The sequence below is a fragment of the Psychrobacter communis genome, from assembly GCF_014836505.1.
Taxonomy (GTDB): Bacteria; Pseudomonadota; Gammaproteobacteria; order Pseudomonadales; family Moraxellaceae; genus Psychrobacter; species Psychrobacter faecalis.
Genome location: NZ_JACSQR010000011.1, coordinates 1 through 57,671, shown reverse-complemented (window position 1 = coordinate 57,671; position 57,671 = coordinate 1). Strand labels below are relative to the sequence as shown.

Genomic DNA, 57,671 nt, shown 5'->3' with positions numbered 1-57,671 from the left:
AGTTTATGAAGGCATGATTGTTGGTCTAAACTCTCGTAACGATGATATGGTTGTCAATCCAACGACTGCTAAACAGTTAACCAACGTCCGTGCCAGTGGTACTGATGAAGCGTTGACGCTGACGCCAGCGGTTAAGTTTACCCTTGAGCAAGCGCTTGAATTCATTCAAGATGATGAGTTAGTAGAAGTAACGCCAAAAGCCATACGTCTGCGTAAGCGTTATTTGACTGAAAATGAGCGTAAGCGTCATGGTCGCAAGAAAAACGCTTAATATCGATACGTAAATTACTTGGTAATTTATATTTTCAATATTAAAAACGTACTCAAAGCTAATGGTTCATGATTAGCTTTGACAACGAAAATTAGCAGTATAAGGTGAGCAAAATAAAGTTCACTTTATATTGCTTTTTTTTGTGCTTGGTTTTCATATATAATAAAAATGATCTAATCAATAAGTGCTATCTATAGTCAGAGCACTTTTAAGCCGCTACAGTGTTACCCGCCCTGGATGTACTCAATGTACTATCTGCGGTCGTCTGCGGTCGGTCGCCTTGTAGCGATTCTAGAATTCCTTGACTATATTTAGACGGGTTTAAAAAATCAATATCGGAAAATTTGGTTCATTATCTATATAATAATCAATTAAACTTTCAAGGAGTGACATTATGAGTATGGTATCTGAGTTTAAGGAATTTGCTTTAAAAGGTAACGTGATGGACCTAGCGGTCGGTGTCATCATTGGTGGCGCTTTTGCGACCATTACGACTTCTTTAGTTGAAGATATTATTATGCCTATAGTTGCTTTTATTGCGGGCGGCGAAATCAACTTTAAAAATATGTTTTTTATATTAGGTGATGCGCCTGAAGGTGTGGCCATGACTTATGATGCACTTAAGGCAGCAGGTGTACCAGTGTTGGCTTATGGTAGCTTTATCACAGTGTTGATTAACTTCCTAATTTTGGCGTTTATCATTTTTATGATGGTAAAAATGGTTAATAGATTACGCCGTGCAGATGAAGTAGAAGAAGCGGTTACAGAGCCGTCAGAAGAGGTGCAATTACTGCGTGAGATTAGCGCTAAGCTGAGTAATACTCACATCACAAAATAAAATCATATAATTCACTCACCAAAATCAAAAAAGGCTAACGATAAGTTAGCCTTTTTTATTAGCGATTGATAAGCTCGAAGATTTTTAATTATGGTGTTACTACTTAATTATGGTGTCACTACCACATAGTCATTGGTATTAATCAGAATTTCTGAGGGTTGATCGACGACAATACGGACCACGTTATTATCAACGACTTGCGACTTATAATAGTTGTCTTCGGCAACTGTACAGCCTAGGCAGCGTCCCATGGCATCCCAAGGTTCAACGAATAATTTCTGCTGTGCTTGGTCGGCATTACCGCCAATAAGAGAGAATGGCAGGCTAATAATGTAAGCGGCTGTACCGGCGACAGCGTTGACCAACTGTAATGGTTTGCCAACAATAGTATCAACGACCATCGTTTCATAAGAGGGGCCAAAATCCGTTTCATCAATTTCTATCGCTGCTAGAGCGGGCTGCATGCTAGCAAAAATCAAGCTTACGCTAGCTATCATGGTAAGTAGTTTATATTTAGCTGTGCGTTTCATTTTAGCTGGAGCGCTCATAATGATATCCTAAAACTCATAAAAAGTATGATTAATAGCGGCTGCTATTTCCATATGGAAATAATGCGACAACGATAGATATTAATAAGTATTCTTAATATCTTGCTTATATAAATACCTTGCACTATAAAAGACTGAACCGCCCCGGGATTGTCGGAGACCTAATATTCTGAGAGAATACGACAATGAAAACACGACATTATACTCCTGAGATTAAAGAACGCGCCGTTGCATGCTCATTGAAGCGGCAGGCGACTACCCCTCTACCTGGTCAGCGATTCAAGCCATCGCCCCTAAGATTGGCTGCACACCTGAGACCCTGCGATCCTGGCATAAAAAGCACATCGATCAAACTATTCCTGCCTCAGTACAAGCGCAAAGTGATAAAGAACGCATCAAAGAGCTTGAACGCGAGAATAAAGAACTTAAGCAAGCTAATGAAATCATCAGGAAGGCTGCGGCTTTTTTCGCCCAGGCGGAGACGGGCCGCCCACCGAAATAATGGTCGATTTCATTGATGTTAACAAGCAAGAATATGGGATCGAGCCAATCTGTAGAGTACTACCGATTGCCCCGTCAACTTATTATCGTGCTAAAGACTTAGAGGACTGCCCTGAGAAGCGCTCATTACGCAGTCAGCATGATGACTATTATCTCAGAGAGATTAAACGTATTTGGCAGGACAGTAAATGCCGTTACGGTGCGCGTAAAGTATGGCAGCAGATGAAAGCTGACGGATTAAAGGTTGCTCGGTGTACCATAGAGCGATTAATGAAGCAGTATGGTATGCAAGGCGTTTGGCGTGGTAAGGGCAAGATCACCACCAACAGCCGTGATGACCAAAAACGCGCTCATGACTTGGTCAATCGTAACTTTAATGCCCGTCAACCCAATCAGCTTTGGGTAGCTGACTTCACCTATATAAAAACAACTAGCGGCTGGGTATATACCGCTTTTATTATTGATGTATTTGCTCGCGCTATTGTGGGCTGGAAAGTATCGAATCGCATGAATACCGATATGGTTATGGCTGCGCTAAATCAGGCGATAGCAGACAGGAACAACCCTAAGGATGTCATTCATCACAGTGATCGAGGGGTTCAGTACTTATCCATTCGCTATACTGACAAAATGTGTGACTCTGGTATCATCGCTTCTGTCGGCACGACTGGTGATTCATACGATAATGCACTGGCTGAAACGGTCAATGGACTCTATAAATCTGAGGTAATTGACTATTTAAAGGAGAACTGGACTGGTATCAATGATGTTGAACTGGCAACCCTTGAATGGGTGGATTGGTTTAATAAAATACGACTGCATAGCACGATTGGTTATGTGTCACCCTTTGAGTTTGAAAAGCGGTATTATGATAATTTAATCCTGTCAGGCATGGCTGCCTGACTCAAGTAAATCACTCTCCGATATAGTCGGGGCGGTTCAGACAGTATTAGCCCTATTAAAGCAAGATGTAAGTTAATAAGCAACAAAAATGCGCAGGATATCTTTATCTGCAAAATATTTTTTAGACAAGTAGGTTTGAATAGAATTATCAAAAGCATTAAAAGATGTTTTGGTAAAATATTTCGAGTATATATCTTTAAAAATGTACAGACTTTTTAAATCTTTATTTTGGAGCTATTTAGAAAATGCATTATTTGGTAGGCTGACAGTTAGGGCAGAACACACTGGCACGCCCATTTAACTTAATATTTTCTAATAGCGTATCACAATGCGGACAGGTTTCGCCCTGTCTACCATAAACATTTAATGTTTGCTGGAAGTAGCCGGTTTGACCGCTGGCAACGGTAAAATCGCGTAATGTGGAACCACCTAGCGTGATGGCCTTTTTTAAAATGGCTTTGATATGCTCAACCAAGATAACTATTTGCTCATGAGATACTTCATTAGCTGGTGTTGCCGGATGAATACCTGATAAATAAAGGCTTTCAGTTGCATAAATATTACCAACGCCAACAACCACTTGCTGCTCCATAATTACTGATTTAATCGCGCGCTTGATAGGCTGCTTGCTATTGGTTCTGTGAGCTATGTTGTTATCCGAGGTTTGGTTTGGATTGTCCAAGCGCTGAATTAAATGATATAAGTAATCAGCGGTAAAGTCTGCTGATAATGGCTCGGGACCCAAATGATCTAAAAGCTTAGAACCGTAATCTTTAAACCATAGCACTGAGCCAAATCGCCTCGGATCATAATAATGTAGCTGTGTTTGGCTATTATCATCGCCGCTAAATGTTACCACTAAATGGTCATGTTTACGTTTATCGGTGCCATGGCTGTGTTGCTGTAAGCTACCCGACATACCAAGGTGGATCAAAAGTTGGCGCGGTGTTAAGCTATTTGGCTGAATAGAAGCGTTGGTATTAACAGAAGTGAGTGGTATAAAATTTAGGATTAAATACTTCGCTCGGCGCTCGACACTGTCCAAAGTATAATCAACCAGTTGGTTTAAATCATCGGGCATCGACCAGCGTAGCTTTGGTTGAAAAACTTTGACATCGACCACTTGTTGACCTAATAAAGGTGTCAGGCTGGTTTTGGTGGTTTCTACTTCCGGCAACTCAGGCATAGTATTTTTTATCAGACTCTATTATATATAAAGGTTATTTACAAAAATTTTCAAGTTTAAGCTATCAAACAACAGCACGGCGAGCATGCAAGATACCATGTTGCTGCTCGAGCTTGGCAAGTAACTTAGACAAATGTGCCAGCCCTGAAACTTCAACATGAAACTTTAAAAAGGCGATATTGTCATCGTTGCTTAGCGTTTCAACCTGACGAATATTAACGTTTTCTTTATCAATAATTTGGGTCAAATCACGCAGTAATCCGCGTCTGTCATAGGCTTCAACATGGATGTCTACCGGCTGATAACGACCAGCTTTAACTGTCCAAGCGGCTTCAATTTCGCGCTCAGGATCCCGTTCAATTAAGCGTAGGTATTCAGGGCAACCGCGGTTATGCACGCTGACGCCGCGCGATAAAGTAATGTAGCCTGCGATAGGTTCACCGTGGACAGGATGGCAGCAGCCCGCTAAATTAATCTCGATATTATCCAAACCATCGATACGAATTTTATAAGCGTCAAGTTTTCCCCCATTTCTTGTATCGATACTTGGGGTGAAATCTTCTTCAGGTTTTTCAGGCTCTAAATCTAACTGGCGAGAAATGTGACTGGTCAACTGATTAAGACTGATATCACCCGTGACCAAACCAACCACGATATCATCGGTATTATTGACGTTAAAATGCTGGATATAATCGTTTAAATCAATACTGTTTGGGTGCACCGACAAGCGCTCAAGCTCTTTACTGAGCATTTGGCGACCTATCTCGATATTTTTATCGCGGTCTTGCTTATTAAACCATTGACGCAGTTTTGAGCGCGCGCGGTTGGTATGAATATAACCGAGCGAGGCGACTAGCCAATCGCGGTTCGGTTCACGCGAGGCTTTGGTAATAATCTCAACTTGTTCGCCCGTTTTTAACTGGTAAGTCAGCGGCACATAGCGCTGATTGACGCGCGCCGCTTGCGCCCGATTACCGACTTGCGTGTGCACATAATAAGCGAAGTCCAGTACAGTGGCGCCTTTGGGCAGCTCAGTAATATCGCCATCACGACTAAAGATATAAATACGCTCGAGCTCATCAAAATCAACCAACTGCTCATCATCGTCGAACTCGATTTCTTCTAATTCTTCGCCAGTCAGTAATGCTGAGCGCGGCTGATTACGCGTTTCGTTATTAATCGATAAGAGCTGACGTAATGAGCTGATTCTTTGGTTAAGGTAATTGTCCTTTTTGTTTTTTAGCCCTTCTTTATAATTAACATGCGCACACATGCCAAGCTCGGCTTCAAAGTGCATTTCTTGAGTACGAATTTGCACTTCTAGCGATTTATTTTCGGCAATGACGGCGGTATGAAGCGAGCGATAACCATTTGATTTTGGATTGGTAATATAGTCGTCGAATTGCTCAGGGATATAGCGCCATAAACCGTGTACCAAGCCCAAAACGTGATAGCAGTCTGAAGGATTATTGACCAAGACCCGTAGCGCGCGAATGTCATAAAGCTGATCAAAAGATAAACCTTTGAGCTTCATTTTTCGATAAATAGAGTAGATGTGCTTAACGCGGCCTGAAACCTCGCCTTCGATACCCGCTTCCGCCAACGCTTCATTGAGCTTATCTTGGACGCGCTGAATATAAGACTCACGTTCGCTGCGTTTTTCTGATAACAGTTTGGCAATTTCTTTATAACGCTCAGGCGCCAGATAGCGAAAGGCTAAGTCTTCAAGCTCCCATTTTAATTGGGCAATGCCTAGCCTGTGTGCCAGTGGCGCATAAATGGTCATGACCTCACGCGCGACCCGATATTGTCGCTCTTCACCAGAAAAAGTCAGTTCGCGCATGGCAAAGGTACGCTCAGCCAATTTAATCAGCACCACGCGTACATCGTTGGTGACTGAGATGAGCATACTATAAATGTTGGAGAGCTGATCACGCTGATTATTGACGAAATGGTCTTCTAAGCGTTTATTGCTTTCGATGATTTCCGATAGTTTTCCCATTGCCAAGGTATCTTTAACCAAGGTTGAGATATCGGCGCCGAATTTTTTTTCAATTTCCGCGAGGCTAATAATCGATTTGCGGGCGCTACGATACAGCATCGCTGCAACCAGCGCATTTTCATCTTGATACAGGTAGGTTAGGATATCGGTCATAGCAATACCGGTGACGTAAGCGCCTGAACGCTCAGATTCGCTGGTATTCATGTGACTGCGGATAAATTCGCAAGCGCTAGCAAGATTGGGCACAGACTCTTGCCCGATACGCTTGGCAACATTATCCAGCCAAGTAGGGACGTCGATATTTATCTGATCTAAATCAATGGCTTCTAGTTCTTGTGCCGAAAGCGCATTGGCATCATCCAGCAGTTGATTATCTAAATACTCATCTTCGAGGTTGGGGTCATGGCTGTGATAAGCATACTGCGCGGAGCGATCAAAGGTGGTATGCAGTTTATGAGTGGACAGCTGATATTTGATATCGTGTGGAATTTGGGCATAGCTATTGGCAGACTGATGAGAGCGTTGGCTCGCGACCAGTTGTGCGGCCAATGTTGCGCTATCGGCTTGCGTGGTTTGTCCATCTACCAGCGGTAGCCCTTCACGAATTTTTACCATAGCCCACTCCTCTTAGCTATTCTAAATTGATTAAAAGCCCATTTACCAACCACACTTTTAGGTTTCCATAGGTAAAGTGTCAGCTATAAATCAATTCAGCCGCTAAAAAATCCATTTTTAGCAGCTATAAATGACAGACATAAATAATATATAAAGCGCTGAGTAAGGATAAAGGATACTCACGATATCTTGCTGAAGAAAGCCTAAATACATTGGCTGTTATTATCTCATTTCACAATGACAAATCAAGCAAGGCTCTGTAATGATAATGTCGCTTTCGATAACATAACGCCTGTTTAACCCTGGCATTTAAGCCACTTTATCTAAAGTAATAGGGTCAAAAAGGTTGTGCTTATTTATACCTGTCATACGTTGTTTTCATACTATAGCGTAGCGTGCGTTAAAATACGCTGCGCTAAAATATATTTTTTTAAACCTCTTGTTTTAAAATATCAGCACTACTAAAGCTGACGCTAAACTGCAACTTTCTCAAAGCGTGCGATTGATTCGACGTGACCGGTATGACAGAACATATCCATCACGCCTGCATGCGTCAAACGATAGCCTTGCTCTAACAAAGCTTTGGTGTCGCGGGCGAGGGTAGCAGGGTTACAAGAGACATAGACAATACGCTCGGCATTGAACTTTGGCAGATACTGCATAATCTCCCAAGCGCCCGAACGCGGTGGGTCAATGAGTAGCGCGTCAAAGCCTTGATTGGCCCAAGGTTTATCGGTGCAATCCTGAGTTAAATCTTGGCTATAAAATTCCGTATTAGTAATACCGTTACGGCGTGCGTTATCGGCCGCGCGGGCAGTCATGGCTTCACTGCCTTCGACACCGACCACCGCCCCAGTTTCGCCGACCAAACGCGCAAGTGGTAAGCTAAAGTTACCTAAACCACTGAATAAATCTAGCACCCGCTCGCCCGCTTTTAAGTCTAACAAATCACAAGCAAGCTTGGTCATTTGACGATTGACCGATAAATTAACTTGAGTAAAGTCGGTTGGGATAAATTCAAAGGTCAAATCATACTCAGGCAATTGATAATATAAGCGCCCAAACTGCTCAGTCATATTGTCATTGTCACTCAAGGCAATACGCTGAATGCTATCGGCGCCTTTTGATTGTAAATAGAGCTGCCAATTGCGCGCTGCGAAGAAGGTTTTTAATTTTTCAATATCCGCATCTGATAATGGTGCCAAATTACGTACAATCAGTGCAACCGGTTGATTACCATCAGGCAACTCTGGCAGCGCTTCACCCATGGCTAATTCAAGCTGAGCAATCTTGTCACGACTCTCAAGTGTGCTGATAAGCGCTTTTAGATTTTCAATCTCAAAACCAATACGTGGGTCTAAGATATGACACTCATTTAATTCCGCTAAGAAGTTACTTGAGCGCTCACGGAAACCCACCAAAGCAGTTTCTTTTTTGGCGACATAACGCACGCCGAGCCGCGCTTTGGTACGGTAACCTAAGCGATCACCAACGACGGGTGCGAGCCAATGCTCTGGTTCAACATTGGCTTGATGCATAAGCAATTCAGCGAGTACCGATTGCTTAAAGTTGATCTGACCATCAGGCTGCCAATGTTGCAAGTTACAGCCACCGCAAACACCGAAATGCGGGCAGGGCGCTACAGCGCGCTCAGGGTTTGGATTGGCAGTAATGCTCACCGCATCGCCTTCTTCAAAACTGCTACGGCTATTGGTGATTTTGACTAAGGCGCTTTCACCCGGTAATGCAAAGCTGACAAAAATCTTTTTGCCGTGTTTGTCTTCGATATGACCGTCGGCTTCACCGAAACCATTGCCATAAATAGCAACACCGCGACCATCATGTGACAAGCCATCGATGTTAAACGGTAATGGCTCAGCATCCTTTAAACGGCGACGGGTTTTTGATGAGGGCTTAGATTTTTTCTTACTTGGCGGCATAGTAATGGTCTGAGCCTCGTTAGGCTGTTGGTTGGCGTTTAGAGTGGTAGAATCTTTTGGGTCGGTGGGCTGCATAAACCTGCCTTAATAATAAAGAGTAAGCAATAAAGGATAAATAACTAAATATAAGAGTGAGACGTTAGCTGTTAAAACGTCATTTCTATGAAAGCGTTTTTATAAAAAATCTTTTATAAAGAAGTTCTTATAAAGACGCTCGTTAGATAAAAATGTCTGCTATGGCGCAGGCGCCGAGGACCAATCAGCAATAAACTCATGATGGCGAGGACTGCCATCTGCTTGGGTATAACTTGCTAAATAATCACGACTTTGCTGCTGCCATGCCTCAAAATCTGCTGAGGACAATTGCCCTGTCAATCGTAGCCAGCGCAAATAAATCAGCCAAGTATTCATCACATCAGATTCGCAATATATTGACAACGTTTGCCAATCATCATTGCTCACCAGCTCGCCAACCATACTGCCATCGACATCGGTTTTACCGGGCAAGCCATAAAGACTGGCGACGATATCCATGGCTTCGCGGCGGCTGGCACCGTATTGGCTAAATCTGTCCATCAAATCAAGATGACGGCTGTGGAAGCGATTGACGTAATTATCAAAGCGCATGTTTTTGATACGCTCGCCTTCTTCAAATAACCACGGCGCTGATAAGTCATACTGCATGGCGCGATAAATAAGCACCGGAATATCAAAGCCTGAGCCGTTCCAGCTAATCAATTGTGGCAGCTTTTCAAGGTCACTGAACGCGCGAAAAAACTTGCTCAGTATGTCTTTTTCGCTAAACTTATCGGCGGTCAAAGAAAACAGGGAAAATTTGCCGTCTTTAATATAGAGCGCAGAGATACAGACAATACGCTGCAAGGGTAAACGCATAAAATCGTGACCTGCTTCTTGGAGTCGCAGCGCCGTCAATGCGCTCAAAGCATCGGCATCGTTTAGCTCAGCCAATTGCGGATAAATACGGCGGGCAGCCTCGGTATCGGCAACCGTTTCAATATCAAAGACCAAGATAGGTTTGGACGAAAGGGCGTTTGACATAAATAATCCTGCCTATTTATAAGCTTATGGGGTGGCGTTATCCGTGCTGTCGTCAGCGTCATTCACATTATATAGGCCCGTCGATAAATAACGATCACCGCGATCGCAAACGATAAAAGCAATCACGGCATCAGGATTTGCTTTTGCGACTTCGGTAGCGGCCCATGCCGCTGCTCCTGATGACACACCAGCAAAAATACCTTCAGTTTTCGCCAATTTACGCATATAAACTTCGGCGACCCGCTGATCAACATCCATGATGTCATCAACCAAATCTGCTTCAAAAATACCAGGCATATAAGCGGCAGGCCAGCGGCGGATGCCAGCGATAGATGCTTCTTCGTCAGGTTGTAGACCGATGACTTTAATGTCAGGGTTTTGCTCTTTAAGATATTGCGCAACGCCAGTGATAGTACCTGTGGTGCCCATCGAGCTGATAAAATGGGTGATTTTACCGTCCGTTTGCGCCCACAGCTCAGGGCCGGTGGTCAAATAGTGCGCTTGTTTATTATCAGGATTGTTAAACTGATCGAGTACAATACCTTTACCATCGGCTTGCATTTGCAGCGCCATATCACGCGAAGCTTCTATGCCTTCGTCCACCTCGATAAGCGTCGCACCATAAGCGGCCATCGCATCTTTACGCTCTTGGGTCGAGTTGGTTGGCATAAATAGGGTGATTGGATAGCCACGCATCGCCGCCACCATCGCCAAAGCAATGCCCGTATTGCCGCTGGTCGCTTCAATGAGCATATCGCCAGGTTTAATATCACCGCGCTGCTCCGCTTGATAAATCATATTAAAGGCCGGACGGTCTTTTACCGAGCCAGCAGGATTATTGCCTTCGAGTTTGGCGAGCAATACCGCGCCATTGGCAATCTGCTCTTGCTCAGGCAGGCGATTCAATTTGACCAAAGGCGTCTTACCCACGCAATCGGCAAGGTCAGTGATTTGCGTAATAAAATTGGCGTTTGACTGGGCCGTAGCGGACATAAGGTATCCTTATCGATTATTAGTTTTTTAATAGGCGCTGTTTAAATAGCAGGTCAGTACTTGATGACCGTTAGAGATTGATTGTGGTCAATAAAAAGTTGCGTCATTATATCATTTTGTTTTCGCCTGCGCTTAATGCATAAATTTTTATTGAGGATAAGCAGTGTACTTATCTGCATAAACAAATAGGCATGAACAAAATACGAAAAGCTGACCCTTTAGTAATCGCCTTTGAGCAATGAAAGCGAAAGAGCAAGTGAGGCAATAAAAGTTTGCCAAGGAATGGTTAACCGCCTTCGTTAGAATCCTGCTAAGATAATCGCAAGTCATTTTTGATGGCTTATCTTTAATGTTAATGCTTAATCAATAATGAATACCTAAGCGCACCGTACAGTGTTTATCAATAATAGTATTCATCAGTAATAATATTTAGCGCCAAAATCAGTGGAGAGTAAACCCAGCATGGCTTACAAAAAACGTTTTGATACCAGTAGTGCTTATGGTCAGCTGATTATATTGGTGTTTTTACCGATTTGTTTATTGGCAGCGGTCGGTGGCATTTTGGTATTTTACGAAACCATGCGCGCCAGTAATTCAGAACAAGAGGCGTTAGCAGAGGCGGTGCTGATTCGTTATACGCCAACGATTGCGGAGTTGGTTCCTGAGTTATTAGAGCAACAGGAAGACAATAGCGATGATAAAAATAAGGCAGCGGACAACCCGCAAGCGGCGCTAGCGGCCTTAGAAGATATTCAAGATAGGCTCGGACGTATGCAGTCCGAGCAGCATGTCCAGCGTATTGCAATTATCAATCAAAATAATGAAGTGCTGGCAAGCGTCGGTTATGGCACTGAGGAAGCTTGGCCGCTGATAGAATCTGCAGAGCGTTTTTTATCGCAACAACCAACGCCCATTGGCACCGCTTACGGCAATAGCTTGGGAGAGTTTGACGGGCAGCAATTGTGGCTTATGATTGATATGGATAATGAGCCACTTTATATTGCCCGTTATCGTATCGCTATGGCGCTCGCGATTACGGGTTTATTTACGATTTTAATTTTGTTATTGAGCTTAAATATTTACTCAAAACGTTGGATTGCGCCAATTTACGAGCTGCGTTTGCAATTACAACGTACCCATGTCGACAATCTTTATCAGCCTATTCCGGTCGAATCAAATGGCGAGCTGAATTTATTGCAGCAAGATCTGGTCAGGACGTTACGCCGCCTACATGCCAGCTTCCAAGATTTAAAAGATCATGCCGAGCAGACCGAAGATGATTTGCGCTTGGCATTTGATGAGATGGAAATGCAGAATATCTCTATCCGTAATGCGCGCGATGCGGCGATTTCAACCAGCCAAGCAAAATCGGCATTTTTGGCCAATATCAGCCATGAATTACGTACACCGTTAAACAGTATTGATGGTTTTATTAATTTGCTGGCGCGGCACGGTGAGCTCAACCCTGAACAAGATTTGTACGTGCAAACCATCCGTAAATCGTCAGCGCATCTGTTGGCGCTCGTGAACGATGTCTTGGATTTCTCTAAAATTGAAGCGGGTAAATTGGTCCTTGATCGTCATGAGTTTGACCTTTATGACACCATCTATGACGTGGTCGATATGCTATCGCCGGTCGCTGCTGAAAAAGGTCTGCGCATGGCGGTATTGTTTTATAACGACGTGCCGATGCGCATCAACGGCGATGCGTTGCGCCTTAAACAAGTACTGACCAATATCGTCGGTAATGCGATTAAATTTACCGATAGTGGCGATGTGGTTGTACGCGTGAGCTTGGATGATCATCGCGACAATTATTTGATGATTAGCGTGCAAGATAGCGGTAAAGGGATTTCATTATCTGACCAAAAAATGCTCTTTCAAAGCTTTAGCCAAGGCGATCCGTCGATTACGCGGCAATACGGCGGTACCGGTTTGGGTTTGGTCATCTCCAAGCAGTTAACGCGACTGATGGGCGGCGATATTGGCTTTTATGACAATGTGCAAGAAAACATCTCTAATCAAGGAGCGACGTTTTGGTTTCGAATGCCAGCCCATGTCGATGTCTTAGAGGCAGCAACTGGGCAAACGATTGAATTGCCCGTGCTTGCGCCACTTGCCAGCGATACGGACGAGTTTAATGTGCTGGTTTGGATCAATCATATGGCATCGATACAGGTGCTCAAAGCCAGCTTACAACATTTACCGATTACCCTGACTCAAGCAAACTCTTTACCGGGCGTACTTGAATCGCTTAAAGAGCGCGGCAATTATTGGGATTGGGTCATCGTAGATGACGATACCCAAGACGATATGATGGCGCTACTCAAACAGATTCGCCTGCATTATCAAGGCAAGCTGGCGGTATTTGGCTATCAAGTTGCCGCCGACCAAGCGCTGCTCAATCGTTATCATGCCAATATTTTGTATGAGCCATTGGATAAAAGACAGCTCTATGCCATGCTTGATACGCAAAAACGCAGCGCTCCGAGTGGCGTTCAAGAGCCACGCTGGAAAGGTGTGACTGTGCTAGCTGTCGATGACCATTTGCCGAACTTACTGGTGCTTGATGCGCTGTTAAGTGAACTTGGTATCCATGTCATTACCGCTAGCAGCGGTTTTGATGCCATAGAAATCATCAGTAAACAGCAAACTAAGCATACCAAAACTGCTAAAACTGACAGTCAAAGCTTGTCGAAAAAGACCCAAATATCTAAAGCCGAAGCGCGTGATGATGCTAGTAAATCGACGGTTAACTCGTTATATCTTGACGATAGTACGACGGATGATAAAGGCAATGCGGCACATAAAAACAGTATCGATTTGATATTTATGGATATTCAAATGCCGCGTATGTCAGGCCATGAAGCGGCGCGGCAAATCCGTAATATCGAAACCCCTGATCATCACATTCCGATTATCGCCTTAACGGCTCATGGCTTAGCCGATGAGCGCGATAAGCTGATTGCGAGCGGCATCAATGATTATGTCGGTAAACCTATTAGCCAGCCACAGTTGCTACAAGTGCTGCAAAAATGGCTTGGTCGTACCGATTCAGTGCCGCCATTAACCACCATTCATAGCGATAACTTGTACAGCGCTGACTTGCACGCTGACTTACAAAGTGGGGCAAATCAAAACGCCTTGACGTCTTACGCAGATTTGACAATGCCAACCTATCCTTTAGTTAAAGATAATGACGATAATCGTATCGCTAATACAAGTGCTGATACTAAAGTGAAGAATCAGGCAAAAATCACCCGTCCTTTATCACTGAAGAAAATCCGCGATAACTATTTGCGCGACAGTCAGCCGCGTGAAGATTATAGACGCGAGACACCGCGCGAAACCCAACCACGTTACGAGAAGCCACGCTCTGAAAAGCCACGCTATGAGAATTTGCATTATCAAGGGCAGGGGCAAGCACCCTTATCTTATCTGCCTTATCAAATGCCAGAGAGTGCTAAAGATGAGCAAGCAGTAAATACTGCACACGGGCAAAGTAGTACGGACTTGGGCACAAATGCCCTTGATACCTCGGAGATTTTAAATTGGCAAGATGCGTTGACCCGCTCAGCCAATAAACCTGATTTAGCTGCCAAGCTCATCATTATGATGCTTGATACCATCAATGATGAAAAGCAAGCATTGATGCAGGCATGGGACACTCGTAACCGTAGCGCGCTGGCGCAAATTGCCCATCGTATCTTGGGCGGCAGTCGTTATACCGGCGTGCCACAGTTACGTCAAGCCAGCCAAGACTTAGAAGATAAATGCTTATTAAATATTCAACATACCACGCCCGCCCAATTTGCGATGTTAGAGCCTTATTATGAAGCGTTATTGACGGCGTTAAACAATCTACAAACCCTCGATTTATCGGCGTATCCGCAGCTTAATTATCATCGTCTAAGTGAAAATGATATGACGTGGAAAATGATTTAAAGCTGATAATCATAAAACCGCTGAGGATAAACGATACCCTAGTAGTCAGTTATTGATAATGAAGGGCGAGTGCAAGGCTGTTAATATTAAACGGATTAACAAACTCTCTAAGTGTTTTATTTATTATTAAGGATGATTATGCACGCTATTGCCACGTATCAGTATGAGACATTACAAGTCAGCGCCACTGACAATATAGTCACGGTGACCATTAATCGACCGGAAAAAAAGAACGCCATGAGCTTTAAAGTGGTGCAAGAGTTGATTGCGGTCGCAGGGCGTATCAGTAAAGATAAAGCGGTACGCGCAGTGATTCTTAATGGCGCAGAAGGCACGTTTTGTGCTGGTATCGATTTGGGCGATTTAAACCATCCTAAGAATCAAGCGTTTGCGCTATGGGAGCTGGTTAAACCTTGGCAAAGTCTCTTTCAACGCGTCTGCTTGGTTTGGCGTGATGTGCCTGTGCCAGTGATTGCGGTTTTAGAAGGCTATTGTATTGGCGCAGGCTTACAGTTGGCGCTAGCCTGCGATGTGCGTATTAGCCATCCTGAGTGTAAATTGTCTATTATGGAAGCCAAGTGGGGACTGGTACCTGACATGGGCTTAACGCAATCAGGGTTTGGCGTCGTACGCGCTGATGTCTTAAAAGAGCTGGCAATGACCGCGCGTACCTTCAATGCCGAGGAAGGCCAAGCACTTGGCTTGGTCAGCCATTGTAGTGAAACACCACTTGAGCAGGCGCAAAAGCTTGCCGCCGAGTTTGCTGAGCGCTCACCCGATGCGGTGCTGGCAAGCAAGCGCGTTATTAATGCCATGTTTGACCAACCAGCTACGACGCTATATAAAGAAAAATTTTGGCAGTTAAAAATGATGTTTGGACGCAACCGTAAACTGGCGCTTAGAAAAGCCAAGCAAGCCAGTACCGCTTTTGGCAAACGTCAATTTCGTTAAAAAATCAGCCATATTTGGCCACTGTATTTGAGTGAGATAGGTTTATTTTATTCACATCAAGCATCTATTGAATTACAAGCAGGTAGTGCAATATAGCACTATCTGTTTTTTTTATCTGTTTACGTTGCTGCTTGTTTATAGACGGTATTTTTAAAAGGCTTGGTTTACAATAAAAGTCGATTAAAATTACCCAACAAACCACGTATCAATAATAAAATAATCCTTTCTCTATCATATGGTCTCATTATGTCTGCTCCAAAACCCTCCCTGCCCAATAAACCCAATGCTGCTGACCGAGTGCGCTCTGCTGATTTGCCCGTTGCATGGATTATGATGCTTGGGCTTATCGTGGCAGTAGGGCCATTATCGATTGATATGTATCTGCCAGCATTGCCGTCGATGGCAGAGGATTTTGGCGTATCGACCGCCTTTATGGCCAACTCTGTGCCAGCCTATTTTCTTGGTTTAGTATTTGGTCAGCTATTTTATGGCCCCTTTAGTGATCGCGTCGGTCGCGTCAAACCGTTATATATGGGCATGATTTTATATGTGATTGCCTCGATTGTCTGTGCGACGACCGATAATGAATACGTATTGTTTGTCGGTCGAACCTTTCAGGCGCTCGGCGCGTGCGTGGGAGCGGTTGTGACGCGGGCGGCAATACGTGATCGCCTGACAGCCAAACAAACCGCCAAAGCTTTTTCTATTATGATATTGGTCATGGGCTTAGCGCCGATATTAGCGCCATCGCTTGGTGCTTTATTTTTAAAGTTCTTTAGTTGGCATTCTATTTTTTGGTTTTTGGCGGCTTTTGGGGCGTTAAATTTATTACTCACCAAGTTTTTCTTCTTTGAAACCTTGACTGAAGAAAACCGTAATGTGCGTCCTGCCAAAGAAGTGCTCAGTCAATATTGGGATTTATTAAAAGACCCGACCTTTAACTATCCCGCGATAGGCGGTGGATTATTAATGGGCGCGATGTTTGTCTATATCAGCTCAGCTTCTGAATTAATCATGGATACCTATGGCGTCTCGGCCACTCATTTTGGTTGGTTATTTGGAATGAATGCGGCAGGGTTCGTAGGTTTGACCCAGCTGAATCAGTGGCTGACTAATCGTTTTCGTATTTTAAGTATCCTACGTTTCGGCGCGATGATGCAAGTCATCTCAGCGGCGGCACTGTTTGTAACCGGTGTAATTTTTGGTACGGATGCATGGTTGCCGCTGGTTTTAGCCTGTATTTTCTTTTGTATTGCCGGTTTAGGTCTAACGCAGCCAAACGCCTCGGCGATTGCGCTTGCCTTTCAAAAACGCCGTGCGGGTATGGCCAGTGCTTTGCAAGGCTCATTGATGTTTTCGGTCGGTATTTTTGGTGGTTTATTATTAAACTTATTCCCTCTTAATCCTGTGTTAAAAATCGGTATTGCACTCTTTGTACTGATGAGTTTGGGGGCGTATTTAATTTGGCAGATAGACCGTGATTTGGATTTAGATACTGCGGAGTGATTGAAGGGTAGCGATGCACAATAGCGCTAGCAGTCGCTAAGCGTTATATGGTAAAATACAGCCCAGCTATTTTTATCATTCAGTATTATTCTGAACTTTCAAATCATAGCTCAATTTTTAAATCAACCCATCAAACAATGACACACACATCATGGCAAAAAATTGCTGGGTGTTTGGCGACTTGATTAATTTGCAAAAAGTTAGTGCCGTTTCAATAAACGTTAGCAAATGCGTGTCGCTAGATAGGCAGTTTTTGTGATGTGGAGGCATAACCCAACCAATAGGAATTTCACATGGCTTCAAACAATCCAACCAAAATCCAAATGCGCGACTTATTACAAGCCGGCGCTCACTTTGGTCACCAAACACGTTTTTGGAATCCAAAAATGGGTCCATACATCTTTGGCGCCCGTAACAAGATTCATATCATCAACTTAGAGCACACCGTAAAAGCGTTTAACGAAGCATTGACTTACGTAAACGGCCTAGCTGCTAAGAAAAACAAAGTATTATTCGTCGGTACTAAGCGCGCAGCAAGCGGCGTTATTCGTGAGCAAGCACAACGCGCTGGCATGCCATACGTTGACCATCGCTGGTTAGGTGGTATGTTGACTAACTGGAAGACCCTACGCCAGTCAATCAATCGCCTAAAAGAGCTTGAAAAACAATCTGAAGACGGTACTTTTGCTAAGCTGACTAAGCGTGAAGCATTAGAGCGTACTCGTGATATGGAAAAACTTGAGCGTTCATTGGGCGGTATCAAAGACATGGGCGGCCTACCTGACGCTATCTTCGTCGTAGACGTAGACCATGAAGCAATCGCTATCAAAGAAGCTAAAAATCTAGGTATCCCAGTTATCGGTATCGTTGATACCAACTCAAACCCAGATAACGTTGATTACATCATTCCAGCTAACGATGACGCTATCCGTGCTGTGACTTTGTATGTAACTTCTATTGCTGATGCGATTATCGCTGGTAAAGAATACGCACAAACTCAAGCAGGCGGTAAAGCTGACCAAGCACAAGACGCTGAGCAAGCTCCTGCCACTGAAGCGGCAGCTGACGCGAAAACTGAAGAAGCAGCGACTCCAGCAGAGTAATGGCTAAGCGATAAGGTTTAACTTTGTAAGGATGCCTTGATAGTTTAGCTATTAGCAGCCATATAAGGTTATTAATCGCATAAAGTTTATGGAAATCTATAATAGGCATGATGTAGTTTTACTCGTCATGCCTTATTATTAACGCGCCGAGCATTACTGACTTATTGCACAGAATGTCAGCGCGTTTAGATATCGTGCACTCCCTTACATAACAATACTCACCTACATCATAAAAGGTAACTCTTATGTCAGAAGTAAAAATATCTGCCAAAATGGTAAAAGAATTGCGTGACCGTACTGGTCTTGGCATGATGGAATGTAAAAAAGCGTTAGAAGAAGCAAACGGCGATGTCGAAGTTGCCATTGATAACCTACGTAAATCTGGTCAAGCGAAAGCGGCTAAAAAAGCAGGTAACATCGCAGCTGACGGCGCTATCATCATCGCTCAAGGTGACAACAAAGCATTTTTGCTAGAAGTAAACTGCCAAACTGACTTCGTTGCAAAAGATGAAAACTTCACTGCATTTGCAGAAAAAGTGGCCAATCTTGCCCTAGAAAACAATGTCACTGACGTTGCTGCTATCTCTGAATTGTCTTATAGCGATGAGCAAACCGTTGAAGAAGCACGTGTATCTTTGGTACAAAAAATCGGTGAAAACATTCAGATTCGCCGCGTTGAAGTACTAGAAGGCGCAAACATCGCTGCATACCGTCACGGCTTACGTATCGGTGTGGTCGTATCTTACGAGGGCGGCAGCGAAGAAACTGGTAAAAACCTTGCTATGCACATTGCAGCGTTCAACCCAGTTGCAGTAGATGACGAAAGCGTAGATGCTGACGTACTAGCACGCGAAAAAGACATCATCGAAGCCAAAGCGAAAGAATCTGGCAAGCCTGACAACATCGTTGAAAAAATGATCGAAGGTGGTCTGCGTAAGTACCTAGACGAAGTGACTCTACTACGTCAACCATACGTTATGGATAATGAGAAAAAAGTTGGTGACGTATTAAAATCTGAAGGCGTAAAAGTACTTGGTTTCAAACGTTTAGAAGTTGGTGAAGGCATCGAGAAGAAGCAAGAAGACTTTGCTGCTGAAGTTGCTGCCACGCAAGCGGCGAACAAGTAAGCTTTAAATCGTATAAAGCACATCGTATAGATATTAAAAAGCCCGTTATTCATTTAACGGGCTTTTTTGTGTCTGTGCATTTTAAAGGTTAATATTAACGTAGGGCTAAATAAGCAGAATTGGCATAGCTGGCGCTGTTGCCATTATTACTGGTGCCATAGCTGACGTTTTGCACGCCGCCATTGGTAGTGCTCGTAGCGTTATTGGCATTCATGGTATTACCCGCTAGCGCTGAGTCGTTCTTATATAAGCTATGATAGCGGCTCATGACGCTTTTGACATAGTTGCGCGTTTCTTTAAACGGGGGTATGCCATTGTATTTATCGACATTCCCTTCACCAGCATTATAACCTGCCACCGCAAACTCAACGTTATTATTAAAACGTTTCATCAGCCAAGCGATATATTTCGCTGAGCCTTCGATATTATCAGCAGGATTCCACGGATTACTGACATTAAAGCGGCGCGCCGTTGCCGGCATCAGCTGCATCAAGCCTTGCGCGCCAACAGGTGAGCGTGCATTGGGATTAAACGCCGATTCCGTATGCATCATGGCTTTCATAAGGCCAGGATCGATACCATGACGGGCAGCCGAGGCGCGGATATAACTGTCATAAGAGTTACGGCTGCCGCTACTACTCGCCGTGCTGCTACCGTAATCATTGCTATAGCTGCTGCCCGCATTGTAGGCGCTTGAATCTTTATAGTAGGTGGTTTTTACTTTTTTATTAAATTTATCAAAATTACCGCTAGGATTGACGTTGGTAAGCAGAACTTGGCCGCCCTTGTCTTTATAAATATACATGTTTCCCGCTTGAGCGGCGATAGGTAGGCTAGATAAAGCAATGGCAGAGAGTAAAAGGGGTGACAAGCAGCGCGTCAGTAAAGGGGCAATAGTTATCATAGGTTTATCACTTTTTATTAAGTAAGAGCAAATTGCTTTGCCTATAAGCGCGTGAGGTTGCGCATCAAAGCGGTTATCGCGTCTGTAGGATCTTATAGCGCTCAAATGAGCTACCTACAAATTCACGTCTAACAAAACCACTTGCAATAGATACAAAAAATAATAGTTGCTTACTATAACACAAAATAAGTTTTTGCCACATCTGAATGCGTGCACGCGACGTCAAAAATCCATTTATTTTGTAAAAAAGCTGAATAAAATCAAGATAGTAATAAAGCGAGGGTAGTTAAGCAGTTTATAGCAGCAAGGTTTAAGACTTTGTTTTTGTCATAAAAATGATTAATAGATAACGTTAAAAATGCTAGCAAATACAATTAATGTAGGCGAAAAAAGCCCAGAAAGTAGGATGGGCTTTAAGAGTTTTGAACAGAAGGTAAAACATTTTAAACCGATAAGGCACTGATAAAAATAGGTACCCAAACAGCGGTGACTAAGCCATTGACCGCTAAGCCAAAGGCGGCATAGCGTCCAGCAGTGTGGCTGATTTGCCACGCTTCTACAGTACCAAAAGCATGTGCCGCTAAGCCAAGCGCGAGGCCTTTGGCGCGGTCGTCATCAATACCGCGAAATAAAAAGCGCGCTAAGGTGCCACCGATTAGACCTGAAACGATAATAATTAAGTTTGCTAATGCCAACGGTGCTTTAATTAAATCGGCGACGCTCAGACCAATTGGCGTGGTCACTGAGCGGGTCGCAAATGCTAAAATGGTCTCGTGGCTGAGCGAAAATAAATAGGCCAGTGACATGGGGAGCAAGGCGCCAACCACGCTTGCCAGTGCCACAATCATGGTTAGCTTTTTAACTGGCAAACCCTTAAAGTTCATCGCCGCCAATGGCACAGCCAATAATACCGTCACATAGCCTAACAGATGGTCAAATACCGGTTTTGCCACGCTGTAATAATGATTGTAATCCCATTGCAAAATAAACAAAAACAGCAGTACTAAGACCAAAGCGGTGATAACCATCGGCAACCATGACAGCTTGCGCGCAAGGACACGGGCAATGACGTGGGCGGCTAAGGTTAATACTATTGCAGCAAGGGTTGCGCTAAACACACTATCAAAACTCATAACGTTGCCTTATTAACAGAGCTTAATGCTGTCCTTTGTGCTTGTTGGTCATATTCATATTGTCATCATGACTGCCATCTGTATTATCGCTATTATTAAGCGAGCGATTGGCAAGGATAGCCAATCCCCAAAGCGGGATAAGGGTGCTGACAATCATGGTCAGCATCACGCCCCAAAACTCATCACCTAGCGCAAATAGCAGCAAACCTGCACCGGCAGAAACGGGCAAAAAAGCAAAACCACTATCGACCAGTAAGGTGTTGCTTGCTTGGGTTAGCCAATGCGGTAGACCTTTTATCACTCGCCAAATAATTAAAATGATAAACATCGTTAACAGGCCGACGATATTGGCTGCTTTTTCAATACCCGCCCATTGGCAGACAACGACTGCTAACTCACGAACCACCACGACCATAATCAGCGTCAATATTAGCGCCATCCATAAAGGCGTGTTAGAAGTAGAGGTAGAGCTCATAAGCAATCCTAGCCAAGTCGGGTATAAAAAGGGAAATATGTTAAAAAAGAGAGTTTAACGCCAGTGTGTTAACAAAAGCATGTCAATAAAAGCATTTCAGCAAAAGCTGATTATATAGACAGTAGCCATACTAATAAAGCCTAAGCGCTAATTGCTGCTGTTAAACTGTTGTTAAATGTCTCGTATAGTGAGTGAAAAGTCATATCAATAAATCACGCACTACTGATATCAATTTTTCTTGCTTGCTGTGGCTGCGCAGACAGAGGCTACAAAAAATTGATATCAGCAATACCGTCGCGTTTTTAGGATATTTTGACTATATCATAAATGTCCATTACCCCTTATATGCTACAAATATAAAAAAGGACGCCATCATTGATAGCGTCCTTTTTAACTTCATTCCGATTAAATAACTGGCAACGAGGTTGTTTAACTTTGCGAATCAGATGCTTCTGTAGCAGAGTTTAACGCTTCAAATTCAACAAAGGCATCTTCTTCCTCTGCGGTTAAAGACGGGGCTGCATCCATACTCTCATATTTCTGCTCAAACTCTTCAAGTATCGGCATTAGTAGTGTGGCTTGCGCTAACGGCAATACATCTAACGGCTTTATATTGGCTTGCCCCAATAGCTGTTTGAGCCTATCGCTTGGCAAGCGAATGGTTAGGCGCTCATGACCATTATCGTCATAGCTTTCTTCCAAAATGACGCCAAGCTCGTACAAGGTATTTTTAAATTGACCAGCACTATACGGAAGGGTCAAATCAAAGGTGGTTAAGTTGCCCGTCAATAATTGCTGTACGGCAAGCGACAACTCTTCCATGCCTAGGTTTTGGCGCGAAGAGACATATACCCGATTTGGCTGACCTTCTTTTGCATAACCAATGTGTGCCGGCTCATCGGTCAAGTCAATTTTATTATAAACATTCAGCACGGGCACATCGTTGTCAATCTCAGCAAGGACGTTTTTTACCGCTTGAATTTGCTCGTGCATGTCTTCGCTCGATGAATCAATGACATGCAGTAGTAAGTCGGCTTCTAGCGTCTCTTCTAGTGTGGCATGAAACGACTCGACCAACTCGTGCGGCAAATGACGGACAAAACCCACGGTATCGACCAAAACCACGCGACCAACCCCTTGCCAGTCAAGACGGCGCAAGGTCGGGTCAAGGGTGGCAAATAATTGGTCGGCGGCATAAATGTTTTCATCGACCAAGCGATTAAATAGGGTAGATTTGCCAGCGTTGGTATAACCGACGAGCGAGATGGTCGGGACGTCTGATTTTTGCCGACGCGCTCGACCTTGGGCACGGGTTTGGCGTACTTTTTCCAGTTTATTTTTCAGCTGGGTGACACGCACTTGTAATAAGCGGCGATCCGTTTCCAGCTGAGTTTCACCGGGTCCACGTAGACCAATACCCCCTTTTTGGCGCTCCAAATGCGTCCAACCACGCACCAATCGTGTCGATAAATGGTTTAACTGCGCAAGCTCAACCTGTAACTTACCTTCGTAAGTACGGGCGCGCTGGGCAAAAATATCCAAAATTAAGCCGGTGCGGTCAAGCACACGGCACTGTACCAAAGCTTCGATATTACGCTCTTGCGATGGCGACAAATTGTGATTGAAAAGTACGATATCAGCGTCGTATTCGCGCACCAATTCTGCTATTTCTTGTGCTTTACCGCTACCAACGAAGTATTTGGCATCAGGACGCGCACGCGAGCCTGTAACTAACGCCAAACGGTCAGCGCCCGCTGAGTCTGCAAGTAGCTCAAATTCATTTAGATCATCGGGATCTTGAATTTGGCGGATGTCTAAATGGACGATAATGGCGCGCTCGCCACCTTCATGTCTTTCAAAATATTCCAAAGAGTATCACCTATTATTAAAGTAGATAAATCGCTATGACCGCTTCAATGAGTATCGATATAGCGTTCATATGACCCTCTATATGTGGTCTTATCATTTGATATTAAAGCGTATGTACGCAATTAGCCATGTCTTTATGTTACAGCGTTTATAGGGAGATATTTTTATATATAAAAATTTTAAGCTGAGACTATTAACAAAAGCCACTCATAATTCAGTGTACAAGTCATCACTGAGTAAATAAATTTTGTTATACTCATTGCTCTTGTTTACGAGATATAATCATACGTTTTTTAAGCAGCACTCTTTTAAGCATTAAGCTTTTTTAGCACTAAGATGTAATAAAGCATTTTTAACCCATAAGTTTTTAATCACGAGGGACACAGATGAGCCAATCTAAGTCAGGCTTTTCACTCAAACAGCAATTAGGTCGCGGCAAACAGATCGCTGGTATGACCACCACCATCGCTGGTGGATTGCGCGCCGCCCAGCGTATCGGCGCCTTTAAACAGCCACCGCGCGAAAAGCTACCGCGCTATATTCAAGCGTTTTGCCGTAAAATGGCAGGCTCGTTTGGCGTGCAGGTCGTGGCAGTCGAGCGCGTAGAGCAGCATCACGGTCTATGGGTGTCTAACCACGTATCGTGGATGGATATTCCGGTAGTGGGGACGCTAAGTCCGGCATTTTTCTTATCAAAGGCAGAAATTGGCGATTGGCCCATCTTTGGTAAGCTCGCTCATGCCGCAGGGACGGTGTTTATTGAGCGCGGTTCCGGTGATGCGGGCACAGTCGCTACCCAAATTGCCAATTTTTTAACCAAAGGTTTTTCGGTTATTTTTTTCCCAGAAGCGACCACCACCGATGGCAAAAAAATCAAACGTATCCACGGCACTTTGCTGCAAGCGGCGATAGATGCTGACGTCCCAGTACGCCCACTGGTGATTGCATATGTCAATAAAGATGGCACGTTAAGTGAGGCGCTGCCTTATTATGGCAAAATGACGATGAAAGATAGCCTAAAAAAGGTGCTTGATAGTAAAGATGTGACGGCTTTTGTCTTACCGCTTGAGCCGATAGATCCTAAAGGGTTGAATAAAAGCCAGCTGACCGATTTGTTACAAGCGCATATGCAAGAAGGTTTGGCTGAACTGCATTCGCGGGTTTTAACGAAAGCTGCTAAACCTTAAGCAAGTACAAAACTGCTTGAAAGATAACCGCTTTAATAGAAAAAGTAGTAGCAGAAAAGTAGTCATAAAAAAGGCGCCAATCTTAGTCATAAATACTAATGATTGGTGCCTTTTTCTTTGCTATGCAAATACTTGAACGTCAGCTTATTAAAAGCTAAACAATATCAATCTATGACCACGTAATGTTATGGCGACGGATTAGGGTGCTGGGTATGTACCGCTTCAATCGCTTTTAGCACATCTGCGCTCAAGGTGACATTGATACTATCGATATTCGATTGCAGCTGCTCAGTGGTGGTTGCGCCAATGATATTACTGGTGACAAACGAGCGTGAATTGACAAAAGCCAATGCCATTTGCGCCATATCCAAACCGGCATCGGCAGCGATTTTGGCGTATTGAGCAGTGGCGGCTTTTGCTTCGTCATTGGTATAACGGGCAAAGCGGTCATACATCGTCAGACGCGCGCCAGTTGGACGTTTACCGTCAAGGTATTTACCAGATAAGACCCCAAAGCCAAGCGGCGAGTAAGCGAGTAGACCGACATTTTCACGATGGGCAATCTCTGCCATGCCAACTTCATATAGGCGATTAAGCAAACTATAAGGATTTTGCACCGTGATAGGCGCGATTAAACCATTTTTGTCCGCTTCCCATAGATAACGCATCAGCCCCCAGGGGGTATCGTTTGATAAGCCATAAGCACGAATACGACCTTTTTTAATTTCATCATTTAGTGCTTGGATGGTCTCTAAAAAAGGCGTCAAATCATCCAGCGACTGCGCTGCCATCTCTTCACTATAACCGCGCTGGCTAAAAAAGTTCGCTTGCCGTTCAGGCCAATGCAACTGATAAATATCAATATAATCGGTTTGCAAACGCTCAAGATTGCCATCGATAGCACTACTGATTTGCGCAGCGGTATAACGCGTCTGACCATCGCGTAAAAAATCCATCGGTGAGATTTTGCTAGCAAGAATGACCTTGTCGCGCTGTTTGGTTTTATTAAACCACGTGCCCATAAAGCGTTCGGTATCGCCTTGCTTGTCTTTATCAGGCGGCGACGGATACATTTCGGCGGTATCCCAAAAATTCACGCCTGCACTAAGCGCCATGTCCATCTGGGCATGCGCGTCGCTTTCGCTATTCTGCTGTCCCCAGGTCATCGTCCCTAAGCAGATTTTTGAGACTTTTTCATTCAGTTGCGGCAGTGTTTGATATTGCATCTGTTTATCCCTGTTTTTATTCTCAATAAGGTTTTATTCTAAAGCCGTTTTTCATACTACATAATCTTGATACCTGTGACGCCCGGCGGGGTGACTTGGAATATTTTTACTTTAAACAGTACCGATTGACCAGCAAGCGGATGGTTAAAGTCGACTTCGACTTCGTCGTCATCGATGGCGCTAATGGTACCGGGCAGGGTGTTTTTGCCTTTATCTTCAAACTCGACCAACATACCGATTTCAGGATTGTCAGCGACTAAGGCAAATTGGGTGCGGCTAAAATGCTGAATGTTATCAGGGTTCCACTCGCCAAACGCTTGCTCAGGATCAAGGTGGGCGGTGCGTGTATCGCCAGCGCGTAGGTTCATCAGCACTTGCTCAAAACCCGGTAAAAAGCTCTCATCGCCAACCGTCAGCGTCACTGGCTCGTCGCGGTTAAAGGTTGAGTCAATCACCGTACCATTTTCTAGCGATACTTCAAAATGCAGCTTTACAAGGCTGCCGTGGGTGATGCGAATGTCTTCGTTGGGAGTGATAAATTGGGAGTCGGTCATAGTAAAAGCCACCTATTGCAAGTTATAGAATAATTAAAAATCTGTTTAAAAATAATGTCAGAAATGATAAGTCATCTCATAAAGGTTGTAAGCCTAAATAGTGTAACGCAAATAGTGTAATATATTTGATGAATCTAAGAGAGAGCGACGTATTTATGGCAAAACCGATGGCACATAAACAACAAGGCCATATCAAAAAATGGCAAGACGATAAAGGTTTTGGTTTTATCGAAACCGCGGCAGGCGAGTCGGTGTTTTTTCATGTTAGCGCGTTTAAAGCCCTGCGCCGTCCCGAAATTGGCGAGCAAGTGGTTTTTACAGTAGGGCAAGACAATCAGGGACGCCTGCAAGCAAAGGACGTGCAAGAACTCAGCTTTGTACAACAAAAAATGGCGCAAAAGAACAGCCAAATCCGGCAGTGTAATCACAAACGTAGCGCCCAAGCAGAGTTTGAAGCAGACCAAAAGAAACGCTTGTTCCTTGGTATTGGTTTTTATGGGGTTTTAATTTTATTGGCGGTCATGAATAAGCTAAGCTGGCTAGTGGTTGCTTGGTACGTGATATTAGGCGTCATTACCTATGGCATGTATGCCAAAGACAAAGCCGCTGCCCAAAGTGGCGACTGGCGTACGCCTGAGTCAACGCTGCATCTGTTGAGTACGCTTGGCGGTTGGGTCGGTGCGCTGGTCGCTCAAACCTATTTACGTCATAAGTCACAAAAGCCGGAATTTCGTATCGTTTATTATTTGACCGTCATTATTAATTTGGCAGGGTTGTTATTTATTATGGTAAACGGTGGCGACTTAACGGGATTAAAAGCATTGTTCTAAGCATGTTTTACTTTTAATCCTGCTCTAACATTTGCTTATAAATCGCTGCATCGCTGGCTGAAAAACAGCAAAAAATGACTTCACGAATTGAAAGCTCAGACGTTTCGCCTAAACTATTCTGTAGATAATCTTGCACCGTACTCACAGCAATTTGTGCTGCTTTTTCGATTGGGTAGCCATACACGCCGGTACTGATAGATGGAAAAGCAATGCTGCTTAGATTATTTTCAACTGCCAAGTCCAGTGAGTTTTGATAACAGCTGATGAGTAGCTCTGGCTCGTGACGATTGCCACCATGCCAAACAGGACCGACCGTATGAATCACATACTGGCAAGGTAGCTTAAACGCTGGACTGATTTTTGCCTCGCCAGTCTGGCAACCATTCAAGGTACGACAATACGCCAATAACTCACGTCCAGCTGCCCGATGTATTGCACCATCGACACCGCCGCCACCAAGTAAGCTTGAATTGGCCGCATTGACAATCGCATCAACATTTAAGATGGTGATATCAGCTTGTAATACTGATAAAGTAAAAGCGTGCTTATTATTTTCATTAGCAGCAGAAATTTGCTTTTGAGCAATAGGTTTTTTTTGTTGATTAGATGTTTGACTAGGAGACCTTTGATTATCAAACATGGCAGTACTCTTTTTATATTGAACTTAATATACTTTAGCGTTTTTAGCGTCACTCGACTATATCGCTTACGTTATCAATAATCTTTAATATACTATCTCTCAAAAAAGGCGCAAAAAAATAGGCTACCGATTTGATAGCCTATTTGCAAAGTCATTGTATTTATATCATTTAAGCATCACGTTTCTTTTCTAAAAACAGCATATCAATCACAATCAGCGCCACACCAATACAAATACCAATATCGGCAATATTAAAGATTGGATAATGCCAAACGTCGGCGTAATGCACGTGAATAAAATCAATCACGTGACCATGGAGCAAGCGGTCAATCAGGTTGCCAAGAGCGCCACCAAGTACCAGAGCCAAGCCAAGCGATAACAGCTTGGCTTTACGCGGTGCTTTGACCAGATAGCCGATTAAAAACAGTGACATTACGAGAGCTAATCCCGCAAAAAACCATTTTTGCCAACCTGCTTGGTCTGCTAAAAAACTAAACGCCGCGCCATAGTTATAAGCAAGCGTCCAATTTAAAAACGGCTCAATCACGGGCACAGGCTCAAGGAAATTGAGATTGGTTTCAGCCAACCATTTCGTCCACTGGTCAATGATAAGCACAGCAAGCGCCAGCAAATACCATATAAAGGCGCGACTGCCATTAGCGACCATTTTTGGCGTCTTCTTCAGACGACCTTTAGGCGTGGTTGAACTACCCGTAGTCGCATGAGCAGGCGTAGGCGAGTTATCGACCTCAACCTGCGGCTGCTTATTTTCAGGTGAGTCAGGCGTTAGGTTAGGCATAATGGCGCACCTCGCCGTCGCCTGCGACGTTGGTCACGCAGCGCGCGCATAGTTCAGGATGCGCCGCGTCTGTACCGATGTCATCACGGATGTGCCAGCAGCGTACGCATTTGGTGCCCGTCGCAGCGCTGACGTTAACCACTAAATCACCCGATGCGTCTTCATTTTCATTGTTATCGGCTTTTGCGTTGGCTTTGTTGGCTTTATCAGCAGGCGCGGCGCTCATTGGTTTTAACGTTGCGCTACTAGTAATCAGGACAAAACGTAGCTCTTCGCCAAGCTTGGCTAAGCTGTCATACATCGCACCGTCAGCATATAAATCTACGCCAGCCGAGAGGTTGGCATTGATGATTTTTTCACCGCGTGCGGTTTCGATATATTTATTGACCATATCTTTTGCTTGCATGATACGTTGCCAGTCGTCGCTACTGATGGCGCTAAGCTCAAATGCTGGGAACTCATACCATGCTTCGGTAAATACATAGCCTGCGTCAGTGCCGTTTTTACCTTGCAATACTTCCCACGCTTCTTGCGCAGTGAATGACAAGATTGGCGTAATCCAGCGAATCAAGGCATGAGCGATATGATAAATCGCCGTTTGCGCAGAGCGACGCGGCTGTCCATCAGTTTGGGTAGTGTACTGACGGTCTTTGATAATATCGAGATAAAAGCTACCCAAGTCTTGCGAGCAAAACGCGGTGATATGCTGGGTGACTTGGTGAAAGTCCATCGCATCATAAGCGCTGATGATTTGCGCTTGTACCGTTTGCGCACGCTCAATGATAAATTTATCAAGGCTGACCAGCTCATTGATATCAACGCTGTTGGTCGCAGGATTAAAGTCGTCGGTATTGGCCAGCAAGAAGCGTAAGGTATTACGGATACGGCGATACATGTCGATGGCGCCTTTAAACACCGTTTTACCCGCGCTCATCTCATAACGATAGTCGCTCGAGGCAATCCACAAACGCAGCATATCGGCGCCGGTTTTATTGATCTCGTCTTGCGGCGTGATGATGTTGCCAAGTGACTTACTCATCTTGCGACCGTTTTCATCGACGACAAAACCATGGGTCAATACTTGTTTAAATGGTGGACGCTGGTACATCGCCTCAGACGTGAGTAATGAGGTCTGGAACCAACCGCGATGCTGATCCGAACCTTCGAGATACATATCGGCAGGATTGGTCAGCTCATCGCGCTGCTCGAGGACGGCAAAATGCGTCGTTCCTGAGTCAAACCAAACGTCTAGCGTATCGGTTGCTTTATCATAGTCAGCCGCTTCCGCCCCTAAAAAGTCTTCACAGCTGGCATCAAACCAAGCTTCAACGCCGCCTGCAGCGATTTTTTGCGCAGCGACTTCCATCAGCTCAAGCGTCTTTGGATGCAACTCGCCGGTTTCTTTATGAGTGAAAAAGGTAATCGGCACGCCCCACGTACGCTGACGTGAGATACACCAATCTGGACGACCGGTCATCATCGCTTCAATGCGGTTTTGACCCCAAGCTGGCGTCCAATTAACAGAAGGAATATCAGCAAGCGCACGCTCACGTAAGCCTTTGGTTTCCATACTGATAAACCACTGCGGCGTGGCACGGAAGATAATCGGCGACTTATGACGCCAGCAATGCGGATAGCTGTGCTCAATCTTGGTATGGTTGATTAAATGGCCGTTATCATGCAGTGCTGCGATGATTTTTGGATTGGCTTTATAAATATGCTCGCCGGCAAATACCGCTGCGCTGTCTAGATAAACGCCCGTGCCACTAACTGGGTTTTCAACCGGCAAGTTATATTTCAGGCCAACGATATAATCGTCAAGACCATGCCCCGGTGCGGTATGGACGAGGCCAGTACCGCTATCCGTGGTTACGTGTTCACCTAGGATAAGCGGCACTTGACGATCCGCAATCAATGGATGCTGGGCGCGCAGGCCTTCAAGCTCACGTCCTGAAACGGTAGCTAAGATGCCATCGTTAGTCAGTTTAAACTCGCTTAATGCGCTTTCAACCAAGTCAGTGGCTAATAAGAAGTTACCTTTGGCAGTCGCGACCACGCTGTAGTCATGCTCAGGGTGTACTGAGATGGCTTGGTTTGCTGGTAACGTCCAAGGGGTCGTCGTCCAGATAATCGCGGCGATATTACCTTCAATGCCGCTTAATGCTGCAACCTTGTCGGTATCAAGCACATCAAAGCTCACATAAATAGCGTCTGAGACTTTATCTTGGTATTCCACTTCAGCTTCTGCTAGCGCAGAGCTACAATCCAAGCACCAGTTGACTGGCTTCATGCCGCGGGTGACGTGGCCGTTGTCATAAATTTTAGCAAGCGCGCGTACGATATTAGCTTCTTGATGGAAGTTCATTGTCAAATAAGGATTGTCCCAATCACCAAACACGCCCAGACGTTTAAAGTCTGCCTTTTGTAGCTCAATCTGGGTACTTGCATACTCGCGGCATAGACCACGGAATTCAGTTGCCGAGACTTTTTGACCGACTTTACCAACTTTGGCTTCGACCTTTTGCTCGATAGGCAGACCGTGACAATCCCAACCCGGCACATAAGGCGCATCAAAGCCTGACAAGGTTTTTGACTTGACGATAATGTCTTTGAGTACTTTATTGACCGCGTGACCTAAGTGAATCTGGCCATTGGCGTATGGAGGGCCGTCGTGCAAAATATATTTGGTCGCGCCCGCCCGCGCCTGACGAATTTTGCCGTACACGTCGTCTGCTTCCCAAGCCGCCAGCCAGTCTGGCTCACGTTTAGCAAGGTTGGCACGCATCGCAAAGGGCGTATCAGCAAGGTTTAGGGTGTCTTTGTAATCGTGGCTTGGGGTGTCGTTACTTTTATCAGTCATAGAAGGCGTCTTATCAATGGTGGTTAGAAATAGCGTTTAAATTTAGGCGTAAGATTAAAGATATATGGGGTCAAATCTTTGATAATCGATGCTAGTCTTTTATTTATTACTTGGAAAAAATTTGCTTAAGAAATATGGCACAAAATAAGTTGCTTATCACTTGATTGTAAATGGACACGTCCATCATAAATACTAATCAGACGATTGCAACAAAAAATATTTTTAGCAGAGTACTTAGAAAAGGGAATAGGAGTACGGCAGCTATTATATGACAAAATGGGTAGGGTAAAAAGAGCTGGCCGGTATCGTCCTATTTTTAGCCAAAAGCAATGATTGATTAGCAGTAATGCGCCATCTATTAAAGCATAGGTCTAGACCCTTTAATTGACCATTTATTAGATTTTATACCAGTGACCAAGGGTTAAAAAACTTCTGATAACCATAAACGCAATTTGAGTGACCAAAGCGGCTGAATACCGGTCAAGCCTTGCGTCATCTCGCCATTTTTCAAAACCACATAAGACGGCGTTACTTGGCCTTGCCAATCAGCAAATATTTCACCTTCTTGGTCATTAATAGTGGTAAAGCGGTAATTGTGCTCGGCAAGGTAGCTATGCAACTCTTGGTCAGAACCGGATTTAATCGCAATCGTTACCACAGGATAATTATTCGCCGCCGCAAGCTTATCTATCGTCGGCGAGGTCACCCGACAAACCGGACACCACGTTCCCCAAAAGTATACCAACGTTGGCTTATCCCGACTCATGGCTGCCAAATCAACGCTTTGACCTTGATAGTCGGTCAATTGCAATTGCGGATTGGCTGGCATGACCGGTTGGCGCCACCAGTTAATTGCCATATAAATGACCGCAAATGCTAAGCCGTATATAAGAAAGCTTTTAGCAACCGACAATAGCTTTTGCTTGGGCGTTTTTTTTGGCGTCTCAGGGGTATTTGCAATATTAAGATTAGAATCAGAGGTCATAATGGCTGCTTTTTTCGCCTTTAAATGTTAGTAGATAAAAATAAACGGCTGAATGGTCAGCCGTATTATTATAATTTTTAGATTGTTATGCTTAATGCTTGTCTTTTAATATGACCGCTTAAGGTTTTTTCGCGCGGTCTTGCAATGGGTCACCGATAAGCACGCTACCAGAGTTTTCACGGCGCTCAGCATCTGATAATTTACTCGCTGGCACTTTGGCTTTTCTTTTCCACTTCAAGCTAAACAAATCATCGCGGCGGTCAAGTAAATTATGTACCGAGCCTTCATTACGAACGTGAATAAGCTTATCTAAGTTCACGTCAGAGAAAAACACCATTTCGGTATTGGCGGTGGTTTCTGCCATAATCGCATCATGCGGGAACGCAAAGTCTGATGGCGAGAAAATAGACGACTGTGCATATTGAATATCCAAGCTCTCAACTTGCGGCAAGTTACCGACCGAACCGCAAATCATCACATAACATTCGTTTTCAATCGCTCGCGCTTGCGCACAGTGGCGTACGCGCAGGTAGCCGTTTTGGGTATCTGTCCAAAATGGGACAAACAAAATATCCATGTCATCAAGTGCCATCAAACGCGCAAGCTCTGGGAACTCAATATCATAGCAAACCAAGATACCGATACGACCAGCATCGGTGTCAAATACTTTGACCTCATCGCCACCTTCAATCACCCACGCGCTACGCTCATGCGGAGTAATGTGGATTTTGCGCTGCTCTTCGACCGTACCGTCACGGCGGCACAAATAACTGACGTTATATAAAGTATCATCATCGTCCAAAAACGGCATAGAGCCGGTAATGACGTTGACGTTATAACTGACTGCTAGATGCGAAATCTCGTTTTTAAACCATTCGGTATAACCGGCCAAAAAGCGAATCGCAACGTTTTGATCGGTCGATTCACACAGTCCCATTAAGGGCGCGTTAAAGAATTCTGGCAAACAAGCAAAGTCAGAGTTGTAGTCGGCCATGATGTCGACGAAGAACTCAACTTGTTGCAGCAGCTCTTCAGGTGACTCCACCTCACGCATTTGCCATTGAATACCGCCGATACGCACCTCAGATTTACGGGTATTTGGCTTATAATCTTGCGGCTCATAATAAATATTCGCCCATTCAAGTAGCGTGGCAAAGCCTTTTGACTGCGCATCATCTGGCAAATACGCGGTCAAAATACGTTTCACAATAAAGCCATTTGATAACTGGAACGACAGCGCTGGGTCATGAATCTCACGCGCTTCTACAGCCTCAATATATTCGCCAGGGGTCAAATCTTGATGATTATGATAATTGGGAATACGACCACCAGCTAAAATAGCGCGGAAGTTTAACTGACGGCACAGCTCTTTACGCGCATCATAAAGCCTACGCCCCAAACGATACCCACGATACTCAGGGTCGATTAATGCATCAAGCCCATAAATCGCGTCGCCATCTGGATTGTCTCTAATAATTTCTTTATGACCAATTAAATCATCATAAGTATGCGGGTTAGAGAACTTGTTATAATCGACGCGCATAGAGAGCACGATGCCAATCAGCTCATCGTGGTCAAATAGCGCAATCTGCCCTTCGGGAAAGGCATCAATCAAAGCATGAATGGTGTTTTTTGACCATGCACCGCCCAAGTTGACATAAACGCGATCCATCAAGGCTTTAAGCTGCGGGTAGTCTTTTTTCTTAATTTCAGCAATCGTTAGGTGAAAGTCGTCTAGTTTTTCAAATTTGCTCATAATGTTCCTGTCTGTCGTCTCTGTAAATCGGTCTTAATAAATCGTTATTAATGTTTTTTTGCTAAAAATCTTGCTAGAAAGGGCAGCTATAAATAAGGTTTTTATAAAAAATTGGCTATTAAAAGTCGTAAGAAAAGCACGTAAAAGGCGTTTTCGCATAGATGCAATTGCTAAAAGTAAACGCCAGCGCCCAGATTTTTCTACGACTTTTTAGACCATAATGTCGAGAAAAGCATATCAATAGGCTTATTTAAACGTTACAATCATTTATCTTTGCATTTACAATGAGTTATACGCACACATTATAAATCCTGCCTTTGTCATTATTTGTTTTAATGAGGCGATTTAGCAAGTTTACAAGGGTGGATTTTGCCACCGTCTTTTGTCTTTATTTTAAATACTTTCTGCAGGTAACTTAATTTTTAGCCCTTTATGGCACAAATGACGCTTATTATCACGCTTCTCTTTGCGCTGGTTAGGATAGCAACTCCCATAAACAATCACAGACAAGCGGCGTAATTATTTGCTAGGTTTTTGTTGCCCGATTTTATTACTAGGTCTTATCACCATATTTTATTGCTCAGTTTTCGTGAAGCACCATCTTTACTATCCGTAATATTTTTATTTTTTACACGTCATTTTAGATGGCGTATTTTTTCGGTTGCCTTCAATGGTGACCTTTTAGGATTTTTATTATGCCCCTAACTCATGCTAATGCCTTTAGCAAATTAGATGAAATAGCAGATACTGCAATGATACAGTTAGTGTATGTCAGCAGCTTGACGCTTGCTTCACGGTTAAATGCAGCAATATTTGATGAGGTAGAAGCTCATGCGCGTGATTATAACGAGCAGCACGGCATTACAGGCACGTTATGTTATGGCAATGGGCATTTTTTGCAATGTATGGAAGGTGAAAAAGCCAAAGTCGCGGCGTTGACGCAGCGCATTTTTGCCGATAAGCGCCATAAAGACGTGCAAGTGCTCGTATTACAAGTGATTACGCAGCGTAATTTTTCAGACTGGCGCATGCGTTTGCTGTTTTTGGAGCGTTGGCTTTGGTCGCCTGCCACCAAAAAACAAGCAGCGCAATTGTCACCGTATCTACCCTTTGCGCCGCACGGTTGGTCAGCTGAGCGCACCGAGCAGTTTTTGCAAATTATCAAAACCTTTGATACCCCGCCACATATCAAAGCAGCCGGCATTACCTATAACGCGCTTGGTAATATGGTGCGCCACATTGCAGCCCCGCATCAAGCTTTTTTAGTGGTGCAAGGGTTTTTAAGTGTGCTATTAATCGTTGGTTTGGTGCTGTTGTATTTATAAACCACGTTATTGCGCTAAACGATAATATAAAAATGACGCTAAAATTTGATATTTAGCGTCATTTTTTATGTCATCAAACTTATCGTGATAATAATAAATTGAAGCAATTACATATCAAAAATCTTACCACGGTTCATAATATTATTGGGGTCAAATACTTTTTTGACTGCGCGTAAGTACTCAATCTCAGTCTCGCTACGGCTATAATTCAGATACGGCTTTTTGGTCATACCGACGCCATGTTCTGCAGAGACCGAACCGCCATATTTTTGCACCGTTTCAAACACGTATTTATTGACTATTTGACATTCGCTAAAGAAATCATCCTTGCTCATATTTTCAGGCTTTAAGATATTCAGATGCAAGTTACCATCACCGATATGACCGAACCAACAGACCTCAAAGTCAGGGTAGTTGCTACTGACGATATGATCAATCTCGGCGATAAATTCAGGCACATAGCTGATAAGTACCGAGACGTCATTCTTATAAGGGGTAAATACTGAGATGGTTTCAGAGATATACTCGCGCAGCTTCCACAGCTCTTCAGCTTGCGCCAGACTCTGACTCATCACCCCATCGACGACCCAACCTTGCTCCATGCACTCCTCAAAGATAGCCATGGCTTTGTCCATGATAGGCTCATACGGCGCTTCAAATTCTAATAGCGTATAAAACTTGGTACGCGACTCAAATGGCTCTTGTACTTGACCGTGCGCCATCAGCTTATCAATGGCCACATCGTCAAAGAACTCAAACGCCGTCAAATCAATTTTCGCTTGAAAGGCAGATAGCACATTCATGACATCATTAAAGTTGTCCATGCCTAAGACCATGACGTTTAAGTCTTGTGGCTGACGCTCAAGCTTGATTTGTGCATGAGTGACTAGACCAAGCGTACCTTCGCTACCGATAAATAATTGGCGTAAATCATAACCGGTGGCGTTTTTTACCATACCGCGGTTCAATTGCAAGATATCACCTTTACCAGTAACCACAGTCAGCCCCATAATCCATTGACGGGTCATGCCATAGCGAATCACTTTAATACCACCAGCATTGGTGCCAATATTGCCACCTATTTGACTGGAACCTGCTGAAGCAAAGTCGACGGGATAGTATAAATCTTTTGATTCGGCAAACTGTTGCAGCTGCTCAGTGACCACGCCGGCTTCAATCTCAACCATACGGTCAGCAGGATAAAACTGTCCAATATGATTCATCTTATCCATACTGACGACAATCTCACCATTGGCGGCTACCGCTCCAGCAGACAGACCGGTACGACCGCCACTTGGGGTTAAAACCACGTTGTGCTCATTGGCAAGGAGGACAATCGCTTGTACTTGCTCGGTGGTCTTTGGAAAGACTATAGCGGCAGCAGCAGGCGCGAAATGTTTGGTCCAGTCTTTGCCCCAGTGCTCTAAGCTCTCGCTATCGGTTTTGATTTGGCTGGGGTCAAACTGATGGACATCAAGCAAGCTGCTTAAGATGCTTTGGACAGCAGCAGTATGGCTGGTAGTGGTTTGAGAATCATTTTGAGCGGTAGTATTGCTTTGGCTAGCTAAAGAAGTCATGGTCAAATCTCGGTAGAAACGCAAGCGCTATGCATAAAAGGGATTATTATATCGCTAAATGGATATAACCCAGCGGTGCTAACTGTGTTTATATAAATAAGTAGGTTTAGATAAGTATAAGCGAGCGCGTAGCGCAATGATAGATGGAGATGCTGTCATACGCCTATCTGTCTCGCCTAAATCATTAAAAAACAGTTTAATAAGGTTTGGTTATAAGTTTTATATACCATGATTCACTATAGCATAAAAAGTTTTCAGGCTTGATAAGCAATAATTCATCTAATCTGCTAACATCGCTGCCAAATTTTGTGTAAGATATCCAGACTGTTTTCGTTTCATCCATCAGACTTATCCCACTGATGATTTTTATAAGACAATTATAGGACAGTTCTCACATGGCGTTATCACTACAAAAAGACAAGATCCGGTTTTTATTGCTTGAAGGTCTACATGACAATGCGTTAAAAGTATTGGAAGGGGCTGGTTACCATAACATCGAGAATATCAGTCACGCCCTAGATCAAGATGAGCTGATCGAAAAGATTAAAGATGCTCACTTTATCGGTATTCGCTCGCGCACGCAGCTGACGCGTGAAGTGCTTGAGCACGCCCACAAGCTGATCGGTATTGGCTGTTTTTGTATCGGTACCAACCAAGTCGACTTGGACGCCGCTCGTGATTTGGGTATCCCTGTCTTTAACGCGCCATATTCGAACACCCGCTCGGTGGCTGAGCTGGTACTTGCCGAAGCCATCATGCTATATCGCGGTATCCCTGAAAAAAATGCCACCGTCCATCGCGGTGGTTGGGGCAAATCTGCGACCAACTCCCATGAAGTGCGTGGCAAGACTATCGGTATCGTTGGTTACGGCTCTATCGGCTCGCAATTGTCGGTATTGGCTGAAAGCTTTGGCATGAAAGTCATCTATCATGATGTCGTGACCAAATTGCCACTGGGTAACGCCGTCCAAGTTGGTAGCTTAGAAGAGCTATTATCAACCGCTGATATCGTCACCTTGCATGTGCCTGATGTACCAAGCACGCGCTATATGATGGGCGCGGCGCAGTTTGCCCATATGAAAGACGGCAGCTACTTTATCAATGCCGCTCGTGGTACTTGTGTTGAGATTGATGATTTGGCAGCAGCCCTTGAGTCAGGTAAAATCTTGGGCGCAGCGATTGATGTGTTCCCGAAAGAGCCAAAATCAGCAGATGAAGAGTTTGAGTCACCACTGCGTAAATTTGACAACGTCATCTTGACGCCGCATATCGGTGGTTCAACCCAAGAAGCGCAAGCAAATATCGGTCTTGAAGTTGCCGATAAGTTTGTTCGTTACTCTGACCAAGGTGATACCGCAACAGCCGTAAACTTCCCAGAAGTTTCTGTACCGTTTAAAGAAGGCACGCATCGTCTGCTGCATATCCACAAAAACGTCCCAGGCGTATTGTCACAGATTAACCGCCTGTTCGCCGAAGCGCATATCAATATTTTAGCGCAAAGCCTCATGACCGAAGGTGACGTTGGCTATCTAGTGATGGACGTAGATTACAACGATTCACGCGCCGCTCTAGATCAGCTAAAGGATGTTGAAGAAACCATTCGCGTACGTATCTTATTTTAATAGATTATTCATAACGCTTAAGACTGACGGTATAAAGATACGTTTAACGTCTTAAAGTAAGTTCAATGAAATAGCAGATGACCTTGGTGGTTGTCTGCTATTTTTTTATGTTGGGTATCGTTATAAGTAGTAGAGATTTGGTTTGCTTTGCTTTGCTTGATTTTGCTGCGTTAGCGACCTTCAACCACGATAGTCCTACAAAAGTCCTAATGAGTGAGCAAGTTCAAGCCAGTTAATATTAAATGAGAAAAACCACTGAACCATTTAAGACAAGACCATGCAAAATAAAATGTCGACAACAAACTTTAAAACAATGATGCGACAATTCAACAATGGCTTAAATTATGACTACCACATTTTATACGATTGGACATTCGACCCGTAGCCTTGATGAGCTGACTGAGATGCTTCAAGCAGCCGATATCGAACTGCTCATCGATGTGCGCAGCTTTCCGCGTTCTCGTACCAACCCTGTTTTTAATATCGATACTTTCCCGCAAGCGCTTAGTCAAGTTGGCATCAGTTATCAGCACTGTGCCGACCTTGGCGGGCGACGTCCGAAACAAAAGCAAGTCGATGAACAGATTAATGATCTATGGCGCGTGCAAGCTTTTCATAACTATGCGGATTATGCGTTAAGTGATACTTTTCAAGCCGCCCTCGATCAACTCATTCAACTCGGGAAAAAACAGCGTCTTACCCTTATGTGTTCTGAAGCAGTATGGTGGCGTTGCCATCGGCGTATCATTACCGATTATTTACTGCTTAGAGGCTATAGGGTAGAGCATATTATGGGCGTTGGCCGCTTAGATCCTGCTAAGCCAACACCTGGGGCTGAGCTAAATAGTCAAGACCAAGTAATTTATCCAGCGGTATAAAAAAACGGTCAAAAAAAGAGACGCTGTTGGCCTCTTTTTTTACAACTCTTTTTTTACAACTCTTATTTAACAAGCCTTATTTAATAAACCTTAACGCCGTTAAGCTTTGGCTTTATTGGCGGCTTCCGCTTGACGGCGAGCTTCAATCTTAGCCGCTTTACGCTTCTCAATCACGTCAATCACATCGCTACCGATATGCGCCTCACCACGTTTTTTAGCCAGCTGCATTTGGTGCTCGCGCTCACGAAAACGCGCTTTTTGTTCTACGGTTGCTTTATCGATACAGTGCGGGCACGACTCGCCTTTAACATAGGCAGCGCTTTGCATATCATCTTGAGTAATTGGCATACGACAAGCAAAGCATTGCTCGTAATTGCCTTTCTCTAAATTGTGATTGACCGAGACACGGTTGTCAAAGACGAAGCAATCGCCTTGCCACATGGACTCGCTGGCTGGAATTTCTTCTAAATATTTTAAGATACCGCCTTCTAAATGATACACCTCTTCAAAGCCTTGCTCGCGCATAAAGGCTGTCGATTTCTCACAGCGGATGCCGCCGGTACAGAACATAGCGACTTTTTTATGTTTCGCAGGATCTAGCTCTTTTGCCACATACTCTGGAAACTCACGGAAAGTTTCAGTATTTGGATTGACCGCGTTTTGAAAAGTACCGATTTGTACTTCGTAATCGTTACGGGTATCAATCAAAATAACGTCAGGGTCTGAGATAAGCGCATTCCATTCGCTTGGCTTTACGTAGCGACCAACCGATTGTAATGGGTCGATATTCTCCACGCCCATAGTGACGATTTCTTTTTTTAGCTTCACTTTAGTGCGATAAAAAGGCTGGGCATCGGTATACGACTCTTTAAAAGTAAAGCTGCCGATGGCTTCGATACTGCGCAAATAATCTAAGACGTTATCAATACCTTGGCGGTTACCAGAAATCGTGCCGTTAATACCTTCGCTGGCGATTAATAACGTGCCTTTGACGTCATTCTCTAGCATGGTGTTTAAGATTGGTTCACGATATTGCTCAAAATCGGCAAAGCGGGTGAACTTATAAAGGGCGGCAACCACGATATTGTTGATGACGCTATCGTATTCGGTGGCGTGGGTTGACGCTTGTACGTCAGTCGTTTGTGAGGTACTCATGTGTTTCTCCTGCTGGCTAGGTCGCAAACCTAGTGCATTGGTTTAAGTATGTAGATTAGCTATAACACTAGCGCAATTGTGGAATTGGCTAATGCGGGCGTAGTTTAACAAATTTTAAAAAGGTTTTGGAGGTTTTATCCTCCTATAATTTCATCGAAATATGACAGATCATAAAAATGGCAAATAAAAAAGCCCAGTATGATACTGAGCTTTTTTATATTTACTGTGTAAAGTCTAAATTAGAGTTTACTTACTTTGGAACCAAGTATCGGCTTTGCTACGCGCGCTAGCGATATCAGCACTTGATAAGTTCAATGCCAATTGACCGATTTTACCGCGTGCTTTATTGCGGACTTTTTCATCCAGCATGCCATCACGAGCAGCTAAGTCATACCATTTATAAGCATCGACCAGATTTTTTTGCTTTTCATCGAGCAGGGCAAGCGTATAGCTGGCACGGTTATCGCCACGCATCGCGGCTTTTTCTAACCATAGACGCGCTTGTTGCAAGTTAGGTTGAACGCCTTCACCGCGCAAGTACATGATGGCAAGATTCAACTGAGCAGGGGCAACGCCTTGCTGAGCGGCCTTGGTATACCACTGGATAGCTTGCTGGGTGTTTTGGGCGACGCCTTCACCTTTTTGCAAACGCTTGGCTAAGTAAAACTGGGCGTGGTTATTACCTTGGGCAGCGCTGGCAGACAGCTCACTGATAGGCATTAGCTCGAAACGTGAGGTATCAAGTGGCACGTTTGATATTAACTCAGCGTTGGCAAGGCCCGTACAAGAAAACAAGGCAGTAAACAACGCAGCTTTTAATAATTTCATAGCAGCTCCAAAATTAGGCAGTTAATAAGCAAAAGAAAAAGTTGCACCGCTAAAATGGTCTCGCTTGAGACAGTTAGGCGGCGATAACAATTAGGTGAAATTTTGCGCTACCTTCTTACCTAATCATTAGCAATAACATTTATATATTTAGTGGGTCTTGCCTCAAATAGAGCCGATAGACGGTTAAAAAATCCGATAAACGGTCGTATATGGGGTATGACTGACACTATTTCGCTAGCTTAACACCCAAACTTACGAAACTCAAATACTAATTACACGATTTAATGCCTACTTATACCTCGCGGTCCTCAATAAAATCATAGAGTTACTTAAGCGTAAGAATAAATTAACATTCTATTAAGGTTAACATTATTACCTTTTTACTTAAATTTTTGTTAATAATAAGCGTATAAACCTCACTATTAAGCAGGTTTTTGTTTGGTGACCCGATAAATAGCGACGTCTGCGAGCAGATTGGGCGCTTGTCTGATTAATGCGGTCATCAGTGGCTTATACCCTTTTTCAGAATCACTGACCGCAAAGCGATTAATGATATGAATATCATGCTGCGCGCACAGCTGCTCAAAATCTTTAAAGGTACACAAGTGAATATTTGGGGTGTTATACCACTCATAAGGGAGCGCTTCTGAAACTGGCATCAACCCCTTTAAGCCTAAATGCAGGCGGTTTTGCCAATGGGCAAAGTTAGGGAAGGTAATGACGGCTTCGCGGGCGACGCGTAGCATATCGAGCAGCAATATATCAGGTGCTTTTACCGCTTGCAGGGCGCGCGCCATAACCACGGTATCAAAGCTATTATCGGCAAAACGACTCAAACCATCATTGAGGTCTTGCTCGACGATGGATAAGCCTTTAGTAATGGCCTCATTGATTTTGTCTTCGTCAATCTCAAGTCCGTAACCGGTGACGCCTAGATTTTGCTGTAAATGCGCGAGCAACTCGCCATTCCCGCAGCCTAAATCCAGCACATGCGAGTGCGGCGCTATCCAACGCTCAGCCAATTGATGATCCATTCTCATGAGCGTGCTCCTTTGGCTTTCAAGCGATTAGCAATAAATGGCGCGGTCAAAAAGCCTTTAACTGCACCCATATAACGTGGAATATCGAATAAAAACGAATCATGACCGTGTGGGGCGTCGACATTGATATAGCTGACTGGTTTGCCTGTTGCCATCAGCGCATCGACAATCTCTTGTGAGCGCTCGGGCGCAAAACGCCAGTCGGTGGTAAATGACACCACCAAATACTGACACTGCGTATGAGCAAAGGCAGATTTTAGCGCGTTCAGCTCTTTTGCATTGACTACATTGACGTTATCAGCGTTGTCAGTATTATCAATAGTGGCGCTATTATTTAGCGTTTTATCAAGCTCATTCTCGGTAGAATCGGCTTTTACTGCGGCGGCGAGGGAGGTTTCTAGCTCTGCCGAGGATTGTATTGATGAGTCTGCTGCTGAAGGATAATCACGCGTCGGGTCAAAATAATCTAACGCTTTGGTCATGAGCAAGTAAGTATTGGCATCGAAGTTTTCGCTAAAGCGTTCGCCTTGATAGCGCAAATAGCTCTCAACCTGAAACTCGACATCGTAGCCATACATAAACTTGCCAGATTTTAAATCACGGCCAAATTTCGCTTTCATCGCATCATCGGTCAAGTAGGTGATATGACCGACCATGCGTGCAAGAATCAGCCCACGCCGAGGATAAGTACCCGCCTGTAAGTAACGCCCGTCTTTAAAATCAGGATCCGAGAGAATGGATTGTCGCGCGACTTCGTTAAAGGCAATGTTTTGCGCAGAAAGCTTTGGTGTACTGGCAATGACCACGCAGCGTTTTAAGCGCTCTGGATAATCGACCGACCATTGCATGGCCTGCATGCCGCCCATTGAGCCACCGACAATGGCATGCCAAACTTCAATACCCAAGCGATCTGAGAGCATGGCTTGGGTTTTCACCCAATCTTTAATGGTGACAAGGGGGAAGTCAGGGCCATAAACCTGCGCTTCACCTTCATCGCTTAGACTATCTGGATTGATGGTTGTTGGACCAGTAGAGCCAAAGCAGCTGCCGATATTATTGACGCAAACCACAAAAAACTGATTGGTATCGATGGCTTTATTAGGGCCAATCATATTGTCCCACCAGCCTGCTTTTTTATCGTCGTCACTATGGAAGCCTGCCGCATGATGGCTACCTGATAAGGCATGACAAATCAAAATGGCGTTTGATTTGTCGCTATTGAGCGTGCCATAAGTTTCAAAGATTAAATCGAATGAGGGTAGGGTGCGATTGCATTCTAAGGTCAATGGCTCAGCGAAATGAAAAGTCTGCGGCGTGACGAGGCCAACTGAGCCTACCAAATCGATAGAATCGGTCGTATTAGCAGAATGATTGGTGGAATGCTCACTGGTACTATCAGAACGTGCGCTCAAAGCTACCTCACAAAACAACAGTTACAGTTATGGATAAAAAAATGGTCATGGATAAAAAACGGTTATAAATAAAACAAACCTAGAATGGCGACAGTAATGGTCTAACTACTTTCTTATTATAAGCTTGTCTATTGTATGGCGATGCGCCTAGGAGTACAACCTTGATAGGCAGTCTTTCAAGCAAAGTATCAGTAGCTGGGGTATTAACGGTATGGCAATTCTAAATATCAAGCGTTTCGCCCTGCGTTTTCGGTGGATAAAATGCTACACTGATGATAAGTATCAGCCTTTTTATTTAACCATTATTTGGTATGTGATTGACTGTCGTCTGCTTAGTATATTTTGATAATTGCTAAGTACGGTTAATTAAGACTTAATAGTACTATTGCTAAATAAATGGCTAAAATATATGAATTTTGAAGTACCCTTTAGCTGATTAAAGCCTATAACTTTGCCATAACATAATCCAATAATAGATAATGCCCTTATGAAACCTCAATTGCCGCCCCGTATTGCCGTCTTATTAGTCAACCTAGGTACGCCAGATGAGCCGACCGCGCCCGCCGTCCGTCGTTATCTAAAACAGTTCTTGTCCGACCCGCGCGTGATTGAAATCCCTCAATTCTTATGGGCGATTATCCTAAATCTGTTTGTTCTACCAAGTCGCCCAAAACGTGTAGCAAAAGCCTATGCCAGTATTTGGGAAGGCGATTCGCCCATTCGCAAAATATTAAACAGCCAAGTTGAGCTGCTCGAGCCGCGCTTGGCAAATAGCGTGGCGCCATTTCGTGTTTCTGTACATGCAGCGATGAGCTATGGCAATCCGGGTTTGCCTGACGTGATGGATACACTAAAAAGCGAGGGCGTTGACCATTTTGTTATCTTGCCATTATTTCCGCAGTATTCGGCATCGTCTGGCGGTGCCGTCTATGATGCCTTGACCAAATGGACGCTAAAGCAACGCAACTTGCCAAACTATAGCATTGTCAAAGACTACTTTGCGCATCCGCTGTATATTCAAGCATTGGCTAACTCGATTCGCCGCTTTCAAGCCGAGCATGGCAAGCCTGAAAAGTTGATGTTTAGCTTTCACGGGATTCCGCAGCCTTATGCCGATAAAGGCGATCCGTACCCAAGACGCTGCAAATGTACCGCCGCGCAAGTGGCGCACGAACTTGGTCTACAAGATGACGAGTGGATTATCAGCTTTCAGTCACGCTTTGGTAAGCAAGAATGGGTCAAGCCGTATACCGATGTGGTATTAGAAGATTGGGGCAAATCTGGGGTGCGTTCGGTACAAGTGATTAGTCCGGCATTCTCTGCGGACTGCTTAGAAACACTGGAAGAATTGGCAATCGAGAACCGTGATAATTTCTTAAATGCAGGCGGGCAAGAGTATCATTATATTCCAGCATTAAACCTAGATGAGGCGCATATTGATTTGCTTGAAGCATTGAGTTTGCCGTTGGTTAAAGGCTGGGCTGATACACTCGATGGCTGGGTTTAATAGTTTTCTTAAATAAAAAAATACCGGACATAATGTTCGGTATTTTTTTCTAAATTATTTGCTGTTTTATTCAGGTGTAATGTCTAAAAATTATCATCATTAGAAACTTTAGCCGCATCTCTGTCTGCGATATCGACAATATCGGGATAATCTTTATCGTCTAGATTGTCTTCGACCAACACCTCATCAATCCGAGCTTCATCGATATTTTGGCGATGTATCGGTGTCAGTCCTTGGGTGGCGTCCGTACCGACTTCAGAATTATTAAATCCTGCGCTATTGTCGATGACATCATCGTCATCAAAGGTGTGCAGCATAGGATTGTTTAAATCAATCTCTTGGCTACCGTCTTCATTATCATCAATGCTGCTATCGCCTTCGATATGATCCATCTCTTCTGGTAATGGGGTTTTTGAATTGTCCATGGTTATGTCCTCATTATAGTTATAATTACGATTAAACGGGTTGTTTATAATTATCAAAATTATGCTTATCAGTTTGCCGCGTTATAATTGCAACTAATAGTAGTGAGGTGTCACAGGATGTGCAAAAAATGTAAGGATAGATAAAAAGCGGCTGCCAGTACGAGTTAAGTAGGCAGCCATAAAAAGGTTTTAGCGTTAATTATTTTTCTAAAAACTATTTTAGACAGTTAACTTAGAATAGTTAACCTAGTAATTGGCATTGCAAGGTTGGTGTTGATTTGGTTGATGTAAAAAATAATTTTCAAAATCGCCAAGTTTAAACCGCCACAAGTAAATCAAGGCAATCGCATAAACACTGGTTTCTGCAATTTCTTCGACCATTTCTCCGATGCTTTCAGGGATTAGGATGGCGTTTTCACCCATATACTCTAACAATGCCAGTGCAACTACAGTGAGATATAGGGATAGTGGTACCTTTTTTAATACAGCCCATAGATAACGCCAGCTATAGGTCAAAAAACCCACAATGAGTAGATAGACCGTTAATAGTACAGCGTCTTCCCACCAATCATAAGAATGGTTCAAAAATGAAAAATTACTGGGAATAAAGAGTTCAGGCACGTAGTTTAATTCACGACGTATCACAGCAAAAAACACTAATACGGATGCCAACCAAAAATATTGACCCAGTTTGAGCTGACTTTGTTTCATATATTGAGCACAGCGGAATATGCAGGCGAATAACATAATGATACCTGGTAGTTCGATGACGCTATCTGAATGTAAAATGGAACGCTCCTAGTATTAAAAACAAAAAAGTGAGCGCGAAGGCTCACTTTATATCGTAAATTACCGCGTAAAAACCAATATTTAAAGCATTAACAGGTAAAAACCAAGCGGTAAAAAAACCATCTAACGTAGACTTATTATACTGCTAAGAAAAGCTTACGGCTATTAGCATTTATAAACGCTATCGTTTAGGCTTTTCTTTTATTTCAGTCATTAATGCGCTTCGTCCCAATTGCTACCAATATCGGTTTCAACCAATAACGGTACGGCGAAGTCCACATTCCAGCCTTTTGCAACAGCCGTTGTGGTCAGGACATCCTGCATAGCGTCGGTAATCAGCTGACGAATACTATCGACCTTATCGCTATCGACTTCAAACACCAGTTCATCATGGACTTGCAGCAGCATTTTTGCGTGCTCTTTTGGCAATACTTTATCGACCGCTATCATCGCAAGCTTGATTAAATCCGCCGCTGAGCCTTGTAGTGGGGCATTAATTGCTGCACGTTCAGCGCCTTGCTTGACCATACGATTGCTATGATTGATATCAGGAGTATAAAGCTTACGGCCTAATATTGTCTCAACATAACCTTTTTCATAAGCGCTGGCACGGGTATTAATCATATAGTCTTTGACACTTGGATAACGCTCAAAGTACATATCGATATAATCTTGCGCCTCGCCGCGGCTCATCTGTAGCTGCTTAGCCAGTCCAAAGGCACTCATACCATAGAGCAGACCAAAGTTAATGGCTTTGGCATTGCGGCGCTCAGTGGCGCTGACCTCTTCAACGGCTTTGCCCAATACTTCAGCAGCCGTTGCCGTGTGAATATCTAAGCCTTCATTAAAGGCGCGGGTTAAGTTTTCATCGCCTGAAAAATGCGCCATCAGACGTAGCTCAATTTGTGAGTAATCCGCGGCTAAAATCACTCGACCTTCTGGGGCAATAAACGCTTGGCGAATCAGACGACCGGTCGCGGTACGAATAGGAATGTTTTGTAAGTTAGGATCGGTTGAAGATAAGCGTCCGGTGCTGGTCAATGCTTGATGGTAGCTGGTATGCACGCGGTCAGTCTCGCTATCTGCGACATTATCGAGTGCATCGGTATAGGTGCTTTTAAGCTTTGATAAGCCGCGATATTCAAGGACAATTTCTACCAACGGGTGGTTAATCTTTGATAATACCGCTTCGCCAGTTGAGTATTGACCTGACTTGGTTTTTTTACCGCCCGCAACGCCTAGCTTTTCAAACAGCATCTCACCGAGCTGTTTTGGTGAGCCAAGATTAAATGCTTCACCAGCGACTTCATAAGCGCGTTTTTCTAGCGCAATGATTTCTTCGTCGAAACGTTGCGATAGCTCGTTTAAGAATGGGCGCTTGATTAAAATGCCATTTGCTTCCATTTGACAAAGTATCTCAGCCGTTGGAATCTCTAACTCGTGTAGCAGCTTGGCATTGTTTTCATCTGCCGCCAGTTTTTCGCTAAATAACTCAAACAGCTGATAGGTAATGTCGGCATCTTCACAGGCATAATCACTGGCCAAATCAATGGCAGCTTGGTCAAAACTTACTTGCTTTGCGCCTTTACCAGCAACGTCTTCGAAGCTAATGGTCTGCGTATGCAAATAATGGCGCGCCAAATCATCCATACCGTGGCGAGTAGCGGCTGCGTTAATCACATAGCTGGCAAGCATGGTATCCATCGCCCAGTTATTAGGTTTGGCATGAATACTGCCTAATAGATCGATATCATAAAAGCTAAGAATATGGGCATCATATTTTAAATGTTGACCGATTTTACCAATGTTTGGATTTTCTAAGATGGGTTTTAAGCGCGTCAAAACCATATTGCGGTCAAGCTGTTTGGTAGTCAGCTCATCGCCTTCTAGACTATGAGTTAGCGGCACGTAATAAGCTTCGTGAGCTTTTACCGCAAAAGACAAGCCAACCAATTCAGCCTGACGCCAATAAACGCTGGTGGTTTCGGTATCAATGACAAAATGCGGTGCAGATTCTAATAATGTAACCAAGCTATCAAAAGCAGGTTCATCTAAAACCGTGTGCCACGCTTTATCATGAGTTTTACTGTCTTTGATATTATCGATAATACTTGATTGTAGCGATTTGGCGATTTGCGCTTGCGATTCGGCATCTGCTTGACTGTCGGCAACGCTTTGCGCCCCATTCCCATTAGCATTGGCTGGATGATTGGGATGGTCGAGTGATGCCAACTCATTTCTAAATTCAAGCTCGCTATAGAGCGCGCGTAGCTCATCGATATGAGCGCACGGGTCGGTATTGATTTTTAAATCTCGCCAATCTTGACCAATTTCTAAATCAGTGACGATGGTTGCCAATTGCGCATTAAAGGGAATGTCGTCGGCATATTCGACCAGATTTTTGCCAGCGCGTCCTTTGATATTGGCGACGTTTTTGAGCATGTTATCAATGTTGCCGTATTCGTTAAGCAAGTCTTTGGCGGTTTTTTTACCGATACCGGGTACGCCTTTGATACCATCAGAGGAGTCGCCCATCAGCGTTAAAAAGTCAATCATTTGATTAGGATTAATGCCAAATTTTTCCACTACGCCTGCGCTATCAGTGACTTTACCGGTAAAACTGTCTTCTAGTATCACGCAGTCATTAATCAGCTGCATCATATCTTTATCACCGGTCGAGATAACCACATGATGACCTTCGGCAACGGCGCGATGGGCTAGAGTGCCAATAATATCGTCTGCTTCTGCGCCTTCGATACGCAATAGTGGAATCCCTAATGCCACCACCAAACTATGAATATAAGGAATTTGCTCGGCAAGCTCCACATCCATTTTTGGTCGATTGGCTTTATATTCCTCTGACATCGCATGACGAAAAGTTGGTGACTTGGTGTCAAAGCAGACCGCCATATGGGTTGGATGATAACGGCGCATGAGTTTTAATAACGCATTTAATGTCCCACGTATGGCGTTGGTGACCAGCCCTTGAGAGTTTTGCATGGTCTTTGGCAAGGCATGATAGGTGCGAAATAAATAATAAGAACCGTCGACTAAAATAAAAGGCGGCTGCTCTTTATTGACATGGCTAGTATCCATGGTCGCTACATTTGGCATGGTGGCAAAGTTTGGTAGCGTATTGGGATTAATGGGCGAGTGCGAGTTGTGATCGTTGTCGGTCATAGAAAGTCACTTATCAAATTGGGCAGCAAGTATTGGGTAAAAACAGATATTGAATAAAGAATTGGATGAAAAGATAGCTTCATTATAACGATAAAATACCTTCTTGCCGAATGGATGGCGAACTAATAAATGGTTGGTAAAAAACTAGCAGTTAAGAACCTAAATACCAGCCAATAAAAAAGAACCCAGACCAGCTGAGTTCTTTTATCAGTTTTCTTCTGACTAATTAATATTCTTTCTAAGAGTTATTTTACTTCTGACGTCACTTCACTATCGATATTGCCATGGGTGGCTTTCGAGTATGGGCAGACTTTATTGGCTTTTTCGACCAGTTTTTGAAATTCATCGGCCGATAGTTCTGTATTTTCACCGATTACATGGATTTTTGCTGCCAATTTAAAGTCCAAACCTTCGCCTTTCATTAGATCTACTGATACTTCGGTAGTCGAGTCAAATTTTGCTTTTTCTTCGCCTTTGACCGCTGCCAGTGCGCCATCAAAACAAGCAGCATAACCCATAGCAAATAACTGCTCTGGATTGTTACCGTCTTTACCAGAACCCGGTGCGACCATGTTAATGGTCAAATCACTATCTTTTAGACTCGCATTACCAGTACGGCCGCCAGTAACGGTAGCTTGTGTAGAATACAATGTTTTCATAACACATCCTTTGTTGTTGATTTTTATAATTAAATGATCTATCTACTATGTGACCTTCCTTAAAAGGCGATTTTACATAGTAACTCCTTAGATTAGCACAGTGGGTAACGCTGAACGTATCGCGCAAGTTTAGAAATGGTAACTTGCTAAAATGTCTAACCGGAGTTTGCTAAAACCATAATAGTAGGATTTTGATATATAAATAACGATACTATTAATGTAAACTAATCACAAAAAGTATTTTACTAACATATTACAGTAACCAAAGTAGCTAAAAAGCGTCTAATCGTAAGGACATTGTTTAATGAATGCCTCGCTAAATAAATGGATTTTATTACCAAGTATCGTCTCTTTAATGGCACTTGCGCTCAGCGGCTGCGAAGAAGAGGACGTGTTTTTTGGCGTAGGCAGTAGCAATAATATAACGCTAACGAGATTTGCTGATAGCTATGACAGTAAAGCCAATGCGACTGCGATTGCGCGCATCGATGAAACCTACCGTACCGGTAATTATGAGATTAAAACCAGAAATCTTGTCAATAACTACAGCAATCAAAGTTTAAATACTTTAGACAAAACGGTACTAGCCGATAAGTTCGAAGGACGATTGGAACACAAAAATATTGAAGTCAGTGGGCGCACGGTCAAACGACCTATTTATGAAAAAAACAGCAATAACAAGTTCAATTATCAAACCACTTATAAAACCTTAGATTTATCAGATGTGAAAGCGGATAGTTATAATGCAGGCGTTACGTTAAGCGACAGTCGCGGCATTATGACGGCCTTAAATCACTATTCTAAGCTGCCAACCAATTTAGCCTTTCCAGCAGGCTCGGTTTGCTATATTCCCGTTGTCAGCAGCGAGCGCGCATTTTTAGCCTTTAACGAAAAAGACAACACAGGATACTCGTCGCTTGATAAATGGGTTGCGGCAGCCGAAGCACGTTTTAATGATGATAGAGATTATAGTACCTCAAGGTTTGGCGTTGGTATCAATAATAAGCAAAAAGCGGCGCAAGTGATGTTTTTTGAATATAAAGACCAACCGGCTTATCAGTATAACGGGGTTGAATATAGTAAAGATATTTATGAAGCGGATTATGTGGCCAAAGGTAGTAGCAATCCAAATACCAACAGCTTTCGCGGTGTGGTCGATTGCACGATTGTCAATGATGTCGCCGCTGACTTTTTAGAAAGAGAAATCAAGCGCTACTATTAACGTTTAGAAATACCTAAGGATAAAAAATATCATCACTCTCTATTTGTTCATTAGAGAGTGTTTTTTTATGCGCTAATTCTGCAAGCAAACGCTAAATCCGCTACAATACGCCCATTATTTATCCTATTTATTTAGCGTGATTTCTAAATCACACAACCGTTGAAGCCGAAATTATGAGCGTAGATCCAAAGAAATTAAGCAAAGAAGTCGCCAAACGCCGCACCTTTGCCATTATCTCGCATCCCGATGCGGGTAAGACCACCATGACCGAAAAGCTGCTGCTATGGGGGCAGGCGATTCAGGTGGTTGGTGAAGTAAAAGGCCGCAAAACTGACCGTCATGCGACATCTGATTGGATGAGTATGGAGCAGGAGCGTGGTATTTCTATCACCACCTCGGTCATGCAGTTTCCTTATAAAGACCATATGGTCAACCTGCTAGACACCCCGGGTCACGCCGACTTTAGTGAAGATACGTATCGTACTCTGACCGCGGTAGACAGTGCGCTGATGATGGTCGATGGCGCAAAAGGTGTCGAAGAGCGGACCATCAAGTTGATGGAAGTTTGCCGAATGCGTGATACGCCCATCATCTCATTTGTTAATAAACTTGACCGTCAGATTCGCGAGCCGCTTGAGCTATTAAGTGAAATCGAAGCAGTATTAAAGATTAAATGTATTCCGGTCACGTGGCCGATTGGTATGGGGCAAGATTTCGTTGGTGTTTATCATTTAACCGAAAACAAAACTTACCTATATGAAAAGGGTCATGGCGGTGAGATGACAGTCTCTGAAACGCGCGAAGGCTACGATTATCCTGATATCCGTGAGCGCTTGGGCAAGCTGATGTTTGATTCTTTTGAAGAATCGCTTGAGCTGGTACAAATGGCACTCGAAGACTTTGAAGTCGAGGCGTTTTTAAAAGGTGAGATGACGCCTGTATTGTTCGGGACGGCACTGGGTAACTTTGGCGTCAACATGGTACTTGATACCTTGATTAAATATGCACCACCGCCAAAATCGCATCCGACCAATGAGCGCGAAGTCGCCGCAACCGAAACCGAATTTAGCGGTTTTGTGTTTAAGATTCAGGCCAATATGGATCCGCGTCACCGTGACCGCATTGCTTTTTTGCGCGTGTGCTCTGGCAAGTACGAAAAAGGCATGAAAATGAAGCACGTGCGCTTGGGTAAAGACGTGCGTATTGCCGATGCTTTGACTTTCCTTGCAGGTGACCGTGAAGCGTTAGAAGAAGCCTATCCAGGTGATATCATTGGCTTACATAACCACGGAACCATTTCGATTGGCGACAGCTTTACCGAAGGCGAAGAATTAAACTTTACTGGTATTCCGCACTTTGCTCCTGAATTGTTCCGCCGTGTGGTGCTAAAAGACCCGCTTAAATCAAAAGCGTTGCAAAAAGGTTTACAGCAGTTAAGCGAAGAGGGCGCAACGCAGGTCTTTATGCCGCAGATTAATAACGATTTAATCTTAGGTGCAGTCGGTGTGCTACAGTTTGAAGTGGTCGCCCACCGTCTAAAAGAAGAATACAAAGTTCAGTGTATCTTTGAGCCGGTATCGATTGCGACCGTACGCTGGATTCATTGTGATGATGAAGTGGCGTTGGCGAAGTTTAAGAAAAAAGCCCATGACCAATTATCAATAGATGGTGGTGGCTATTTGACCTATCTTGCGCCATCTCGGGTGAACTTGCAGCTGATGCAAGACCGCTATCCTGAGATTACTTTTAGCAATACGCGCGAGCATTAAAATTAGCTTATGGATTCTTATTCTTACTTTTAAAAGACACGCTATCGTGTCTTTTTTATTACGAAAAATTTTTTTGCAGCCAAATATAAGTGCCCGCCTCAACATTAAGTACTCAAAAACACAAACAGTGCGCCTACAATACGGCGTAATAGTTACGGTAGAATATCAATAAACCTTATTTGTACGTGAAAGAGTCTATATGAAATCTACAACTGACATTCATAACAATAACTCAAAATTTACTCAACCATTCCCATCTCAGCGCAGCGTGGGACGTTTGGTTACGTTGCTAAGTAGTGGTTTATTACTTGGGGCGTTAAGCCTATCAGCGCAGGCGAGTAGCTTGATTAGTCATAGCAAATATTTAGAATATGAATTGCCGAAAAAAATACAGGAAAAATGTACAGCGCGTGATAATTGTCCAGATATTGAAGTGAAGTACCTTAAGACCAATCATGCTTGGATAAATAAGCTTGCCAATGCGCGTATTGATAATTTAGTGGTAAATAGTAAGCCAACGGAGTCCGCGCCCATCACCAAGCAAAGTAGCCCAGCCGAGGTCAAAGCTGCCATCGACGGTTTTGTTAGCGCGCAGTTTGCTGATTTACCCAAAGACAGCATTTTCGTCTATAGCTTAATGGTGACGCCTGAATATTTGGGTCATGTGAATGATTTTGAGCTGTTTGAAATAAACTCTTATGTCTTCACTGGTGGCGCTCATGGCATGCCATATAGCGAGTATCTGATATTTGATCAACAAAGCAAAAAACAAATCCAATTAACAGATATGCTGCAGCCTAACAAGAAATCAAAATTTAAAGCTTTAGCTTATGATGCTTATAAAGACTGGGTAAAAACGGTGGATAAAGATACTGCAAGCTATGAGAAAAACTGGCCATTTACCTTAAGTGAGAACGTAACCTTGACTGATAAAGGGATTGATATTCGTTATCAGCATTATTCTATCGGCCCCTACGCATACGGAATGCCTGTACTGAGTATTCCTTACAACAAGCTTGGCGGTATTATAAAACCTCGCTTTATAGCTAAATAATATCAACAATAATTTTATCCAGGATGAAGGTAATTGTATAAGAACAGGCGTTTATAGAAAGTTGTTAGCTAAAAATAGCCATTGAATATTTTATAAAAATAAGGAGTGATAACATGACAAACCATACAGAAAATGCCCATACACCTGTGACGACAGAGGATGCAACTTGGCAACTTAATGCCCTAACCGAAGCACTAGGCGATCTGACCTTGAGCGTCAGTGACAGCCTGTCTGTTGGGCGCGGTAGCGATAATGACGTGGTGCTCGGTAGCAAGCAAGTGTCGCGCAATCACGCGGTCTTGAGCGTGTTAAATGGGGAGCTATACGTTAAGGACTTAGAGTCATCGAACGGCACTTTTATCAATGAGCAGCGGATTGAGGGCAATAAATCTCAGCGCCTTGATGCCAATGATACGCTAGGCTTTGCAAGTTTTGACTTTCAGGTAAGTGCGCCCGTTGCTGCGACCTTAGATAATGAACAAGCTGCTCCAGCTGTGTCGGATGAGCCAGTATTAAGCACGAACGCTGCTACGTCTACTGAATCGATACCAGCCGCGGCCGAATCTGCCGTTGTAGCGCCAGTCGTTAGCGAAGCAGCAGATAAAAAGCCAACAATTGAAGAAACTAGTATTCAAGAACCCATCGTTAAAGAAACTGTTGCTGCAGAGCCTGTAATTAACGAGCCTATAATCAACGAACCTATTGCCAAAGAGCCAGTCATCAAGGAAACTGGAATCGATGAGGTATTGTCAGTAGCTGATAATAATGAACCGTCAACTTCAACTAGCACACCAGTTGTCGATAAACCAGCACCGAGTGCGATTCGTCAGGCTCAATATGACAGCGATGCTGCAGCGCATGATAAGACCACGACGACCACCTTGCAAGAAGAAGCGGATCCTGACGTCCTACGCGCTAAGCAAGCCGCTACCGCCCAGTTTTCGGGCACGGCCAATTTGGGTCAGCCGCGCGACCTTGGTACATCAGGTAATAATGCCATGGATCAAGCGCTTAATAATCCTGCCAATGCGGGACAAGCCGAGAAAAAACCGAGTGGTGGCTGGTTTATCTGGGTATTTATTGCTATTTTAATCATTGGCCTCGCGCTATGGTTGTTTAATAAAGGCAGCATGTAAGAGTTCTATCTTTATAAACTAAACGGCATTCTCAAAGAAATAAAGCAGTTGCTCGCTTATAAAAATGATGAATTTCATAAAAAACTATGCAATTTTTATAAAGCCATGCAATAAAAGCGGGCAGTTTATGCTTTAAATGATGTCTCATCAATTTAGCTTTAAAAATAGCGGTAAATTTAAGTTAGAAAAAATAGCAATACAATCAAGTGTTTGACAGCTTTTATGAAAATAAAGCTAAAAAAACTGAAAAAGGGCTTGCGTCTAGCAAAATATTTGATAGAATAGCCACCACTTTGAGAGAACAAGCCGACTTAGCTCAGTTGGTAGAGCAACTGACTTGTAATCAGTAGGTCGCCAGTTCGATCCCGGCAGTCGGCACCATCTCTTTCAAAGTCGCTTTTTATGAATTTACTTTCAATTGAAGTGATTTGTATCAAGCAATCTAGGTGGGATTGGGGAGCGGTCAAACCCAACAGACTGTAAATCTGTCGCGAAAGCTTCGAAGGTTCGAATCCTTCTCCCACCACCATATTTGTTCTAAGTTTGTCCTAGCGCCAAGCATACTCCTTATATTGAATGGCTTACTATTAAAGTCAAATAATATAAGAGTAAATGCGGGTGTGGTATAATGGTAACACCTTAGCCTTCCAAGCTAATGACGCGGGTTCGATTCCCGCCACCCGCTCCATATATGCACCATCGCAGCAACTATCAAACATCACGACAGTCGGTTATTAGCTGTATCGTGATATTTTTTTTAGTACAACCCATGGGTTGGCTACTGTAGTTTTTAAAAGCATGCTCATATAGCTCAGCGGTAGAGCACTCCCTTGGTAAGGGAGAGGTCTTGAGTTCAATTCTCAATATGAGCTCCATTTATTGTTCAAGCCTTGTCTATATGCTTTACTATTTTGATAAAGCATCATCTTCAGACAAGACAATGTATTTTACAAAATATTGTAGCAATATCGAATTATAAAATATTGAAAATTATAAATAGAGTGTGGCAGTTACTCATTTAAAGGTGACACTAAGGTGTTGCCTTTTAGTGCTGTCAGTAGGTTTATAAATCTAATTTTTAGCAATATCTATAAAAAGCTGTTTTGTCAATGCGCGCTAGCAACTAGCACAATATGCAAGCGATTGAAAAACAAGTATAATGCCCATATATAAACATGTGATTAAGCTAGTAAGCATCTTGAATACATTCATTTTAGTAGCTAAACCATAGCGTCAACGGTTTGATGGTTATTACGCATCATGAGCCGTCAAACAGCTATTTACCGATCTTTGATTGTTAAAGATTCATCAATAAAGAGGAAATACCCATGGCAAAGGCCAAGTTTGAACGCAGCAAGCCACACGTCAACGTCGGTACCATCGGACA

At 43.7% G+C, this 57,671-nt stretch carries 42 protein-coding genes, 4 tRNA genes, 2 pseudogenes and 1 other annotated feature (1 of these 49 running past the window's edge); of the genes and pseudogenes, 22 read left to right on the top strand and 26 right to left on the bottom strand.

The window, feature by feature from the left end; all coding sequences use genetic code 11:
• On the top strand, positions 1-271 hold the final stretch of the coding sequence (gene typA / locus H9653_RS05835) for a translational GTPase TypA (RefSeq protein ID WP_068403956.1). Its footprint begins 1,577 nt before the window's first position; the window shows 271 of its 1,848 coding nt (coding positions 1,578-1,848); its start codon lies off the left edge, out of view; its stop codon occupies positions 269-271.
• A 394-nt stretch (positions 272-665) separates the two neighbouring features.
• A complete protein-coding gene (gene mscL, locus H9653_RS05830; protein WP_191691149.1) occupies positions 666-1,109 on the top strand; it encodes a large conductance mechanosensitive channel protein MscL in 444 nt (147 codons plus the stop codon).
• A gap of 107 nt (positions 1,110-1,216) precedes the next feature.
• On the opposite strand, the gene H9653_RS05825 is transcribed toward mscL, so the two are convergent.
• Positions 1,217-1,657 carry a hypothetical protein gene (locus tag H9653_RS05825; protein WP_191691147.1) on the bottom strand — a complete coding sequence of 147 codons (441 nt, stop codon included), beginning with the start codon at positions 1,655-1,657 and terminating at the stop codon, positions 1,217-1,219.
• A gap of 185 nt (positions 1,658-1,842) precedes the next feature.
• Between H9653_RS05825 and H9653_RS05820 the strand changes: the two are divergent.
• Positions 1,843-3,061, top strand: a pseudogene (locus H9653_RS05820) (IS3 family transposase).
• Positions 2,117-2,233 (top strand) — a sequence feature (AL1L pseudoknot). It overlaps the preceding pseudogene by 117 nt.
• A gap of 250 nt (positions 3,062-3,311) precedes the next feature.
• Here H9653_RS05820 and mutM read toward each other — a convergent pair.
• The 5 genes from mutM to cysM form a co-directional block, all read right to left on the bottom strand.
• Positions 3,312-4,247 (bottom strand): bifunctional DNA-formamidopyrimidine glycosylase/DNA-(apurinic or apyrimidinic site) lyase, encoded by a 936-nt coding sequence (gene mutM, locus H9653_RS05815; protein ID WP_191691145.1) that lies wholly within the window; start codon positions 4,245-4,247, stop codon positions 3,312-3,314.
• Between the two features lie 64 nt (positions 4,248-4,311).
• A complete protein-coding gene (locus tag H9653_RS05810; protein WP_191691143.1) occupies positions 4,312-6,864 on the bottom strand; it encodes a RelA/SpoT family protein in 2,553 nt (850 codons plus the stop codon).
• A 473-nt stretch (positions 6,865-7,337) separates the two neighbouring features.
• On the bottom strand, positions 7,338-8,879 hold the full coding sequence (gene rlmD, locus H9653_RS05805) for a 23S rRNA (uracil(1939)-C(5))-methyltransferase RlmD (RefSeq protein ID WP_191691141.1): 1,542 nt from the start codon (positions 8,877-8,879) through the stop codon (positions 7,338-7,340).
• A gap of 159 nt (positions 8,880-9,038) precedes the next feature.
• Positions 9,039-9,863, bottom strand: coding sequence for a 3'-5' exonuclease (locus H9653_RS05800; protein WP_191691139.1), 825 nt, complete (start codon positions 9,861-9,863; stop codon positions 9,039-9,041).
• Between the two features lie 24 nt (positions 9,864-9,887).
• Positions 9,888-10,856 (bottom strand): cysteine synthase CysM, encoded by a 969-nt coding sequence (gene cysM / locus H9653_RS05795; protein WP_191691137.1) that lies wholly within the window; start codon positions 10,854-10,856, stop codon positions 9,888-9,890.
• Between the two features lie 462 nt (positions 10,857-11,318).
• Between cysM and H9653_RS05790 the strand changes: the two genes are divergently transcribed.
• From H9653_RS05790 to tsf, 5 genes are all read left to right on the top strand, one after another.
• Entirely contained in the window at positions 11,319-14,801 is a 3,483-nt protein-coding gene (locus tag H9653_RS05790; RefSeq protein WP_191691135.1) for an ATP-binding protein, read from the top strand.
• Between the two features lie 138 nt (positions 14,802-14,939).
• Complete coding sequence (locus H9653_RS05785; RefSeq protein ID WP_191691133.1) at positions 14,940-15,752, top strand: crotonase/enoyl-CoA hydratase family protein; 813 nt, start codon at positions 14,940-14,942, stop codon at positions 15,750-15,752.
• A 246-nt stretch (positions 15,753-15,998) separates the two neighbouring features.
• The gene (locus H9653_RS05780) at positions 15,999-17,258 is read left to right on the top strand and encodes a multidrug effflux MFS transporter (protein WP_191691131.1); all 1,260 of its coding nucleotides are present in this window, start codon (positions 15,999-16,001) and stop codon (positions 17,256-17,258) included.
• Positions 17,259-17,551: 293 nt separating this feature from the next.
• Positions 17,552-18,361: a 30S ribosomal protein S2 gene (rpsB, locus tag H9653_RS05775; protein ID WP_191691129.1), complete on the top strand. Its 810-nt coding sequence runs from the start codon at positions 17,552-17,554 to the stop codon at positions 18,359-18,361.
• Between the two features lie 245 nt (positions 18,362-18,606).
• Positions 18,607-19,488 carry a translation elongation factor Ts gene (gene tsf, locus H9653_RS05770; RefSeq protein WP_068403979.1) on the top strand — a complete coding sequence of 294 codons (882 nt, stop codon included), beginning with the start codon at positions 18,607-18,609 and terminating at the stop codon, positions 19,486-19,488.
• A 94-nt stretch (positions 19,489-19,582) separates the two neighbouring features.
• Here the strand turns inward: tsf and H9653_RS05765 are convergent, their stop codons facing one another.
• From H9653_RS05765 to hflX, 4 genes are all read right to left on the bottom strand, one after another.
• Complete coding sequence (locus H9653_RS05765) at positions 19,583-20,392, bottom strand: lytic transglycosylase domain-containing protein (RefSeq protein WP_191691127.1); 810 nt, start codon at positions 20,390-20,392, stop codon at positions 19,583-19,585.
• Between the two features lie 443 nt (positions 20,393-20,835).
• The gene (locus tag H9653_RS05760; RefSeq protein ID WP_191691125.1) at positions 20,836-21,525 is read right to left on the bottom strand and encodes an LrgB family protein; all 690 of its coding nucleotides are present in this window, start codon (positions 21,523-21,525) and stop codon (positions 20,836-20,838) included.
• Positions 21,526-21,547: 22 nt separating this feature from the next.
• On the bottom strand, positions 21,548-22,000 hold the full coding sequence (locus tag H9653_RS05755) for a CidA/LrgA family protein (RefSeq protein WP_191691123.1): 453 nt from the start codon (positions 21,998-22,000) through the stop codon (positions 21,548-21,550).
• 429 nt (positions 22,001-22,429) lie between these two features.
• Complete coding sequence (hflX, locus tag H9653_RS05750) at positions 22,430-23,869, bottom strand: ribosome rescue GTPase HflX (protein ID WP_191691122.1); 1,440 nt, start codon at positions 23,867-23,869, stop codon at positions 22,430-22,432.
• A gap of 386 nt (positions 23,870-24,255) precedes the next feature.
• Here hflX and H9653_RS05745 point away from each other — a divergent pair, with 386 nt between their 5' ends.
• A complete protein-coding gene (locus H9653_RS05745; protein ID WP_191691120.1) occupies positions 24,256-25,056 on the top strand; it encodes a lysophospholipid acyltransferase family protein in 801 nt (266 codons plus the stop codon).
• A 185-nt stretch (positions 25,057-25,241) separates the two neighbouring features.
• Here the strand turns inward: H9653_RS05745 and H9653_RS05740 are convergent, their stop codons facing one another.
• Positions 25,242-26,282 (bottom strand): aldo/keto reductase, encoded by a 1,041-nt coding sequence (locus tag H9653_RS05740; protein WP_191691118.1) that lies wholly within the window; start codon positions 26,280-26,282, stop codon positions 25,242-25,244.
• Positions 26,283-26,338: 56 nt separating this feature from the next.
• Positions 26,339-26,836, bottom strand: a complete 498-nt coding sequence (locus H9653_RS05735) for an FKBP-type peptidyl-prolyl cis-trans isomerase (RefSeq protein WP_191691116.1) — start codon at positions 26,834-26,836, stop codon at positions 26,339-26,341.
• Positions 26,837-26,991: 155 nt separating this feature from the next.
• Between H9653_RS05735 and H9653_RS05730 the strand changes: the two genes are divergently transcribed.
• The gene (locus H9653_RS05730) at positions 26,992-27,666 is read left to right on the top strand and encodes a DUF1294 domain-containing protein (RefSeq protein ID WP_191691114.1); all 675 of its coding nucleotides are present in this window, start codon (positions 26,992-26,994) and stop codon (positions 27,664-27,666) included.
• Positions 27,667-27,679: 13 nt separating this feature from the next.
• Here the strand turns inward: H9653_RS05730 and H9653_RS05725 are convergent, their stop codons facing one another.
• From H9653_RS05725 to H9653_RS05705, 5 genes are all read right to left on the bottom strand, one after another.
• On the bottom strand, positions 27,680-28,306 hold the full coding sequence (locus tag H9653_RS05725; protein ID WP_191691112.1) for an O-acetyl-ADP-ribose deacetylase: 627 nt from the start codon (positions 28,304-28,306) through the stop codon (positions 27,680-27,682).
• A 169-nt stretch (positions 28,307-28,475) separates the two neighbouring features.
• Positions 28,476-29,105, bottom strand: a complete 630-nt coding sequence (gene lspA / locus H9653_RS05720; protein WP_191691110.1) for a signal peptidase II — start codon at positions 29,103-29,105, stop codon at positions 28,476-28,478.
• A complete protein-coding gene (gene ileS / locus H9653_RS05715; protein WP_191691108.1) occupies positions 29,098-31,965 on the bottom strand; it encodes an isoleucine--tRNA ligase in 2,868 nt (955 codons plus the stop codon). Before ileS ends, lspA begins: the two co-directional genes overlap by 8 nt.
• Before the next feature lie 421 nt (positions 31,966-32,386).
• Entirely contained in the window at positions 32,387-32,950 is a 564-nt protein-coding gene (locus H9653_RS05710) for a protein disulfide oxidoreductase (RefSeq protein ID WP_191691106.1), read from the bottom strand.
• Positions 32,951-33,068: 118 nt separating this feature from the next.
• On the bottom strand, positions 33,069-34,706 hold the full coding sequence (locus H9653_RS05705; protein WP_191691104.1) for a carbon-nitrogen hydrolase family protein: 1,638 nt from the start codon (positions 34,704-34,706) through the stop codon (positions 33,069-33,071).
• Between the two features lie 695 nt (positions 34,707-35,401).
• Between H9653_RS05705 and H9653_RS05700 the strand changes: the two genes are divergently transcribed.
• A complete protein-coding gene (locus H9653_RS05700) occupies positions 35,402-36,031 on the top strand; it encodes a BLUF domain-containing protein (protein WP_191691102.1) in 630 nt (209 codons plus the stop codon).
• A gap of 107 nt (positions 36,032-36,138) precedes the next feature.
• Here the strand turns inward: H9653_RS05700 and H9653_RS05695 are convergent, their stop codons facing one another.
• Positions 36,139-37,608, bottom strand: a complete 1,470-nt coding sequence (locus H9653_RS05695) for an FAD-binding oxidoreductase (RefSeq protein ID WP_191691100.1) — start codon at positions 37,606-37,608, stop codon at positions 36,139-36,141.
• 395 nt (positions 37,609-38,003) lie between these two features.
• Here H9653_RS05695 and serA point away from each other — a divergent pair, with 395 nt between their 5' ends.
• Together serA and H9653_RS05685 are read left to right on the top strand one after the other, a co-directional pair.
• A complete protein-coding gene (serA, locus tag H9653_RS05690; protein ID WP_191691098.1) occupies positions 38,004-39,230 on the top strand; it encodes a phosphoglycerate dehydrogenase in 1,227 nt (408 codons plus the stop codon).
• 344 nt (positions 39,231-39,574) lie between these two features.
• Positions 39,575-40,108, top strand: a complete 534-nt coding sequence (locus H9653_RS05685; RefSeq protein WP_191691096.1) for a DUF488 domain-containing protein — start codon at positions 39,575-39,577, stop codon at positions 40,106-40,108.
• Positions 40,109-40,207: 99 nt separating this feature from the next.
• Here H9653_RS05685 and trhO read toward each other — a convergent pair whose 3' ends face one another.
• The 4 genes and pseudogenes from trhO to metX form a co-directional block, all read right to left on the bottom strand.
• Positions 40,208-41,263 carry an oxygen-dependent tRNA uridine(34) hydroxylase TrhO gene (gene trhO, locus H9653_RS05680; RefSeq protein WP_191691094.1) on the bottom strand — a complete coding sequence of 352 codons (1,056 nt, stop codon included), beginning with the start codon at positions 41,261-41,263 and terminating at the stop codon, positions 40,208-40,210.
• Positions 41,264-41,509: 246 nt separating this feature from the next.
• On the bottom strand, positions 41,510-42,091 hold the full coding sequence (locus H9653_RS05675) for a tetratricopeptide repeat protein (protein WP_191691092.1): 582 nt from the start codon (positions 42,089-42,091) through the stop codon (positions 41,510-41,512).
• 422 nt (positions 42,092-42,513) lie between these two features.
• Positions 42,514-43,131: a methionine biosynthesis protein MetW gene (metW, locus tag H9653_RS05670; RefSeq protein WP_191691090.1), complete on the bottom strand. Its 618-nt coding sequence runs from the start codon at positions 43,129-43,131 to the stop codon at positions 42,514-42,516.
• Positions 43,132-43,157: 26 nt separating this feature from the next.
• Positions 43,158-44,477: pseudogene (gene metX / locus H9653_RS05665) on the bottom strand (homoserine O-acetyltransferase MetX); the annotation flags it as partial.
• A 553-nt stretch (positions 44,478-45,030) separates the two neighbouring features.
• Here metX and hemH point away from each other — a divergent pair.
• Positions 45,031-46,050 (top strand): ferrochelatase, encoded by a 1,020-nt coding sequence (hemH, locus tag H9653_RS05660; protein WP_191691086.1) that lies wholly within the window; start codon positions 45,031-45,033, stop codon positions 46,048-46,050.
• Between the two features lie 83 nt (positions 46,051-46,133).
• On the opposite strand, the gene H9653_RS05655 is transcribed toward hemH, so the two are convergent.
• From H9653_RS05655 to H9653_RS05640, 4 genes are all read right to left on the bottom strand, one after another.
• On the bottom strand, positions 46,134-46,475 hold the full coding sequence (locus H9653_RS05655; RefSeq protein ID WP_068404012.1) for a hypothetical protein: 342 nt from the start codon (positions 46,473-46,475) through the stop codon (positions 46,134-46,136).
• A gap of 246 nt (positions 46,476-46,721) precedes the next feature.
• Complete coding sequence (locus H9653_RS05650; RefSeq protein ID WP_225211629.1) at positions 46,722-47,186, bottom strand: hypothetical protein; 465 nt, start codon at positions 47,184-47,186, stop codon at positions 46,722-46,724.
• 291 nt (positions 47,187-47,477) lie between these two features.
• A complete protein-coding gene (polA, locus tag H9653_RS05645; RefSeq protein WP_191691084.1) occupies positions 47,478-50,444 on the bottom strand; it encodes a DNA polymerase I in 2,967 nt (988 codons plus the stop codon).
• A gap of 245 nt (positions 50,445-50,689) precedes the next feature.
• Complete coding sequence (locus tag H9653_RS05640) at positions 50,690-51,103, bottom strand: organic hydroperoxide resistance protein (RefSeq protein ID WP_144298045.1); 414 nt, start codon at positions 51,101-51,103, stop codon at positions 50,690-50,692.
• A gap of 304 nt (positions 51,104-51,407) precedes the next feature.
• On the opposite strand from H9653_RS05640, the gene H9653_RS05635 reads away from it, so the two are divergent.
• From H9653_RS05635 to H9653_RS05600, 8 genes are all read left to right on the top strand, one after another.
• Entirely contained in the window at positions 51,408-52,325 is a 918-nt protein-coding gene (locus H9653_RS05635) for a hypothetical protein (protein ID WP_191691082.1), read from the top strand.
• A 173-nt stretch (positions 52,326-52,498) separates the two neighbouring features.
• Entirely contained in the window at positions 52,499-54,094 is a 1,596-nt protein-coding gene (locus tag H9653_RS05630) for a peptide chain release factor 3 (protein WP_144298043.1), read from the top strand.
• 199 nt (positions 54,095-54,293) lie between these two features.
• Complete coding sequence (locus H9653_RS05625) at positions 54,294-55,148, top strand: RsiV family protein (RefSeq protein ID WP_191691080.1); 855 nt, start codon at positions 54,294-54,296, stop codon at positions 55,146-55,148.
• A gap of 113 nt (positions 55,149-55,261) precedes the next feature.
• The gene (locus H9653_RS05620) at positions 55,262-56,284 is read left to right on the top strand and encodes an FHA domain-containing protein (RefSeq protein ID WP_191691078.1); all 1,023 of its coding nucleotides are present in this window, start codon (positions 55,262-55,264) and stop codon (positions 56,282-56,284) included.
• Between the two features lie 305 nt (positions 56,285-56,589).
• Positions 56,590-56,665, top strand: a tRNA-Thr gene (locus tag H9653_RS05615).
• Positions 56,666-56,729: 64 nt separating this feature from the next.
• Positions 56,730-56,813 (top strand) — tRNA-Tyr (locus tag H9653_RS05610).
• 85 nt (positions 56,814-56,898) lie between these two features.
• Positions 56,899-56,972: transfer RNA gene (locus H9653_RS05605), tRNA-Gly, on the top strand.
• Positions 56,973-57,084: 112 nt separating this feature from the next.
• Positions 57,085-57,159: transfer RNA gene (locus H9653_RS05600), tRNA-Thr, on the top strand.
• Positions 57,160-57,671 lie beyond the last annotated feature (512 nt).

What these genes read in the sequence shown, in the direction of transcription:
- mscL (WP_191691149.1), top strand. Translation starts at nt 666, where the DNA reads ATGAGTATGGTATCTGAGTTTAAGGAATTTGCTTTAAAAGGTAACGTG.
- H9653_RS05825 (WP_191691147.1), bottom strand. Translation starts at nt 1,657, where the DNA reads ATGAGCGCTCCAGCTAAAATGAAACGCACAGCTAAATATAAACTACTT.
- mutM (WP_191691145.1), bottom strand. Translation starts at nt 4,247, where the DNA reads ATGCCTGAGTTGCCGGAAGTAGAAACCACCAAAACCAGCCTGACACCT.
- H9653_RS05810 (WP_191691143.1), bottom strand. Translation starts at nt 6,864, where the DNA reads ATGGTAAAAATTCGTGAAGGGCTACCGCTGGTAGATGGACAAACCACG.
- rlmD (WP_191691141.1), bottom strand. Translation starts at nt 8,879, where the DNA reads ATGCAGCCCACCGACCCAAAAGATTCTACCACTCTAAACGCCAACCAA.
- H9653_RS05800 (WP_191691139.1), bottom strand. Translation starts at nt 9,863, where the DNA reads ATGTCAAACGCCCTTTCGTCCAAACCTATCTTGGTCTTTGATATTGAA.
- cysM (WP_191691137.1), bottom strand. Translation starts at nt 10,856, where the DNA reads ATGTCCGCTACGGCCCAGTCAAACGCCAATTTTATTACGCAAATCACT.
- H9653_RS05790 (WP_191691135.1), top strand. Translation starts at nt 11,319, where the DNA reads ATGGCTTACAAAAAACGTTTTGATACCAGTAGTGCTTATGGTCAGCTG.
- H9653_RS05785 (WP_191691133.1), top strand. Translation starts at nt 14,940, where the DNA reads ATGCACGCTATTGCCACGTATCAGTATGAGACATTACAAGTCAGCGCC.
- H9653_RS05780 (WP_191691131.1), top strand. Translation starts at nt 15,999, where the DNA reads ATGTCTGCTCCAAAACCCTCCCTGCCCAATAAACCCAATGCTGCTGAC.
- rpsB (WP_191691129.1), top strand. Translation starts at nt 17,552, where the DNA reads ATGGCTTCAAACAATCCAACCAAAATCCAAATGCGCGACTTATTACAA.
- tsf (WP_068403979.1), top strand. Translation starts at nt 18,607, where the DNA reads ATGTCAGAAGTAAAAATATCTGCCAAAATGGTAAAAGAATTGCGTGAC.
- H9653_RS05765 (WP_191691127.1), bottom strand. Translation starts at nt 20,392, where the DNA reads ATGATAACTATTGCCCCTTTACTGACGCGCTGCTTGTCACCCCTTTTA.
- H9653_RS05760 (WP_191691125.1), bottom strand. Translation starts at nt 21,525, where the DNA reads ATGAGTTTTGATAGTGTGTTTAGCGCAACCCTTGCTGCAATAGTATTA.
- H9653_RS05755 (WP_191691123.1), bottom strand. Translation starts at nt 22,000, where the DNA reads ATGAGCTCTACCTCTACTTCTAACACGCCTTTATGGATGGCGCTAATA.
- H9653_RS05745 (WP_191691120.1), top strand. Translation starts at nt 24,256, where the DNA reads ATGAGCCAATCTAAGTCAGGCTTTTCACTCAAACAGCAATTAGGTCGC.
- H9653_RS05740 (WP_191691118.1), bottom strand. Translation starts at nt 26,282, where the DNA reads ATGCAATATCAAACACTGCCGCAACTGAATGAAAAAGTCTCAAAAATC.
- H9653_RS05735 (WP_191691116.1), bottom strand. Translation starts at nt 26,836, where the DNA reads ATGACCGACTCCCAATTTATCACTCCCAACGAAGACATTCGCATCACC.
- H9653_RS05730 (WP_191691114.1), top strand. Translation starts at nt 26,992, where the DNA reads ATGGCAAAACCGATGGCACATAAACAACAAGGCCATATCAAAAAATGG.
- H9653_RS05725 (WP_191691112.1), bottom strand. Translation starts at nt 28,306, where the DNA reads ATGTTTGATAATCAAAGGTCTCCTAGTCAAACATCTAATCAACAAAAA.
- lspA (WP_191691110.1), bottom strand. Translation starts at nt 29,105, where the DNA reads ATGCCTAACCTAACGCCTGACTCACCTGAAAATAAGCAGCCGCAGGTT.
- ileS (WP_191691108.1), bottom strand. Translation starts at nt 31,965, where the DNA reads ATGACTGATAAAAGTAACGACACCCCAAGCCACGATTACAAAGACACC.
- H9653_RS05710 (WP_191691106.1), bottom strand. Translation starts at nt 32,950, where the DNA reads ATGACCTCTGATTCTAATCTTAATATTGCAAATACCCCTGAGACGCCA.
- H9653_RS05705 (WP_191691104.1), bottom strand. Translation starts at nt 34,706, where the DNA reads ATGAGCAAATTTGAAAAACTAGACGACTTTCACCTAACGATTGCTGAA.
- H9653_RS05700 (WP_191691102.1), top strand. Translation starts at nt 35,402, where the DNA reads ATGCCCCTAACTCATGCTAATGCCTTTAGCAAATTAGATGAAATAGCA.
- H9653_RS05695 (WP_191691100.1), bottom strand. Translation starts at nt 37,608, where the DNA reads ATGACTTCTTTAGCTAGCCAAAGCAATACTACCGCTCAAAATGATTCT.
- serA (WP_191691098.1), top strand. Translation starts at nt 38,004, where the DNA reads ATGGCGTTATCACTACAAAAAGACAAGATCCGGTTTTTATTGCTTGAA.
- H9653_RS05685 (WP_191691096.1), top strand. Translation starts at nt 39,575, where the DNA reads ATGACTACCACATTTTATACGATTGGACATTCGACCCGTAGCCTTGAT.
- trhO (WP_191691094.1), bottom strand. Translation starts at nt 41,263, where the DNA reads ATGAGTACCTCACAAACGACTGACGTACAAGCGTCAACCCACGCCACC.
- H9653_RS05675 (WP_191691092.1), bottom strand. Translation starts at nt 42,091, where the DNA reads ATGAAATTATTAAAAGCTGCGTTGTTTACTGCCTTGTTTTCTTGTACG.
- metW (WP_191691090.1), bottom strand. Translation starts at nt 43,131, where the DNA reads ATGAGAATGGATCATCAATTGGCTGAGCGTTGGATAGCGCCGCACTCG.
- hemH (WP_191691086.1), top strand. Translation starts at nt 45,031, where the DNA reads ATGAAACCTCAATTGCCGCCCCGTATTGCCGTCTTATTAGTCAACCTA.
- H9653_RS05655 (WP_068404012.1), bottom strand. Translation starts at nt 46,475, where the DNA reads ATGGACAATTCAAAAACCCCATTACCAGAAGAGATGGATCATATCGAA.
- H9653_RS05650 (WP_225211629.1), bottom strand. Translation starts at nt 47,186, where the DNA reads ATGAAACAAAGTCAGCTCAAACTGGGTCAATATTTTTGGTTGGCATCC.
- polA (WP_191691084.1), bottom strand. Translation starts at nt 50,444, where the DNA reads ATGACCGACAACGATCACAACTCGCACTCGCCCATTAATCCCAATACG.
- H9653_RS05640 (WP_144298045.1), bottom strand. Translation starts at nt 51,103, where the DNA reads ATGAAAACATTGTATTCTACACAAGCTACCGTTACTGGCGGCCGTACT.
- H9653_RS05635 (WP_191691082.1), top strand. Translation starts at nt 51,408, where the DNA reads ATGAATGCCTCGCTAAATAAATGGATTTTATTACCAAGTATCGTCTCT.
- H9653_RS05630 (WP_144298043.1), top strand. Translation starts at nt 52,499, where the DNA reads ATGAGCGTAGATCCAAAGAAATTAAGCAAAGAAGTCGCCAAACGCCGC.
- H9653_RS05625 (WP_191691080.1), top strand. Translation starts at nt 54,294, where the DNA reads ATGAAATCTACAACTGACATTCATAACAATAACTCAAAATTTACTCAA.
- H9653_RS05620 (WP_191691078.1), top strand. Translation starts at nt 55,262, where the DNA reads ATGACAAACCATACAGAAAATGCCCATACACCTGTGACGACAGAGGAT.